The 54,128-nt window shown below is 64.7% G+C and carries 51 protein-coding genes, 1 tRNA gene and 3 pseudogenes; 28 read left to right on the forward strand and 27 right to left on the reverse strand.

Annotation, left to right across the window (positions count from 1 at the left end; genetic code table 11):
- Positions 1-133: RtcB family protein (locus GJ631_RS10845; protein ID WP_156709182.1), on the forward strand; the 133-nt coding region annotated here is incomplete at its 5' end.
- Positions 130-1,356, forward strand: a complete 1,227-nt coding sequence (locus tag GJ631_RS10850) for a lactate racemase domain-containing protein (protein ID WP_156709183.1) — start codon at positions 130-132, stop codon at positions 1,354-1,356. The genes GJ631_RS10845 and GJ631_RS10850, both read left to right, overlap by 4 nt.
- Positions 1,357-1,362: 6 nt before the next feature.
- Here GJ631_RS10850 and GJ631_RS10855 read toward each other — a convergent pair whose 3' ends face one another.
- On the reverse strand, positions 1,363-1,809 hold the full coding sequence (locus GJ631_RS10855) for a helix-turn-helix domain-containing protein (protein ID WP_156709184.1): 447 nt from the start codon (positions 1,807-1,809) through the stop codon (positions 1,363-1,365).
- Between the two features lie 149 nt (positions 1,810-1,958).
- On the opposite strand from GJ631_RS10855, the gene GJ631_RS10860 reads away from it, so the two are divergent.
- Complete coding sequence (locus tag GJ631_RS10860) at positions 1,959-2,543, forward strand: hypothetical protein (protein ID WP_156709185.1); 585 nt, start codon at positions 1,959-1,961, stop codon at positions 2,541-2,543.
- Positions 2,544-2,550: 7 nt separating this feature from the next.
- Here the strand turns inward: GJ631_RS10860 and GJ631_RS10865 are convergent, their stop codons facing one another.
- Complete coding sequence (locus GJ631_RS10865; RefSeq protein WP_156709186.1) at positions 2,551-5,325, reverse strand: ATP-dependent helicase; 2,775 nt, start codon at positions 5,323-5,325, stop codon at positions 2,551-2,553.
- A gap of 98 nt (positions 5,326-5,423) precedes the next feature.
- Between GJ631_RS10865 and GJ631_RS10870 the strand changes: the two genes are divergently transcribed.
- Positions 5,424-6,182: an MBL fold metallo-hydrolase gene (locus tag GJ631_RS10870; RefSeq protein WP_156709187.1), complete on the forward strand. Its 759-nt coding sequence runs from the start codon at positions 5,424-5,426 to the stop codon at positions 6,180-6,182.
- On the opposite strand, the gene GJ631_RS10875 is transcribed toward GJ631_RS10870, so the two are convergent.
- The 3 genes and pseudogenes from GJ631_RS10875 to rqcH form a co-directional block, all read right to left on the reverse strand.
- A complete protein-coding gene (locus tag GJ631_RS10875; RefSeq protein WP_156709188.1) occupies positions 6,183-7,250 on the reverse strand; it encodes an mRNA surveillance protein pelota in 1,068 nt (355 codons plus the stop codon). It abuts the gene before it with no gap.
- A gap of 51 nt (positions 7,251-7,301) precedes the next feature.
- Positions 7,302-8,108, reverse strand: a complete 807-nt coding sequence (locus tag GJ631_RS10880) for a DUF4013 domain-containing protein (RefSeq protein ID WP_156709189.1) — start codon at positions 8,106-8,108, stop codon at positions 7,302-7,304.
- A gap of 53 nt (positions 8,109-8,161) precedes the next feature.
- Positions 8,162-10,274: pseudogene (rqcH, locus tag GJ631_RS10885) on the reverse strand (ribosome rescue protein RqcH).
- A gap of 88 nt (positions 10,275-10,362) precedes the next feature.
- Between rqcH and GJ631_RS10890 the strand changes: the two are divergent.
- Complete coding sequence (locus GJ631_RS10890) at positions 10,363-10,710, forward strand: hypothetical protein (protein ID WP_156709190.1); 348 nt, start codon at positions 10,363-10,365, stop codon at positions 10,708-10,710.
- A 16-nt stretch (positions 10,711-10,726) separates the two neighbouring features.
- Here the strand turns inward: GJ631_RS10890 and GJ631_RS10895 are convergent, their stop codons facing one another.
- Positions 10,727-11,698: a S8 family serine peptidase gene (locus GJ631_RS10895; RefSeq protein WP_197424992.1), complete on the reverse strand. Its 972-nt coding sequence runs from the start codon at positions 11,696-11,698 to the stop codon at positions 10,727-10,729.
- Between the two features lie 112 nt (positions 11,699-11,810).
- Between GJ631_RS10895 and GJ631_RS18595 the strand changes: the two genes are divergently transcribed.
- From GJ631_RS18595 to GJ631_RS10910, 4 genes are all read left to right on the forward strand, one after another.
- Positions 11,811-12,041: a hypothetical protein gene (locus tag GJ631_RS18595; protein ID WP_197424994.1), complete on the forward strand. Its 231-nt coding sequence runs from the start codon at positions 11,811-11,813 to the stop codon at positions 12,039-12,041.
- Between the two features lie 352 nt (positions 12,042-12,393).
- On the forward strand, positions 12,394-13,002 hold the full coding sequence (locus GJ631_RS10900; protein WP_156709192.1) for an MBL fold metallo-hydrolase: 609 nt from the start codon (positions 12,394-12,396) through the stop codon (positions 13,000-13,002).
- Between the two features lie 162 nt (positions 13,003-13,164).
- A complete protein-coding gene (locus tag GJ631_RS10905) occupies positions 13,165-14,451 on the forward strand; it encodes a glycosyltransferase family 2 protein (RefSeq protein ID WP_156709193.1) in 1,287 nt (428 codons plus the stop codon).
- A 145-nt stretch (positions 14,452-14,596) separates the two neighbouring features.
- Positions 14,597-15,592 carry a lysylphosphatidylglycerol synthase transmembrane domain-containing protein gene (locus GJ631_RS10910; protein WP_231753956.1) on the forward strand — a complete coding sequence of 332 codons (996 nt, stop codon included), beginning with the start codon at positions 14,597-14,599 and terminating at the stop codon, positions 15,590-15,592.
- Between the two features lie 12 nt (positions 15,593-15,604).
- On the opposite strand, the gene GJ631_RS10915 is transcribed toward GJ631_RS10910, so the two are convergent.
- From GJ631_RS10915 to GJ631_RS10945, 7 genes are all read right to left on the reverse strand, one after another.
- On the reverse strand, positions 15,605-16,633 hold the full coding sequence (locus tag GJ631_RS10915; RefSeq protein WP_156709195.1) for an NAD(P)/FAD-dependent oxidoreductase: 1,029 nt from the start codon (positions 16,631-16,633) through the stop codon (positions 15,605-15,607).
- A 41-nt stretch (positions 16,634-16,674) separates the two neighbouring features.
- Positions 16,675-17,352 (reverse strand): MBL fold metallo-hydrolase, encoded by a 678-nt coding sequence (locus tag GJ631_RS10920; RefSeq protein WP_156709196.1) that lies wholly within the window; start codon positions 17,350-17,352, stop codon positions 16,675-16,677.
- A gap of 76 nt (positions 17,353-17,428) precedes the next feature.
- Positions 17,429-18,127 (reverse strand): DUF4013 domain-containing protein, encoded by a 699-nt coding sequence (locus GJ631_RS10925; RefSeq protein WP_156709197.1) that lies wholly within the window; start codon positions 18,125-18,127, stop codon positions 17,429-17,431.
- Between the two features lie 193 nt (positions 18,128-18,320).
- Positions 18,321-19,982, reverse strand: coding sequence for a tRNA uridine(34) 5-carboxymethylaminomethyl modification radical SAM/GNAT enzyme Elp3 (locus tag GJ631_RS10930; RefSeq protein WP_156709198.1), 1,662 nt, complete (start codon positions 19,980-19,982; stop codon positions 18,321-18,323).
- A gap of 35 nt (positions 19,983-20,017) precedes the next feature.
- On the reverse strand, positions 20,018-20,932 hold the full coding sequence (locus GJ631_RS10935) for a hypothetical protein (protein ID WP_156709199.1): 915 nt from the start codon (positions 20,930-20,932) through the stop codon (positions 20,018-20,020).
- A gap of 81 nt (positions 20,933-21,013) precedes the next feature.
- Positions 21,014-23,155, reverse strand: a complete 2,142-nt coding sequence (locus tag GJ631_RS10940; protein WP_156709200.1) for an OB-fold nucleic acid binding domain-containing protein — start codon at positions 23,153-23,155, stop codon at positions 21,014-21,016.
- Between the two features lie 49 nt (positions 23,156-23,204).
- On the reverse strand, positions 23,205-23,834 hold the full coding sequence (locus GJ631_RS10945; RefSeq protein WP_370518640.1) for a YIP1 family protein: 630 nt from the start codon (positions 23,832-23,834) through the stop codon (positions 23,205-23,207).
- 97 nt (positions 23,835-23,931) lie between these two features.
- On the opposite strand from GJ631_RS10945, the gene GJ631_RS10950 reads away from it, so the two are divergent.
- Positions 23,932-24,834: a type IV pilin gene (locus GJ631_RS10950; RefSeq protein WP_156709201.1), complete on the forward strand. Its 903-nt coding sequence runs from the start codon at positions 23,932-23,934 to the stop codon at positions 24,832-24,834.
- A gap of 81 nt (positions 24,835-24,915) precedes the next feature.
- On the opposite strand, the gene GJ631_RS10955 is transcribed toward GJ631_RS10950, so the two are convergent.
- Both GJ631_RS10955 and GJ631_RS10960 read right to left on the reverse strand, forming a co-directional pair.
- Positions 24,916-25,497, reverse strand: coding sequence for an NADPH-dependent FMN reductase (locus GJ631_RS10955; RefSeq protein WP_156709202.1), 582 nt, complete (start codon positions 25,495-25,497; stop codon positions 24,916-24,918).
- Between the two features lie 37 nt (positions 25,498-25,534).
- On the reverse strand, positions 25,535-26,452 hold the full coding sequence (locus GJ631_RS10960) for an A/G-specific adenine glycosylase (protein ID WP_156709203.1): 918 nt from the start codon (positions 26,450-26,452) through the stop codon (positions 25,535-25,537).
- 110 nt (positions 26,453-26,562) lie between these two features.
- On the opposite strand from GJ631_RS10960, the gene GJ631_RS10965 reads away from it, so the two are divergent.
- A complete protein-coding gene (locus tag GJ631_RS10965; protein ID WP_156709204.1) occupies positions 26,563-26,904 on the forward strand; it encodes a hypothetical protein in 342 nt (113 codons plus the stop codon).
- Between the two features lie 6 nt (positions 26,905-26,910).
- Here GJ631_RS10965 and GJ631_RS10970 read toward each other — a convergent pair whose 3' ends face one another.
- Together GJ631_RS10970 and GJ631_RS10975 are read right to left on the reverse strand one after the other, a co-directional pair.
- Positions 26,911-28,245, reverse strand: coding sequence for an aspartate aminotransferase family protein (locus GJ631_RS10970; protein ID WP_156709205.1), 1,335 nt, complete (start codon positions 28,243-28,245; stop codon positions 26,911-26,913).
- A 45-nt stretch (positions 28,246-28,290) separates the two neighbouring features.
- Positions 28,291-29,553: a DUF4010 domain-containing protein gene (locus GJ631_RS10975; RefSeq protein WP_156709206.1), complete on the reverse strand. Its 1,263-nt coding sequence runs from the start codon at positions 29,551-29,553 to the stop codon at positions 28,291-28,293.
- A 76-nt stretch (positions 29,554-29,629) separates the two neighbouring features.
- On the opposite strand from GJ631_RS10975, the gene GJ631_RS10980 reads away from it, so the two are divergent.
- Entirely contained in the window at positions 29,630-30,838 is a 1,209-nt protein-coding gene (locus GJ631_RS10980) for an AI-2E family transporter (protein ID WP_156709207.1), read from the forward strand.
- On the opposite strand, the gene GJ631_RS10985 is transcribed toward GJ631_RS10980, so the two are convergent.
- A complete protein-coding gene (locus GJ631_RS10985; protein WP_156709208.1) occupies positions 30,832-31,098 on the reverse strand; it encodes a hypothetical protein in 267 nt (88 codons plus the stop codon). The genes GJ631_RS10980 and GJ631_RS10985 overlap by 7 nt on opposite strands.
- Positions 31,099-31,183: 85 nt before the next feature.
- Positions 31,184-33,151: a 3-hydroxyacyl-CoA dehydrogenase/enoyl-CoA hydratase family protein gene (locus GJ631_RS10990; protein ID WP_156709209.1), complete on the reverse strand. Its 1,968-nt coding sequence runs from the start codon at positions 33,149-33,151 to the stop codon at positions 31,184-31,186.
- Between the two features lie 135 nt (positions 33,152-33,286).
- Between GJ631_RS10990 and GJ631_RS10995 the strand changes: the two are divergent.
- The 4 genes and pseudogenes from GJ631_RS10995 to GJ631_RS11010 form a co-directional block, all read left to right on the forward strand.
- Positions 33,287-34,432, forward strand: a pseudogene (locus tag GJ631_RS10995) (acyl-CoA dehydrogenase family protein); the annotation flags it as partial.
- A gap of 288 nt (positions 34,433-34,720) precedes the next feature.
- Entirely contained in the window at positions 34,721-34,927 is a 207-nt protein-coding gene (locus GJ631_RS11000; protein WP_156709210.1) for a hypothetical protein, read from the forward strand.
- 50 nt (positions 34,928-34,977) lie between these two features.
- Positions 34,978-35,514 (forward strand): cob(I)yrinic acid a,c-diamide adenosyltransferase, encoded by a 537-nt coding sequence (locus GJ631_RS11005; protein ID WP_156709228.1) that lies wholly within the window; start codon positions 34,978-34,980, stop codon positions 35,512-35,514.
- 32 nt (positions 35,515-35,546) lie between these two features.
- The gene (locus GJ631_RS11010) at positions 35,547-36,899 is read left to right on the forward strand and encodes an NAD(P)/FAD-dependent oxidoreductase (RefSeq protein ID WP_156709211.1); all 1,353 of its coding nucleotides are present in this window, start codon (positions 35,547-35,549) and stop codon (positions 36,897-36,899) included.
- A gap of 360 nt (positions 36,900-37,259) precedes the next feature.
- Here the strand turns inward: GJ631_RS11010 and GJ631_RS11015 are convergent, their stop codons facing one another.
- Together GJ631_RS11015 and GJ631_RS11020 are read right to left on the reverse strand one after the other, a co-directional pair.
- Positions 37,260-38,549, reverse strand: coding sequence for an MFS transporter (locus GJ631_RS11015; RefSeq protein ID WP_156709212.1), 1,290 nt, complete (start codon positions 38,547-38,549; stop codon positions 37,260-37,262).
- Positions 38,550-38,552: 3 nt separating this feature from the next.
- The gene (locus tag GJ631_RS11020; RefSeq protein ID WP_156709213.1) at positions 38,553-39,665 is read right to left on the reverse strand and encodes an MBL fold metallo-hydrolase; all 1,113 of its coding nucleotides are present in this window, start codon (positions 39,663-39,665) and stop codon (positions 38,553-38,555) included.
- Positions 39,666-39,754: 89 nt separating this feature from the next.
- On the opposite strand from GJ631_RS11020, the gene GJ631_RS11025 reads away from it, so the two are divergent.
- Together GJ631_RS11025 and GJ631_RS11030 are read left to right on the forward strand one after the other, a co-directional pair.
- The gene (locus GJ631_RS11025) at positions 39,755-40,489 is read left to right on the forward strand and encodes a helix-turn-helix domain-containing protein (protein WP_156709214.1); all 735 of its coding nucleotides are present in this window, start codon (positions 39,755-39,757) and stop codon (positions 40,487-40,489) included.
- Positions 40,490-40,546: 57 nt separating this feature from the next.
- Complete coding sequence (locus GJ631_RS11030; protein ID WP_156709215.1) at positions 40,547-42,613, forward strand: hypothetical protein; 2,067 nt, start codon at positions 40,547-40,549, stop codon at positions 42,611-42,613.
- A gap of 9 nt (positions 42,614-42,622) precedes the next feature.
- Here the strand turns inward: GJ631_RS11030 and GJ631_RS11035 are convergent, their stop codons facing one another.
- Positions 42,623-43,363, reverse strand: coding sequence for a proteasome assembly chaperone family protein (locus GJ631_RS11035; protein WP_156709216.1), 741 nt, complete (start codon positions 43,361-43,363; stop codon positions 42,623-42,625).
- A gap of 73 nt (positions 43,364-43,436) precedes the next feature.
- On the opposite strand from GJ631_RS11035, the gene GJ631_RS11040 reads away from it, so the two are divergent.
- Positions 43,437-44,519: a mechanosensitive ion channel family protein gene (locus GJ631_RS11040; protein WP_156709217.1), complete on the forward strand. Its 1,083-nt coding sequence runs from the start codon at positions 43,437-43,439 to the stop codon at positions 44,517-44,519.
- Here GJ631_RS11040 and GJ631_RS11045 read toward each other — a convergent pair.
- Complete coding sequence (locus GJ631_RS11045; protein ID WP_156709218.1) at positions 44,503-44,904, reverse strand: universal stress protein; 402 nt, start codon at positions 44,902-44,904, stop codon at positions 44,503-44,505. The genes GJ631_RS11040 and GJ631_RS11045 overlap by 17 nt on opposite strands.
- 51 nt (positions 44,905-44,955) lie before the next feature.
- Positions 44,956-46,317: a bifunctional UDP-sugar hydrolase/5'-nucleotidase gene (locus GJ631_RS11050; protein ID WP_370518641.1), complete on the reverse strand. Its 1,362-nt coding sequence runs from the start codon at positions 46,315-46,317 to the stop codon at positions 44,956-44,958.
- Positions 46,318-46,395: 78 nt separating this feature from the next.
- Here GJ631_RS11050 and GJ631_RS11055 point away from each other — a divergent pair, with 78 nt between their 5' ends.
- Both GJ631_RS11055 and GJ631_RS11060 read left to right on the forward strand, forming a co-directional pair.
- Entirely contained in the window at positions 46,396-46,632 is a 237-nt protein-coding gene (locus GJ631_RS11055; RefSeq protein WP_156709219.1) for a DUF5816 domain-containing protein, read from the forward strand.
- Between the two features lie 124 nt (positions 46,633-46,756).
- Positions 46,757-47,071, forward strand: a complete 315-nt coding sequence (locus tag GJ631_RS11060; protein ID WP_156709220.1) for a hypothetical protein — start codon at positions 46,757-46,759, stop codon at positions 47,069-47,071.
- On the opposite strand, the gene GJ631_RS11065 is transcribed toward GJ631_RS11060, so the two are convergent.
- The gene (locus GJ631_RS11065) at positions 47,057-48,241 is read right to left on the reverse strand and encodes an alanine--glyoxylate aminotransferase family protein (protein WP_156709221.1); all 1,185 of its coding nucleotides are present in this window, start codon (positions 48,239-48,241) and stop codon (positions 47,057-47,059) included. The two genes, GJ631_RS11060 and GJ631_RS11065, sit on opposite strands and share 15 nt — an antisense overlap.
- A gap of 112 nt (positions 48,242-48,353) precedes the next feature.
- On the opposite strand from GJ631_RS11065, the gene GJ631_RS11070 reads away from it, so the two are divergent.
- Complete coding sequence (locus GJ631_RS11070; protein ID WP_156709222.1) at positions 48,354-48,551, forward strand: dodecin; 198 nt, start codon at positions 48,354-48,356, stop codon at positions 48,549-48,551.
- A gap of 86 nt (positions 48,552-48,637) precedes the next feature.
- Here the strand turns inward: GJ631_RS11070 and GJ631_RS11075 are convergent, their stop codons facing one another.
- Positions 48,638-49,012, reverse strand: coding sequence for an iron-sulfur cluster assembly accessory protein (locus GJ631_RS11075; RefSeq protein WP_156709223.1), 375 nt, complete (start codon positions 49,010-49,012; stop codon positions 48,638-48,640).
- A 217-nt stretch (positions 49,013-49,229) separates the two neighbouring features.
- Between GJ631_RS11075 and GJ631_RS11080 the strand changes: the two genes are divergently transcribed.
- The 5 genes from GJ631_RS11080 (at position 49,230) to GJ631_RS11100 (ending at position 51,873) form a co-directional block, all read left to right on the forward strand.
- A complete protein-coding gene (locus GJ631_RS11080; RefSeq protein WP_156709224.1) occupies positions 49,230-49,496 on the forward strand; it encodes a hypothetical protein in 267 nt (88 codons plus the stop codon).
- Positions 49,497-49,534: 38 nt separating this feature from the next.
- Positions 49,535-49,608 (forward strand) — tRNA-Val (locus GJ631_RS11085).
- A gap of 72 nt (positions 49,609-49,680) precedes the next feature.
- The gene (locus GJ631_RS11090) at positions 49,681-49,986 is read left to right on the forward strand and encodes a hypothetical protein (RefSeq protein WP_156709225.1); all 306 of its coding nucleotides are present in this window, start codon (positions 49,681-49,683) and stop codon (positions 49,984-49,986) included.
- Positions 49,987-50,062: 76 nt separating this feature from the next.
- On the forward strand, positions 50,063-51,151 hold the full coding sequence (locus GJ631_RS11095; RefSeq protein WP_156709226.1) for a twin-arginine translocation signal domain-containing protein: 1,089 nt from the start codon (positions 50,063-50,065) through the stop codon (positions 51,149-51,151).
- A 98-nt stretch (positions 51,152-51,249) separates the two neighbouring features.
- Positions 51,250-51,873, forward strand: coding sequence for a hypothetical protein (locus tag GJ631_RS11100; protein ID WP_156709227.1), 624 nt, complete (start codon positions 51,250-51,252; stop codon positions 51,871-51,873).
- Here GJ631_RS11100 and GJ631_RS11105 read toward each other — a convergent pair.
- Complete coding sequence (locus GJ631_RS11105; protein ID WP_156709229.1) at positions 51,870-53,189, reverse strand: cytochrome P450; 1,320 nt, start codon at positions 53,187-53,189, stop codon at positions 51,870-51,872. The two genes, GJ631_RS11100 and GJ631_RS11105, sit on opposite strands and share 4 nt — an antisense overlap.
- Before the next feature lie 164 nt (positions 53,190-53,353).
- Here GJ631_RS11105 and GJ631_RS11110 point away from each other — a divergent pair.
- Positions 53,354-54,128: pseudogene (locus tag GJ631_RS11110) on the forward strand (hypothetical protein); the annotation flags it as partial.

Here is a 54,128-nt window from a genome sequence, read left to right on the forward strand (position 1 = left end):
GAGCGGCGCGACGATTGCCGAGGAGGCACCGGGCGTGTACAAGGACGTAGACGAGGTGGTTCGCGTCAGCGACGAACTCGGTATCGGTGACAAGGTCGCCCGTGTCTACCCGGTCTGCAACATCAAGGGATGAGTTCCTTCGAACTCCCCTTCGGCGATGGGACCATGTCGGTCGACCTTCCGGACTGCGACGTGACCGTCGCAGAGCCACCCGGGGGCGAGGCAGTCGAGGTCCGACCGGCCGCGGAGGCGGCCCTCGCCGACCCCCTCGGCTCCGACCTCGCGACGCTCGTCGACCCCGACGACACGGTCGCAATCGTCGTCACCGACATCACCCGCGCGACGCCGGACGGCGTCCTCGTGGACCTCCTGCTCTCGGAACTCGAACGCGCCGGCGTCTACCGCGAACAGGTGACTGTCGTCGTCGGGTTGGGTCTCCACCGACCGATGACCGACGCGGAACTCGACGAGATGCTCGGCGAGCACGCCGACCTCGCGGTCAACCACGACCCCGACGACACCGTCGAGGTGGGGTCGGTCGACGGAACACCCGTCGAACTCAACCGGACCGTCGCCCGCGCCGACCGCGTGCTCGCGACGGGGATGGTCGAACCCCACCAGTACGCCGGCTTCTCCGGCGGCGGCAAAACCGTCGCCATCGGCGCCGGCGGTGAATCGCTCATCCGCTATACGCACGGCCCCGACATGCTCTCCGAGGACGGCGTCCGCCTCGGGAGCATCGACGGCAACCCCTTCCGGGACGCCATCGACGCCGCCGGTGAGGCCTGCGGCGTCGAGTTCTGTCTCAACGTCACCCACGGCCCACCGGGCATCCTCGACGTGGCGGCGGGAGCGCCGAAACGCGTCGTACGGTCGCTGGCCGACAGTGCGAAGGCGGCGCTGTCGGTGAGCGTCGACGGCGAGTACGACGCCGTCGTCGGTGGCGTCGGCGCGCCGAAGGACGCAAATCTGTATCAGACGACGCGGGCGGCGACGTACGTCCTCTTGGGCGCGAACAACCCACTTCGCGACGACGGGCGGGTCGTCCTCCCCGCCCGCCTTCAGGAGGGCGCCGGCGAAGGACGCGGCGAACAGCGTTTCTACGAGTGGCTCTCGGGTGCCGACAGCGCCGACGAACTGTACGAGACGATGCGAAGCGGCTACGAGGCCGGCGCCCAACGCGCCTTCGTCGTCGCTCGCGCGTTGCGGGACCACGACGTGTACATCACGAACAGCGAGTCGCCGGAGGTCGTCGAGGAGTGTCTGATGACGGCTCGTGAATCGGTCGCGGATGCGGTCGAATCAGAAAGCGACGTGCTGGTCGTTCCGGACGCGCTGAACACGCTGTTGGTTTGAGGAGCGTCAGGGGCGAGCAGTCGGCTCTGAGTCGGTCGCGGCGTCCTCCGACGGCCGCGGCATCGCCTCTATCTCCCGAATTTCCGGCGTCTTGGTGACGCGGTCGTACTGTTTGCGCCACGCCTCTCGGGGAAACAGCCCGTTTCGGTCGAACAGGTCGCGGGCCGACTCGGTGACGCGATAGAACTTGTAGGGGTACCCCCGGGTCCGCTCTCCCGCGGGGACGACGAGCTCTTCGAGGACATCGGCCTCGACGAGCAGATTCAGGTGCCGGCGGATGGTGTCCGCCGAGAGGTCGGGGTTCATGTAGTCGAGTTCGTCGACCGAGGGCGCTCCTTTGGGGTGGCCGACCACGTCGGCGACGATGTTCGCCCGCGTCCGCTCGGTCACGCGCTGGAGCGCGAGCCACGGCCCGAAGCCGTCGTCGGGAGTATCCGCATCGGCGGGTTGCATACACGGTGATACGGGGTTCGGGAAGATAAACACTTGGGAAAATAAATTGGGTAGTTCGTAGATAGTTCTTCAAGTAGTTCATCAACTAATTCGTCGACTACTCTCCGGGTGGCAAGAAGACTCTTGTATCGAACGCGTGCTTCGCCAGTATGACGAACGGTGACCGGAGTGGTACTCCCGGAGACGGGGAGAAGCCACCGGAGCGTCCTGCCCTCGACCTCGAGGGACTGTCGTTCACCCCGGAGCAACACCAGCGACTCAAGGACCTCCTCCACGGCCGGCAACTGAAGGACATCGCCTACAGCGACCGCCGATACCTCGTCGCGGGTGCCGGCGACGGCGAGGCGGCCCGACGGCGCATGCTCGTCGTCGAGCAGTTGGACGGCCGCCCCTATTCGACGGCGTTCAGGCTGGAGGACTTCGATTTGGGTCCCGAGGACCTCCCGCTGTGGGCCGCCGCCTTCGAGATACTCTGTGAGCAGGCGACCCACGTCGTCGGCGTCGTCGAGGACTTCGACGGCGGCTACGTCTGGGAACTCGGCCTCGCCTTCTACCGCGACGTGCGCAGGAAACTCTGGATTCTCAAGCGAGCCTACGACGACCAGCGAGCAGAGCGACAACGGTACGACAACGGGATGGCCGCCTCACAGATGGCGGCACTCACCGAAGCGGGCCGGACAATCGAGTGGTCCGACACCGACGAACTGCGCGAAGCCGTCGAGGAAATCCCCTGAGAACCGCTCAATCGTCAGTTCGAACGGTGACGCTGTCGCCGTCGTCGCCGATTTCGGCCATCACGCGGTCGTGGAACTCCTGAAGGACGGCGGATTCGTCCTCTGCGAGCACCACGTCGCTAGCCATCAGCGTCGCCAGTCCGAACGCCCGTGGCGTCGGTGAGTCAACCGTCTGGACGCAGACGTCGATGTCGCCCGACGCTACCCCGGCGACGAACGTCTCGACGGCGTCCACGTCGAGTTTGTCCGCCAGTATCTCGCGGTAGGTCTCCTCCATCACGGCGAAGTTCTCCTTCTCGCGAGCGAAGCCGATGAGCATCTCGCTTGAGACTTGCTGTTGGCTCGCCGACTTCTCGTAGCCCTTGTAGCGCTTCAGAATCATCAGCGCCCGGGTGGCGTTGATGCGGAAGTACCGCTTCAGGAGGTCGGTCCCGTCCAGTGCGGCCCGCAAGTCGCCACGCACCTCCCACGGTTCGATGTCGGCGACGATGCCGTCGATGTCGACCTTGCGATTGAGCGGCATCGACAGCGTGAATCCGTGGTCGGCGACGGCGACTTTCACGTTGGCGTTGGCCTGCTGGGCACACCGGTAGGCCAGCAGTCGCGAGAGGCCGTCGTTGAACCGACGGCCGTAGTTGGCGTGGACGTGGTAGTTCCGGCGGTAGGCTTCGCGGTCGAGTTCGATTTCGACGGCGAGTCGTCGGTCCGTCGAGACGCTCTCGACGCCGGCGTAGCGAACTTGCGCGTCGAACATTCGCGTTATCGCCCGCACCGTGTTCTCGTCGAGCGGGAACTCCCGGAGCCACCGGCGGACCTCGGGCGGCCCGCCGGATTCGAGGCGGTCACACAACTCTCGCTGGAAGGTCAACACCTCCCGCCCGAGGTCGTAGGACAGCGGCAGGCGTTCGGAGTACCACGACGGAACGGTCGCCCGCGCGCTCGTCGGGTCGACGTACACCTTCGACCCCCGCCGGTAACTGTACTCGTAGTTTTGCCCACCCAACACGAACACGTCGCCGGATTCGAGCGTGTCGAGATACGACTCGTCCAACTGCCCGACCCACTCCTCACCCGACCGGGTGAACACGTCACAGTCGAAGGAGTCCGGAATCGTGCCGATGTTCGTCATGTAGATGACGCGGGCGAGTCGGCCGCGTTTGCCGACCAGCGGCGTGCTGGGGGCGTACGCCTCGTAGTGGTGTTCACCGCCGGGCGGGTCGTTCTCGTCGCGCCAGACTTTCGCGTAGACGTTCTTCTCCTCCATTCCCTCGTAGTCGGCCGTGAGATACCGAAACAGCGACTCGACGTCGTCCTCGTCGTAGTTCCGGAACGGGTAGGCCGACCGGAGCGTCGACAACAGTTCGGCTTCCGGAAGCGGTCCGTTGATGGCCATCCCGTAGACCTGTTGGACGGCAACGTCGTGGGCGTTCTCCGGGACGAACACGCGGTCGACGAACCCCTCTTCGGCCTTCTTCAACATCACGGCACACTCGATGAGTTCGTCGCGGTCCAAGGCGAACACCCGACCCTTGACCGTCTCGCCCAACTGGTGGCCGGCCCGGCCGACCCGCTGGAGCAGCGAGGCGACGGATTTCGGCGACCCCACCTGTACCACGAGGTCGATGTGCGGCATGTCGATGCCCAACTCCAGAGAGGTCGAGGTCGTCACCACGTCGAGCGTTCCCTCCTTTAGCCCCGCCTCTATCTCTTGGCGTCGGTCCTTCGACAGCGAGCCGTGGTGACAGCCGGAGTTCGACTCGTCGTAGTCGCCACGTTCCCGGAGGTTGTTGAGAACGCGTTCGGCGCCCGACCGCGTGTTCGTGAACACCAAGGTGTTCGTGTGGTCTGCGACGAGTTCGTCCAGTTCGCCGTAGAACCGCTCCGTCACCACGCCGTGCGGCGTGTTGATGAGGTCGTCCGTCGGACAGCGAAGCTCCATGTCGAACTCGCGAACGAACCGCGCATCGACGATTTGGCAGTCGCGAGCGTGCCACGTCCCGTCATCGTCGGGGTCGCCACCGACCAGAAAATCGGCCATCGCATCGAGCGGTTCGACCGTCGCCGAACAGCCGATGCGCGTCGGTGAAGTCTCACAGAGGCGTTCGAGCCGTTCCAGCGACACCGAGAGGTGGGTCCCGCGTTTGTTGTCAGCGAGGGAGTGAATCTCGTCGACGACGACGTACTCGACGGTTTCGAGCTTCTCCTTGAACTTCGGGCTGTTGAGGAGGATTGCCAGCGTCTCCGGCGTCGTGTTGAGGATGTGTGGCGTCTCTTCGAGCATCGCCTGTCGGTCGCTGTCCGAGGTGTCGCCGTGCCGAATCGCGTGCCGCAACTCGGCGGACTCCCCCCGAGCGTCGAGTTTTTCCGTGATACCGTCCAGTGGCTCGGCGAGGTTGCGGTGGATGTCGTTGGCCAGCGATTTCAACGGCGAGACGTACAGACAGTAGACGCTGTTGTCGAGGCCGTCGTCGGTCCGCGCACGCTCGAAGAGGTCGTCGATGATGGCGGTGAAGGAGGCGAGTGTCTTCCCCGACCCCGTCGGCGCGGCGACCAGACAGTTCCGCCCCTCGTCGATGAGCGGGACGGCTTCCTTCTGCGGTGGGGTGAAGAACCCGCCGTTGTCGGGGACGAACGCGCCGAACTGCTCGACCCACCACTCCCGGACGGCGGGGTCGAGGCGGGCGAACGCGTCGGCGTCGTCTATCTCGGCCGCGTCGATTCCGTGGCGGTCGAGTGCCTCCCTGGCGACGGCCTCGGCTTCCTCCGACGGGCCACCCTCCATCGACGCCGGCTACGTCTCCGAGCGGCAAGTGGGTTCCGACACCAGAGTGAAAGTGAACCGACCGCAGGGCACTTGCCCCTCGCCGCCGAGGCGTCGGTATGCGCGTGACCTTCCTCGGAACCGGCGCCGCGATGCCGACCGGCGAGCGGTTCCAGACCGGCCTGTTGCTGGAAGACCCGGACGGCGAAGCCGATTCGCTTCTCGTCGACTGCGGTAGCGGCGCCCTTCACGGCCTCGCCCGCACCGACGTAGGCTACGCCGATATCGGGACCGTCCTGCTGACCCACCACCACCTCGACCACGTCTCCGACCTCATGCCGCTGTTGAAGGCTCGCTGGCTGGCCGGCGAAACCGACCTCGAAATCGTCGGCCCCGAGGGGACCCAAGACCTCGTCGAGGACCTGCTGGCGGCCCACGACTACATGGAGGACCGCTTCGAACTCACGTTCCGAGAGGTCGAACCGGGGACGTTCTCTGTGGCCGGCTACGACGTCGAGGCCGTCGAGACGATTCACTCGATGTACTGTCTCGCCTATCGCTTCGAGAGCGCCGGTGCGACGTTCACGTTCTCGGCGGACACCGAAGCCTGCGATGCCGTCTCGGAGTTGGCCGAGGGGTCGGCCATCCTCGCTCACGACTGCTCGTTTCCCGACGACATCGACGTTGACAACCACCCGACGCCGTCCCAACTGGGCGAGAGCCTCGCCGGCCGTGACGTTGGACGGGTGTATCTGACGCACCTCTATCCCCACACCGACGGCCACCACGACGAGATGCTGGAGTCGGTTCGTGAGGCCTTCGACGGCGACGTGCGGATGGCACGAGACGGTCTCACCGTGTCGGTCGCCCGCCGCTGATTACTCCAAGCGATACCGCAACAGCGCGGCGACGCCACCGAGGTTCGACAGTTGCTTGCCGGGGTCGAACTCGTGAGAGAAGACGGTCACGTCGCCGCCCTGTCGCTCGACGGTCTCGACGAGTTCGTTGGCGTCGACGTCCCACTCGCCTTCGCCGGCTCGCTCCTCACGGAGGCGCTCGTCGAGCAACAGGAGCGTCTCGACTGCGCCGTAGTCGGCGGCCTTCATGACTTCGTCGATGCCGTAGGCGGCTTTCGCTCCCTCGCCGATTTGTGCCATCAACTCGTCGATGAGTTCGGCCTCCTTCGAGATACGGGTCTCCGTCTGGACGCGGTCGACGGCGCCACGCTTCAGTACCTCGTGGACGCCGCGGTCGCCGACGGAGGCGGTGTCGACGGTCTGTATCTTTTCGGCAACCTCGGGAGCCTCGTCTTCGATGTAGTCGAGTGCGTCCTGTTTCGTGAATCCGGGGCCCGCGAGGATGATGGCCGAAACGTCCATCCGTTTGAGCACCTCGGTCAACTCCGCGAACAGTTCGTCACGGCCGCGGGCGTACTCGCCTTTTCCCGTGGTCCCCGTAATCGAGGCTCGTTCGTCGACGCCGTACTGGGCGACGGTGTGGACGTGTGCCTCGCCCTCCTCGACGGTGGCGATGGCGACTTCCGGGTTCTCGGCGGCCTCGACGGCCTCTTGGAGCCGTTCGAGTTGGTCGACCTGCCACTTCTTCTCGATGGTCAACTCGTCGTGTTCCTCGACGTTGAGCGTGTGGTGGAATCCGAGTTGGTCCTCCCGGGAACACTCGATTATCTCCCCGCCGACCCGGAGCCGGTTGGCGAACTTGGCGAACTCCACGTCCGACACCTCGATTTTTATCCACATCGGCTCGCGTTGACCGCCGGTGTCGCGGGTCTTGTCGTCGTCCCGCTGGATGCGACGCGTCGTGTCGCCGTCGACGTGGTCGCCCGGCTCTAAGACGTAGGTGAGATGCCAGAGGTCGTCGAGGCTCTCGGGGACCACCGAAATCCGCTCGCGGCCGCCCTCCGTCCGTGTCCGGTCGGCGATTCGCATACCGACCCCTCCGGGCGGGGTCCCTAAGTGCGTACTGTTCTGGTCGGTATCTCAGCTCGACCCATCGACGCGCCGTACCGCGGGCGCGAGGTCGTCGAATCGCCCACCTTCATCCGGGGTCGTGCCGACCGGCTCCCAGCCGAGGGCGGCGCCGACGCCCTGTCCGTAGCAGTAGCGGACGGCGACCGCAGCGAAGAAATGCAGAAAGAACCCGACGAGCACCGCCCTGAGCAGGTAGGAAACCGGAATCAAGAGCACCTGAATCAACACCGAGACGACCCACGCGACGGCGTAGTCTTCGGTGAGTGCGCCGGCGAGAACCGTCCGAAGTTCGAACGCCGCGGCGAAGCGGTCGGTGTAGGCGAAGTTGGCGACCGCCACCGGGAGGGCGTACAGCGCGCCAATGAGGTACAGCAGTGCGAACAGCGCGAGTAGGCCCGTTACTGATAGTGCGGCGTTTGAAAGCGCCGTTGGGAGCCCGATTCTGGCGAACAACGTCGGTAACTCGAAGCCCGTCGTTCGGGCGAGGACGAGCGGTCCGAGGACGACGACGGCTGGAAGCAGATAGAGAACGGCGATGCCGACCGCTCGGATACCGTCGACGAACAGGCTGCCCACACCACCGAAGCGCGGCGGCGTCGGGTACTCCCGGCCGATTGTCGTCCTGACGACGCGGACGTAGTAGCCGCGGACGAGGAGCCACGGCAGCACGGCGACGAGGGCGACCGGCGTGTATTCGAGACCGATTCCCGCGATTGTGACCGGAATGCCGACGAAGAGCAACAGCGCGCCGCCGACGAGAACCGACCGACTTCCCGCCGGCGGTCTGGTCGGATAGTCCAGCGCATCGCGGAACATACCCAAGAGACGACCGCACCGGCTTTATATCTCGGGAAAGCGGGGGACGCCCGTCAGTCGTCGAGCATTCGACTGCCACCGTTGGGGCAGAACTCCTGAATCCGGTCGGCGCTGGCGATTTTTCTGACGAAACTCGTGTCCTCGAAGCGTTCCCGGAAGGTCCGGTAGATTCGCTTTGCGATGTCGTTTTGGGCGAACTGCCCGGGTTCGAGTCGGACCGACGTTTCGACGCGCGGTTCGATGGCCGACGGTGGCCCGCCGACGACGCGCGTGTCGGGTTCACACTTGATGCCAATCGAGACGCCGACGGGTACGTCGCGGTGGTAGGTTCGGTCGCCGCGAATCACGAAACTCCCCTTCTCGATGTACTCGCCGCTCTCGGGGGTCTTCGACACCTGGTCGGGGTCGACCTCGTAGGCGTCGCCCTCGAACTTGCCGTCCTTCCAGACCGAGGAGTAGGAAACCGCGAACTGTGCGGCCTCCTCCGTGCTCGATTCGGGGATGTCGACCTCGCGGGCGGCCTCGTCCGGTTCGGTCGCTTTCAGTATCGTGACGGGCGCGCCGTGGGCCTGTGCGTGGAAGAAGCGGTCGGAGGGCTCCATGTACTTCTTGACCAACTCCTCGTTCTGGTCGGCGTTGCGCCCGCCCAACACGAGGAAGCCGTCGCTCGTCCGGAACCACCGGAACCGCTCGTACCACTTCTCGTCGTAGCGAACGGGCACCGACCCCATCGAGAGGTAATCGCGTTCGAACTGCTCGCCGTCGTCGTCCTCGCTCTCGTCCTCGTCGGCTTCCTCCCACTCCTCGCGGCGCTGTTTGACGGCTTCGAGGTCCTCGCGGGTGTCCTCGATAGCCGCCTGTGCGCCCTCTTTCTTTCCGCGAATGCGTTTGGCTTCGGTGTACAGTCGGTCGGCGTTCTTCTCGACGCCCATCGAGGGGTCGACCTCGATGTCGGTGTCGTCGAGTTCGATGGTGACGGTGCCCTCAGCCTCGTCGATACCGACGACGGCCTCGGCGTCCTCGATACCCTGTTCGGCACCCATCTCGAATTTCTCCTCGATATCGGCCCAGGGGATACCCTCTTTTCGTGCTTCTCGTATCGTCGAACAGACGTCGTCGACGAGGTCGTAGTTGCCGTACAGCAGTTCGGCCTTCCCCTGTTCGGCCTCCGCTTGGGCTTCGAAGTCCTCGATTGCGTCCTCCTGCTGTTCGATGATGCGTTCGTACTTGGCTACCTCGCCTTCGAAGTCCGGCCGGTCGCTTCCCGGTTCTTCGTGGACCTCCTCGTCTTCCAGTTCCAGCCGGTGGAAGTACTCGTCGATGGCACCGTTGAAACTGTCGAAGGCCGTCGCGACGTAGCCCTCGGCCTCGTGTTCTTCGAGGTGTAGCGGTGTCGCGTCGACGACCTCTCCCTCGTCGTTCTCGTACAGTCGCGGCTCGGTTCGACCCTCGAGTATCGGCTCCCGGAGCCGTTCGAGTGCGCCGAACAGCGCTTCGTACTGCTCCTCGCCGGATTCTTCGATCGCGAGCGTTTTTCTCGACGCCAGCGCGGGTACACAGCTCTTCGGCGTACAGTCCACCGAAGTTCAACTGCGTGGCGAGCGTCCGGACGAGGTCCGTGTCCGATTGACCCATACGGGCAGCGAAGGTATCGTAGTCGCAGTCCAGCGGGCTGAACCGTTCGTCGGGGTAGCCGTACTGCGACCCGGGGGCGACGGTTCGAGAGCGCAGGCGGACGGTGTCGAGACAGTCGATGACCTCGTGGTCCTCGTTGAGGACGGCGACGTTACCGTCGCCGAACAGTTCGGCCACTATCAGCGTCGTCTGGTCCTCGCGCTCGAAGCGGAACGTGAGGATGCGGTCGAAGCCGTACTGCTCGACGCCCTCGAAGTTCGCCCCGGCGATGCGGTTGCGCATCATCATCGCGAAGTTGGGCGGACGTCCCGGCGCGTCGGGGACGTGTTCGGGCGCGGCGACGTGGGCGCGTTTGGGGTCGCCCACCTCGACGATGAGTTCGATGCGACCCCGGTCGTAGTCTCGCATCTTCAACCGCACGAGGTCGTCGCCGTAGAGATAGGCTTTGTCGACGACGGCGCCGGTAAAACCGCGCAACTCGCCGACCAACGCGGCGAGGTCGACGCTCGTCATCGCCCGCTTTCTGTCCATGTCTACGTCCTAACGGGGCCCGGAGAAAGGCCTGACGGGTTGGGCCGCAGTCCACAACCCATTAACCGCCGGTGGCCGGACGGCGAGTATGGACAGTCGTCTCACCGCCGCCGTCGCCGTCGGCGTCGGCGTTGCCGTCGCCACACTCGGCGCTATCCGGTATCTCTCGGCCGGCGCGCCGCCGTTCGACCCCTTCGCGACGGGTCTCTTCGTCGTCGGAACCGGCGTGCTGTTGGTCGTCGCGGGTGGACTCGCCTTCGCGAACGCGCTCGACCACCTCGCGTTGCGGGCGGCGACGGCCGTCGGAGCGGTGACGCTGCTTTTAGCCGCGTTCTCGCCGGGGTCGCTGCGCTTCGGCGGCGTGTTCTGGCTGGCGTTGGTCGCCTTCGCGCTAGTCGGGGCCGGCAGTTACCGGACGATACAGGCGAGTCGGTAGGAAAGCGGACGGACACTCAGTTCTCGCTGTCGGCCGATTCTACCGCCGCAGCGACGTTCAAGTTCCCGGCACCCAGTTCTCCCCGGTCGGTCCCCGTTGCGGTGTCTGCTGTTCGTTCGATTGTCGACTGTATCTGGTCGGGGTTCAACGAACTGTCGGTCGCCGCGAGTAACGCGGCGGTGCCTGTCACTTGTGGCGCTGCCATCGACGTGCCGGCGAAGTAGGCGTAGGCAGCACCGTAGATGTCCAGCGGTGTGGTCGAGAGGACGAGGTTCGTCGGGAACGCCCACTCGGTGTCTTGGGCGAGAGTCTTCGCCAGCGTCTCGTAGCCACCGCCCGGCGCAGCGAGACTGAGTTCGTTGGCGCCGTAGTTCGAGTAGAACGCCCGCTCGCGGTTCGGGCCGGTCGCCCCGATGCTCATCGCTCCGGGGACGCTGTTCGGAACGGTGAACACGCCGCCTTTGTTCAACGCCGTATCGCTGTTCCCCGCACTGACGACGACGACGCTGCCGGCGTTGACCGCATCTTGGACCACGAGTCGATACGCCTGCCGGAACCCCTCCCGGTTGGCCTGTGGCGGCAGCGGTGGCGTGCCGATGGAGAGGTTCATCGCGTCGACGCCGAGTTCGTTGGCGGCGAAGTCGATTGCCGTGAGGATGTCCGCCGTCGTCGTGGAGGTAACCACGAGTTCCCGCGTCTCCTCGACTCCTTCCTCGGGTTCGTACGTGACCTCCTGTCGCTCCCAGTAGAACACGCGGTGGGGGACGACGGTCGCGTCGGGAGCCGTTCCAGCGATGCCGGTGCCCCCCTCGAACACCTCCTTGCCGACGGAGGCAGCAGCGATGCCCGAGACGTGACTCCCGTGGCCCTCAACGTCGTCGGAGGCGTTCCGGCTTTCGAGGTCGAAGCCCGCCGGTTCGTAGCCGACGACCGTCCCCTCGGCGTTCCTGACCGCGAACTCTTTGAGGTCGGAATCTGGAACCCGCACATCTGTCTCCCCAGTGAACTGGCCATCGACGAGCGAATCGACGACATTGTCCCCCCCGACCAGCGACGCGGCGGAACAGCGCACCTGACCTGACGTTCGGTGCGAGGTCCGGATGGTCGAGGTCAGTCCCGGTGTCGATGACGGCAATCGTCGCGCCCTCACCGGTCGTCGTCTCGTGGGCCGCCGCGACGTTCGTGTTCTGTTTGTCCCACTGGGCCGGATACAGCGACTCGTTTTCGGTATCCGCCGCCGGGTCCGGAAGCGGCGCTCGCTCGACGGGCCGTTCGAGACGCAACCGGACGTTGCGTACGGCCACTCCGACACCGGCTACGTCTGCCGGTGATTCGGCACCCGAAACGACGAGTACGTCCCCACCCGCGAGCGAGCGGACGACGGTGAACCCCTCACGTTCGAGCCGTGTTCGTGCCTTCGGTCCACTCGTCGTAACGAGGTACTGTTGGGAACGCTCCCCACCAGCGACTCCGACAGCCGAAACCGAGATTCCTCCCGCGACGACGCCTTTCAGAACGTCTCGTCTGGTTGGTTTCGTCTCGTACATGGTTCGACCCCGAAGCATATTTACGCAGAATAATTAATAAAACCTAGTCTATAGAAGGCTATTACAACTCTTTTATAAACGTCCGCTTCGGGTCACGGCCCCGAGAACCTATGTGCGACTGCGACGACGTTCGAGTATGCCCACCGAAATCCTCCCGGGGGTCTACGACATCACCTGCACTCGGACCGAATCCGGCCGAATACGGGCGTTCTGCTTCGAGGACGGAACGCTCGTCGACTGCGGGCTTCCGAACACAACCGATGCGCTGCTTGACGGCATAGCTCGGACGGGAATCGACGTCGAACGCCTCGTCATCACCCACGCCGACCGCGACCACGTCGGCGGCTTCGACGCCGTGGTTCGGGACCTCTGGGTCGAAACCTACGTTCCCGAGGGTGCGGAACTGGACACCGAGTTCGACCCCGACCACCGGTACGGCGACGGCGACGAAATCGGCCCTTTCGAGGCCGTCCACGTGCCGGGCCACCGTGACCACCAACACGCCCTCGTCGACGAGGAACGCGGGGTCGCGGTGCTGGCCGATGCCCTCTCGGGGGCCGACCAACGTGGCCTCCCGAAGGGGTACTTCCACCTGCCGCCGGAGACGTTCACCGACGACATCGGTGAGGCCGAGCGGTCACTGGAGCGACTGCTCGACTACGAGTTCGATGCCGGCCTCGTCTTCCACGGGTCGTCAGTTCGGTCGGACGCGAGCGAAAAACTGGCGGCGTACGTCTATCGGTGAGCCGTTGTGTCGCCCCGAGATGTCTGACGGTTTTTCATCGTATTTCATACTGGTTCTCCCGATACCACGCCCAAACGGTTCTTAGAGGCCCGTTTTGCGGTTGTCTTTCATAGTCAGAATAATACACAACGTTGATAATCCGATGCGACCGTTGTAACCGACATGCTTCCGTCACCACGCCGTGTCTCCGAACTCGCGGGTACGGTCTGTGGGATCGGCGGACTGCTGGTCCTCGGAATCGTTTTCGGCGTCGAACTCGTGACCATCACCATCGAGTCCCTCTCGGTTACCTTCGACTTCTTCGGTGGAGCGGTCTCGGTGTTCATCGCCACTGCAATCATGGTCGTCGGCGGCGCCTTCGTCGTCCGCGACGTGTGGCGCGACCCCGACGCCGACGAGAAAGTCCTCTCGGGGCCGGACGTTTGTGCCATCGTGCCGGCGTACAACGACGCCGAAATCGTCGAGGTTAGCGTCGAGAGCCTCCTCGACAGCGAGTACGACTCCCTGTCGGTCGCGGTCGTCACCGAACCCGACGACCCCCGGACGCGGGCGAAGGCCCAAGACCTCGCCGAAGAACACGAATCCGTCACCTGCCTCGTCAACGGCAACCCCGGGTCGAAGGCAGGGGCAATCAACTACGCCGTCGAGTGGAGCGACGCCGACCACTTCACCGTCTTCGACGCCGACGAACGCGTCTCTCCGGAGTTCGTCCCGCTGGCGATGACGGAACTCCTCGGCGACGCTGACGTGTTCCAGGGACGACGCATCCCACGCCCGAACGGCGTCGTCGAGACGCTGGCGTACTGTGAGCGCATCGCGGTCCAGACCGGCTACGCACTGGGCGAGTTGGGCGGCTTCACCCACTGTCAGAGCTCCTCGACTGCGTTCACTCGCGAAGCGTTCGAAACCGTCGGCGGATACGACGACAAACTCACCGAGGACATCGACTTCTCGCATAAGGTGTATCGGGCGGATTTGACCGTCCGACAGAACCGACGCTGTACGACGACGATGGAGGCACCCCACACGCTCCGGGACCTCTGGGGACAACGGAAACGCTGGCGCATCGGCCACGTCGAGGTCGCCGACGCACGCGCCCGTGAAGCACTCGACGGCGACCTCGGATTCAGCGACCTCCTCTCTATCGGCCGGGCGGCCGGCAGCATGGTCGCCGGTGCGCTGATGCTCATCGTCGTCGCACAGGTTCCCTTCCTCGTCGCCCAAGACGTCGAATCAGCCTTCCTCGTCCCGTACGGCCTCGTTTTGGCCATCGTCGGCTCCGTCTGGCTCAAGGACGTCCTCGAGGGCCGCGTCGTTCGCCCGACGTGGGCCGTCTCCCTCGTCCCGCTCGTGTACCTCGGACACGGCGTACTCACCGTCAAAGCGTTCCTCGAGTACTACCTGACGTGGGACGGGGAGTGGTATCAGGTGACGAAAACCGAGGCGTGAGGGCAGCTATGACGAACACCTCGTCCAGATGACGACACCAGTTCGGAATCGAGCCACCGTCAGACCCGGAGGAGCCTCACCGCGGGCCGTCGAGGACGGCGAGGGAACGTCGTGACCGGGAGCGATGGGGGGGATGGCGTGGCCGATGGACCGCGGCACCACGCTAAAACTCCTCGTGGGGTTCGCGGTCGCTCTGGTTCTCGTCTACCTCCTCGGTGCCGTCATCGGCTGGGACCGAACCATCGAACGGTTGCGAACGGCTGACCTCTACTGGGTCGGCATCGCCTGCGCGTCGACGCTTCTGTGTCTCCTCGCGTGGACGAAAACGTGGCAGGTCGTGTTGGGGGCTGCCGGCGTCACCGTCCCGTTTCGCAAACTCGTCGTGACGTTTTACGCCGCGACGTTCGCCAACTACATCACGCCGATGGGGCAGGCCGGCGGCGAACCCTTCATCGCCTACATCCTCTCGCGGGACACCGAGGCGAACTACGAGGAGAGCCTCGCGAGCGTCGTCACCGCCGACCTGTTGCGGATGTTGCCGTTCTTCAACGTCGGGTTGGTCGGCCTCGGCTACCTGTTGCTCCAGTCGCAACTCCCGGAGGGGACCGAGCAGTTCGCGGCGCTGCTGCTCGGACTCGCCATCACTCTCCCGGTCGGTATCGTCCTCGCGTGGCGCTACCGGGACGCCGTCCAGCGTGCGGTCGTGAGGCTGTTCGCCCCACTCGCAACGCGGACCCACCGATTCACCGTCGACGGGGTCAGAAACCGAATCGACCGACTGTACGAGTCCATCGACCTCATCGCCGAATCGCCACGCGACCTGCTCGTTGCCGTCGCCTTCGCCTACGTCGGGTGGGTACTGTTCGCGCTGCCGCTGTACTTCTCCGCGCTGGCGCTGGGACTCGAGATATCGCTGCTGTTGGTGGCGTTTCTCGTCCCCGTAACCGTCATCGCGGGGTCGACGCCGTTGCCCGGCGGATTGGCCGCTATCGAGGGCTCGCTCGTCGTGCTCCTGACGGCGCTGTTGGCGTTTAGCGCCGACCAAGCGCTGGCCGTGACGACCGTCTATCGGCTGACGAGTTACTGGTTCGTCGTCGGTGTCGGCGGCATCGCGACGTTCTGGGTGCTCGCTCGGGTGTAGGCGTCGGGGGCGTCACTCGAAATCCGCGATGCGCTCGGCCGCGTCGAGTCCGGTTTCGACCGCCCGATGGACGCGGCCCTCGCCTGCGGTCCAGTCGCCGGCGACGTACAGTCCGGCCTCCTCGGCAGTTCGAAGCGTCTCGGCGTCCCCACCGTCGTCCGGAAGCGCGTAGCGCCACCCCTGTCGGTCGGTCCACTCGGGGTCCGCCAGCCGTTCGTCGTCGAGGAGGTCCGCGACCAATCGCGCCGCATCTGCCTTTACCTCCTCGCTCGGGTCGTCGTAGCGCTCGACGGACCACGCTGGCGACATCTGGGCGATTAGAAGCGACTGTCCGTCGGGGACGTGGCCGGGCTTCAGTTCCTCACGCGCCACCCATCCAACCTCGTGTTCCCGGTCGGTGTCGAGCAGCGCGTACCACGGATGGTCGAGTTCGAAATCGTAGTTCAACACGACCGTGTAGATGGTGCGGAACGGGACGGCGTCGACGGCGTCGTGGAGTTCATCGAGTCGGGCGTCGTCCCACGAGGACGCCGCGAGGAGGTCGGCGGTCTGTGGCGCCGGCGGCGTGAGAAGTACCGCGTCGAAGGCGCCGAGTGCCTCGCCGTCGGTGTCGTGGAGTCGCCAGATTGTGCCATCGCAGTCGAGGCGCCCCACTCGCGTCTCGAAGCGTATCTCGGCGTCGGTCTCGGCGAACAGTCGCTTTGCGAGTTGTGTGATGCCGGCCTCGTAGGTCCACTTGTGTTCGTCTCGGTCTTCGCCCGGGCCGATTTTGCCGTCGGCGCCGAACGTCCAGACCGGCGCCTCGATGTCCGCCAATCCATCGGTCGGCAACGTTTCGGTGAGCAGTCGGTCCACGCGGTCGGAGCCGGATTTGACGTAGTTGGCGCCGTGGTCGTAGGTACAGCCGTGTTTCCGGCGGGTCGCGGCACGGCCACAGACGCCCCGGGACTTCTCGAAGACGGTCACGTTCCAATCCGTCCTCCGGAGGTGGTAGGCGGCCGCGGCGCCCGAGGCCCCGGCGCCGACGATGGCGAGGTTCATACTGGGAGTAGGTTCGGCGCGTTCAAAAGCGCGCGCTCGCCCTACAACTCTGCCGCGAGTTCCCGAAGCCGGTCGCTCCCACCGGGAGAGACCGGCCGTCCGTGGCCGACGCAGGCGTGTTCGAACGACTCTCCTGCGACCCGGCGGATGCTGTCAGCGATGCAGTCGGTATCGTAGGAATCCAGCCACGGCGGGGCGACGAAGTGGCCGTCGGACTCCCAGACGAGGTCGCCCAGCAATCCTGCGTCGAGGCCGTCGTTGAGGTACACGGTGTGTCCGGGGTTGTGACCGGGCGTGTGAACCGCCCGGAACCCTCCGATTCGGTCGCCGTCTTCGACGGTTCGGAGGTCGATTTCCGCAAGCGAGTACAGCCGCCTGACGAGGCGGTGAAAGGCTCCCTTGTGATGGTTCCACGGTGGCGACCATCGACGGCGAACGAGGTCCGCGTCGGCCGCCCCGATGTAGACGGGGGCGTCGACGTCGAGTCGGGCCAGACCGCCCACGTGGTCGACGTCGTAGTGGGTCAGCAGGATGCGGTCGATATCGGCGGCCCCGTAGCCGGCGTCGTGGAGTTCGCCGTCGAGCGAGCGGCGCGGAATCGGCAACCCGGCATCGACGAGTGTCACCTCGCCGTCGTCGACGAGGTAGGCGTTCGAGCCGACCGGCTCGGGCCAACTGACTCCGAGCAGGTACACGCCGTCGGCAACGGGTCGCGCCATACTCGTTCGTACGGGCGCCGGCGGTATCAACCCAGTGCGTCGGCCGGGTGGAGGAAAGCGTCAGCGGGTTGGATAGTCAGGCCTCGGTGCCGCCACCGACGGTGTCGGGTTCCGGCGGGTCACTCGACCGAACGTCGCTCCAGGTGTGGCCAATGACGTAGTACGCCGAGACCACGAAGTAAAACGACACGAACACGCCCACGATGGAGCCCAACACGGGGACGACGTTCAACACGCCGGCGATGACCCCGCCGATGAGAACCATCACGAGGGCAGTCAGCCAACCGACGGCGTACCGTCGGTCGAAGAGGACCCCCCGGAGCGTGCCGAACTCGAAGCCCGACCCGATACGGCGCGTCTCGGTGTAGTTCGCCAGGGCGGCCGGCGTCACGTACGCGACGACGAGGTTGAGCGCGAACGCCACCAAGAGGCCAGCGGCGAGTGCGAGCCCCCCGAGTGCGGCCGTGTTCTCTCCGCCCGCGATGCCGAGGAACCCGATGCCGATGGCGAGAAACGCCACGATGGCCGGCAGCAGGCTGTACGCGAAGAGAATCACGAACGCCTTCGCGCCGTCGATTATCATCGCCTCGTAGTCGTCGAACACCGGCGGTTCGTCGTCACCCTCCGAGGTACGGTCGATGACTCGGAGGATGTAGCCGAGCGCGAGGAATCCGGGCACGAGAAGCCACGCGAACAACAGACACAACCCACCGATGACGACCGTCTTGACGACATCGTCGCTCTCCCGTGGATAGTTGAACGCGCCCTCTATCATCGGTTCTCACCCCTCGTTACCGTGGTGAGTCGGACCGGTTCGCTACCGGTGGCCAGACGACGATACGACAGTGCTTCCGGACGTTCTTGATACATGATTACACCGCATTGCGGTCGAATCGAATACGCCGTCCGAGTATATAGCTATTCGTAGCGTATTCTCCAATAAGCAGTGATTACACGGCGAAAGTGGCTTAGAAACGCGTCGAGACGTAGGGGCCGTCCTGGTAGTATCCCAACTTCTCGCGGTAATACTCCCGGACGCCGATTCCGGAGATGACCGAGAGTTTGTCGTAGCCAGCGTCCGCGGCCATGTGTTCGGCTTTCTCCAGCAATCGGCGACCGTAGCCCTTGTGTTGGTGGTCGGTTTCCGAGGCCTGTCCGACGCCGACCTCGTTGCCGTAGACGTGGAGCTCTCGGACGAGGGCGGCGTTGTCGAGTTCGCGCCGAACCGGGTCGTTCGGGAACCGCAGTCGACAGAACCCCACGAGCAGGTCTTTCTCGAAGTCCTCGAAGGAGATGAAGTGCTCCGTGCCGCCGGCGACCTCGTAGGTCAACACGTCCATCTCGACGTTCTCGGGGTCCTCGTCGTTCATGCCGACTTCTCGACACCGGATGCAGTCACACTTCCAGCCGTGTTCTTCCATCCGCTTTCGGGCCAACTGCCGGAGGTTCGACTTCCAGACGCCGGCGTCGATGAAGTCCGCGGGGATGTCGCGTTGGACGCGCTGGAGGCGGGTGTAGCGCGGAATCATCGACTTGATTTCGGCGACCAACTCGGCGGCCTCCTCGTTGGTGAGGGGGTCGTACTCCTCGTTGCGCCACATGTCGTAGGTGATGGTGTCGCGGACGACGAGGGTCGGGTAGATTTTCAGATAGTCGGGCCGCCAGTCGGGGCTCTCGAACAGTTCCCGGAAGTCCTCCAGACACATCTCCTTGGACATCCCGGGTTGGCCGGGCATCATGTGGAATCCGACCTTGAACGCGGAATCCCGGAGGCGGCGGTTGGCGTCAATGCTGGCCTGGACGCCGTGGCCGCGGTGCATCTCCCGATTGACGCGTTCGTAGGTGGTCTGGACGCCCACCTCGACTTTCGTCCCGCCCACATCCAGCATGCGGTCTATCTGTTCGGGGTCACACCAGTCCGGCTTGGTCTCGAAGGTGGTGCCGATGTTGCGTATCTGGCCGGTCTCGTTTTCGGCGATAACGTCTTCGAGATATCGGAACTCGACATCGTCGGGGTCCGGTTTGAACGACTCCTCCTCGCTGGGGTTCGGCTCGCTGTCGAGGTCGTAGTCGTTCATCGCTTCGAGGGCGCGCTTGACGAACCACTCCTGGTAGTCGTGAGAGCGGGCGGTCATCGTCCCGCCCATCAGGATGAGCTCGACTTTGTCGACGGGGTGGCCGATGTTCCGGAGCTGGTGGAGCCGCAGCGTCACCTGTCCGTAGGGGTCGTAGTCGTTCTGGACGCCACGGGCCGCGGCGGGTTCCTCGCCCGTGTAGCTCTGCGAGGAGGAGAACTCCGAGGCAGGCCCGCCGGGGCAGTACAGACACTTCCCGTGGGGGCAGGTGTGCGGGGAAGTCATGATGGCCACGGGAGAGACGCCGGAGGCGGTCCTGACGGGCTTGCGCTGGAGAATCGGCTCTAGCTCCTCGCGGCGCTCATCGGGGGCGTAATCCAGCAACTCGGTGTTCTTCGGCACCTTCGGCGAGGAGTACTCCCGGCAGGCGTCCATCTTGGCGGTTTCGAGGTTCTCGCGGTCGATGTCGCCGGCGAGGATGTCAGCTACCAGCGACTCACAGACGCGCTCGAAGGCCTCCGTCTCCGCAGGGTCCGGCTCCGTGTCCGCGCTCATTCGTTGCCGGGACAACGGGGCCCGACGGTAAGTGGCTAGCGGTCCTCGGCGTCGACGGTCCGGACGGTGAAGACGATTCCGTCGTGTTCGAGACGCGTCTCCGGACCCACGTCGACTGCTCTGACGGGTGCCTCCGCGAGGTACTGAAACACCAGCGGCGCCGACGCAGTGTTGATTCGAACCGAACGGACCTCCGACAGCAGCGGAATCGTATCCCGGAACATCGGTATCGCGCCGATGACCTCCGGAATCACGGGGACCGCGCTCTCCGGGTCGTCGTCGACGCGCTCGAAGACGACCGTCCGTTCGGCGAGTGGACTCCGGACCAGCGTGGCTACGTCGCCGTCGATTCGCGGCGACCCCGCGGGCCGTACCTCGTAGTCGGTTCCGGATACCTCGAACAGCGCGCCGAGCGGAACACTCTCGCCACCGATTTCCCCGTTATCGATGCGAACGTCCTCGATGCGAGCGTACAGTCCCGGTCCCAACACCGGAAGGCTGAACACGTTCGTGATACTGTGGCGACGACGCCACACGCTGTTCGGGTCGACCGACGTGAGCCCCCCGCGGTTGATGTGTGGCGCGAGGATTCGGACCCACCGCGAGCCAGTGAACTTCCGTAATCCCCACCCCGACGACACGTACAGCGCCGTGTCGCGGTCGTTCCGAAGACGTATCGGCGCGCTCGGTGCCTCGGGTGTGAACAGTTCTCGGTTCGGCTCTACGGCCATCTTCTCGTCGCCGGACAGTTGGTGGAACAACCTGACTCCCTCTGGCGTGGGGGTGTCGGCGTCGAATCGCGAGTCCGCCGGCGACAGTGGACCGCTATCGCTGCCGTCCTCGGCCGGGACGCCCACCGGAGTTACCGTCGGCGTCGGTTCGGACTCCCGGCCGCCGCTACAGCCGGCGAGTCCCGCCGCGAGAGCCGCGAGAACGGTCCGTCGGCGCATACCACTCGTTGGGCCGCCGGTGGTAAAACCCAACCGCCGCTGGCGGTGGCTCGTATCGAACTGCAGAAGCGAGAGGACCGCTCAGGCCGAAGCCGTGACGACCTGTTCGGCAAGGGCGTCGATGAGCGTGTCGAGGACGGCGTCGCGCTCGCCGGCGAGGAACTCGAGTTTCGGTTCGCGGGCACCGGGGTTGTCGACGCCGGCCTCCGGCGATTCGAGTTGCAGCGAAGCGACGATGGCCTCCAAATCCAGCGCCGCGTCGGTGCGGATGTGGAGTTCGTCGGTCGCGACGCCGACGACGGCATCGACGTCGAGCCGTCGGGCGAGCTCGTCCAACAGGAGTCGGGTCGGCGGGAAGTCGTAGGTGTGGGTGTAAGCGTCGGTGTCGAGGACTGCCACCGTGGTACCGTCGACGCTCCGCTCGTCGAGGTTCGCGGTCGCGGTCTCGAGTTCGTCTTCCAGTTTCCGGCCGAACTGCTCGGAGACCTGTGCTGCGAGTCCGGTTCGCTTCTCGAACAGCAGGTCGACGATGAGTTCGCGCTTGTCCTCGTAGGACTGATAGAACGCCTCCAGTGCGATTGCCTCTCGGAGTTCGGCGGCGGTGTCATCGTCGACGCCGGCCTCGGCGGCCAACTCGACGTACACCTCGGGCGTGTCGTCCCAGTAGCTGATAGCCGGCAGGTGGGTGAGGTCGTCGCGAACGTCGCCGTTGACGGCGGCAGCGACGTTGGCCGCGACTGTCGTCGCGGTCCGTTCGGCGACGGTGACGAGCGAGTCGATTTCGTCGACAACTTCGCTATCGGCGGGCCGGCCGTCGAGGACGACCCGCGGGGCGCCGTAGATGTCGAGCAACTCGAGGCCGTCCGTGGAGGCGGCGGTCGAACCGGCGGCGGCGAAGACGAAAAGCGGGAGTTTCTCGTCGTGACGCTCGCGGTCGCCGAGCATCCGGGTCACGTCCTTCGTCGCGTCGTTCATGTCGTAGACGCCGTCTTCGAGCGGTCGTCGGTCGAAGTAGTGGTAGACGGCGTCGGCGGAGGCGTGCTGCTCTTTGACGAGCGGGAGAATCGCCCGCTCGACGGCGGCGCCGGCGACGTAGCCGTCGGTCGTCGCGTCGTGGCGGACGACGACGGGTCGGGATTCCAGCACCGCACGGCGGATGGTCGTCGCCGCGTCGCTGATGTCGTCGGTGATGGCTTCGATGGCGGCGTCGTCGGCCAGTGACTCGACGGAGTCCGCGCTGGCCTGGTCGTCGAGGGCGTCGTCCATCCGCTGTTCGACCTCCGCTTTGGCGTCGGCCTCGAGTTCGACGAGGGATTCGGTTTCGACCTGAATTTCGTCGCGTCGAAGACGAACTTCGCCGTCGAGGCGGACGTAGTCGTCGGCCTCGATGTCGGGGTAGGCGCGAACGCCGGCTTCGACGAAGGCCGCGCAGTCGACGACGCCGGTCTCGTCGCGTAGTTCGAACACCGTAGGGCCGGAGGTCTGTCGGGCGGAGACGACTTCGCCTTCGAGCCGGACGACTTCGCCGACGTGCTCTCGGAGCGTCTCTACCGGCACGCGGTCGATGTCGCCTTCGGCTTCGTCGGTCTCACTTCCGGCGGCGTCGCTCTCTTCGGTGACCGGTTCGTCTTCGGCCGCGATGTCGGCGAGTTCCTCGTCGCTCGGATTGCCGCCGGTCTGTTCGTCGGCCTTCGCCTCGGTCGGTTCCGCTTCGGCCGGCTCGTCCTCCGTCGCCTCCTCGGTGGCCGTCTCCGGTTCCCGTCCTGATTCCGACTCGGCGGCGGACTCCTCGGTCGATGCCTCGGTGTCGCTCTCCTCGGATTCCGCTTCGTCGTCCTCGCCGTACTCGTCGGCGAGATAGTCGCCGTCGGGCGAGTCGACGAGAACGCCGCGGAACTCTCGTTCGGACTGGCGGATGGACCAACCGAGGTCGATGTCGCCGTTGTCTCGGATGTTGTTCACTTGGACGAACACGTCGTCGCCGACCTCCCAGTCGAGGCTCTCGAGTCGGCGGTCGAGTTTGCTCCGGTGGAGTAGTCCGGTGACGTTACCGATGTTGATGAACACGCCGAACTCGGCGTAGCCGTCGACGGTCCCCCGGTAGAAACGGCCTGGGGTCAGTTGGGAGGGCTGGTCGCCTCTGAACTCGAAGACGACGTCCTCCTGGTGGACATCGCAAATCGGCCCGTCGGAAGACGTGCCGCAAATGATACAGTCGGGCATTACTGTGAACGTACAGTCGGGGCTTAAAACGGTTGTCGGATTCTATCCGCTACCGCGGGTCCGGCGTGATGTCGATGCCGACGGCGGCCTCGAAGGCCCCGATGCCGCCGAAGGCGAACCCGAAGACGAACAGCGCGGGCACGCTGGCGGCGAGGACTGCCCGCGGCATCGGCGTCTCGTGGACGACGCTTATTCCGACGACCAGCAGGATACAGCCGTACAGGGCGGCGAGTGCCTGTATCGCCGGAACCGGAATCGCCGCGAACGCGCCGGGAGCAGCCGCGTAGGCGATGATTTGAACCGTCTCGCTGACGCCGCCGCGGTTCTCGGCGACGGGAATCAACGCCAGCGTCCCGGCAGCGGCCGCGAGGTGCAACACGAGCGGTGCAACGAGAAAGCAGGCCGCGACGAGGACAACCGCCGCCGAGAGGTAGACGCTTTCCGTCGCCGCGGCGATGCGACCGTACCCCGACAGCGTCTCGGGGGCGAGGAGCAGTCGACCGCCGACGTAGGCGATGGCGACGGCGATGGCGAAGGTCAACCCCGGTGCCTGGTCGCCGGGTGCGACCCCGTTCTCGAAGAACCGTCTCGGTCGAAGTAGCACCTCGACCCACGCCCGAGCGAGTCCGCGCGGCCCGCGGGCACGGCCACCGCTCGGATTTTCGACCCACTGCGTCACGTATCGACGTTGGTGGGGTCGCTGTATGAGGGTTCCGGGACGGAACACGGTGGGTTATCACCGGGGTATTTAGTGAGTGGCGACCACACCCCGGCGTATGTCCGCCCTCCAACGACGGCGCTTGCTCGCCCTTCTCGGTTCGACCGCAGCAGTCGCGGCCGCTGGCTGTATCGACGATTCCTCGCTTCCGACCGACGGCAACGGTGACGGCAGCGACTCCGACGACAAGGGGGTACTCCGAGACGGCGCCGTCGTCGACTACCCCGGGATGGTCGACGGCGACGCGTCCGTCTCCGGCGACGAAGAAAAAATAACCTACGAGGACCCCGAAGCGACGTTCACCTTCCAGTACGCCTACGAGGGTGACACCGACGACCCCTCCCAACTCCGCGTGAGTCGGGACCTCTCCGGGGAGACGATGGCGGCGTTCATCGCCCCCGTCTACGACGCTGAAGCCGAGGCGTTTGCCTACCACGCCTTCGCCAACGAGGCGTTTCTCGAATACGCCGACTGGTACTACGTCTCCGGGCGGTCGAACGACCCGACTGAAACCGGAAGAGCGTCGTTCGAACCTGTCGGAAACGGCGTCTCACGATTCGTCATCGGGCCAATCGACGTGGGGACGGCCGGCCTTATCGACGCCCCGCCCGAGGAGGCTCAAAGCGGGGGCGGGGAATTGACTGGCGTCATCCTCACGAACGGCTCGAGCGGTGGTACCCCATCCCCTGCCCCGAACGTGTCGTGGGGCTTCGACTACGACAGCGCCGCCGAAGAGGTCACCATCACCCACGAGGGCGGTGACACCGTCCGAGGCGCCCAACTCGAAGTCGTGGTAACCACCGACGACCGGACGACGACCAGCCCCTTCGAGGGAGAAGTGGCGGCCGGCGATTCCGTCGCCGTCGACGCACCGCCGAACGCCGTCGTCCGGATCATCTGGGAAGCCGAAAGCGGCGACTCCGGTGCCGTCCTCGCCAGATGGGAGGGTCCCGAGGCCTAATTCATACGGATTGTCGTAGTCTTTTACCAGTCAGCGCCGCTTATACTGGCGCTGACCCCTACATCGTTACAACAATCCGTATCAGTCGTCGGCGCCGACGTTCTGTTCGGCCTCCATCGTCCGTGGGTCGGGTTCGATGTTGGCGTACTCGACCATCCGTCGGCCGAGAGTGTGGATGCGCTTTCGGGCGTCGTCGTCAGTCAGTACGCTGTCCTCGAAGGTGTTGCTGACGCGCGGCAGTGCGACCTGATGTGGGACGACCCACGCGTTGACCGACCGGCCGACCGACCGCAGGTGGTCCAGCGTCGTCGTCGGGAACGACCCGCCGGCGACACACAGCAGGCCGACGGTCGTATCCTCGAACTCGTCGAAGCCGCAGTAATCGAGGGCGTTCTTCAGCGCCGAGGAGTAGGAGGCGTGATACACGGGCGTGCCGAAAATCACCGAATCGGCGGCCTGTACCCGCTCTCTGAGCACTTCGGCGTCCCCGGCGTCGTCTTCGTCGGCGTCGTACACCGGGAGGTCGAACGTTCGAAGGTCGATACAGTCCGTCTCGACGCCGTCGAACTCGCCGGCAGCGTCAAGCGCCTCCTCGCAGGCCAACCGCGTGTAGCTGTCGTCGCGGAGGCTGCCCACGAGGGCGGCCACTCGTACGTCGGTCATACCGCGCGTTGGCGCGGTGGGAATAAATGGGATGTGGTCACTTTCGCAGTCCTGCGACGGGCGTTTCGTCCTCGTCGTCGAGTTCGACCAGTCCGTCGGCTTCGAGGTCTTTGAGCAGTCCACGGAGCCACTCGCGGCCGTACTCGCCGTCTGGTGTGTAGTCGACGCGGACGCGTGGCCCCAGTTCGTCGAGGGTGAGTTCGTCGAACTCCCGAAGCGTCGCGACGACGCGACCCCGCATCTGCCGACGCGACCCCTCGAATTCGGGTTGTGTGGGCACGTCCGGGGCCGTGAAGTCGCCGCTCTCGTAGGCGTGACACCATGCTCGCCACGGACAGCCAGCCTCCTCACACCGGGGCGTCTTCCCACAGGCGACACCACCCAACTCCATGATGGCGTTGTTCCAGACGCGCGATTGGCCGTCGGGCAGCAGCCTCGACGCCACGGCCCCGAATGCGTCGTCGTCATCGGGCACGTCGAAGGCCCGATACAGCACGCGCTTGACGTTCGTATCGACCACCGCATCACCGTCGTTGAACGCGAAGGAGGCGACGGCGTTGGCGGTGTAGGGACCGACGCCCATCAACTCCTGTAGGCCTTCGGGCGTCTCCGGAAATTCGCCGTCGTGTTCTTCGAGAACCTCGTTGGCGGCCTCGTGGAGGTACTTCGCGCGGTTGTTGTACCCCAGCGAGTGGTCGGTCCAGAAGCCGACCACGTCGGCGCGGTCGGCGGCGGCGAGGGCTTCGACGGTGGGCCACTCCTCGAGGAAATCGGTCCACGCCGCGACCACGCGGTCGAGTTGGGTCTGTTGGCTCATCACCTCCGAGACCAGAATCTCGTAGGGGTCTTCGGTCTGCCGCCAGGGGTACTCTCGGTGGTCGGCCTCGTACCACTCGACGAGCGCCGACTGCACCGCGTCGGTGTCTTCGGGGAGATACTCGGCGGCGTCAGTCATCACCCTCCGCTTTCCCCGCCCGGCGTTTGTGTGTGACGGTTCCGGCGGTCTCGGAGTCGGACGTTCCGTTGAACGAAACCCACTTCCCCGACCCGGACCGACCGAGCGGTATGGGACTGGACGACCTCTCCGAAGACATCGAAGCGACCTACGCCGAGTTGGGCGAGGAACTCACCGTGGAACTGGACGCCGAAACGCGCAACGAACTCGCGATGCTCGCTTGCGCCTACGACCCCGACGACGTGGACGAACTCCTCCGGCGTGCGGTGCACACCCTGTTTCAGGGTGCCGTCGAGACGGGCAACCTCGATTTCCACCTCCGGAGCGGGTACGACGTCACCTACGACGAGTACCTCTCGGGGATGACGTTCGAGGAGATGACCGGCGGTGCCGGCGGCGTGAGTGACCAGTACCCGCCGCAGGACGACAACGCACGTCGGTATCAGTTCTAAATACGATTAGGCGGCCGCTTCCGCGGCGTCCGACAGCAACTCGATTGCCATCGTGATTTCGCGTTCCCGAACGTCCAGCGGCGGCAGTAGCCGGAGCGTCTTGTAACCACAGCCGAGCGTCAACAGGCCACGTTTCATCGCTTCGTCCTGTACGTCGTCGCGGCGTTCTTTGGTGTCGAACTCGACGGCGAGCATCAGCCCCCGACCCCTGATGTCGATGGCTCCCGGAAGGGTCGCGTCGTCGAGTTCCGCGGTCGCCTGCCCGCCCCGAGTGACGGCGTTGTCGAGTAAGCTCTCTTCGTGAATCACGTCGATGGTGAGCGCGCCCTGCATCGAGTCGACGATGTCGCCGGCACCCCACGTCGAGGAGAGTCGCGACTCCTCTTCGGGGAAAATCGCCTCGTTGGCGATGGTTGCGCCGACGCGGGCACCCTTGGCCGCACAGATGACGTCTGGCTCGACGGGGAAACCGTCCGACGCCCAGAAATCGCCGGTACGTCCCATTCCCGACTGGATTTCGTCGGCGACGAGCAGGATGTCGTGTCGGTCACAGATGTCGGCGACCTCCTGCATGAACGCGTCGCTGGGGACGTGGTAGCCCCCTTCGCCCTGTATCGGTTCGAGGATGAGATACGCCACCTCGTCGGCGTTGACGTACCCCGTCTCGGGGTTCAACATCCGCCTGAGCTTCGTGGTGTCGCCAGCGAAGAACCCACACTCACACGTCGCCGCCGTACAGCTCTCGTCCCGACAGAACGGCACGTCGTGGACGGGCCCGATTTCGGGGAACTCCCGGCGGTAGATTTCCTTCGAGCGGTTCAACGACAGCGTCCCCAGCGTCCGGCCGTGGAAGGCCCCCTCGAAGGTGATGGCGTACTTCCCGCCGGCCCGGTCGTAGCTGATTTTCAGGCCGTTCTCGACGGCTTCGGCGCCGGAGTTCGAGAGGAACACCGTATCGAAGCGTTCCGGTGAGGCGTCGACCAGTCGCTCCATCAACTCGGGCGGCCCCGGGAAATCCACGTCGGCGGGGTCACCCGCCGTCGAATAGAAATCCTGTCCGGCTATCTTCACCGGGTCTATCATGTCGAAGGCGTCCATCCGTTCGAGCAGTTCGGGGTTGTTGTACCCCAGCGGCGCGGCGCCGACGTGACCCGTGAAATCCATGAGGACGTTGCCGTCGGCGTCCGTACAGAACGGGCCGATTGCGGGTTCGGTCACGTCCCAGACGAACTCGTAGACGTACGTACTCGGGGCGGCGAGCGAACGATGGAAATCGACCCGCTCTCGGGCCTTCGGTCCGGGTAACTCGTCGACCTGCGGCGTCGTCGTCTCGCGGTCCATACACGATATTGGGCGAGTCGCGTGTTAATAGTTCACACCTTCGATTCACGCGAGGAGAACAAGTGCAGTCACGGCGGCGGCGACGCCCAACACCGCAGCGCTTCGGAGGAGAACGCTCCGGGCGAAATCCCGATTGGGCGACATCGCCGACAGCCCCGCTTTCACGGCGATGCTGGCGGCGGTCGCCAGCAGGATGGCGACGGTCGCCTCCGTTCCCGTGATGCTCCCGTTGGAGTAGAGGACGACCGCGGAGGCGGCCGCTCCGGCACTGGAGACGAGCCCTGCCAGCAGTGCAGCGACGTACAGTCCACCCGTGCCGAACTGTGCCTCCGCGAACCCACCAATCAAAAGCACCGCGAGGAACAGGGCGCCGACGCCGAGGGCGTACCGGAGTGTAAACGGCGTGTCAAGTTCCATCTCGATTGTTGCCGACCAATCCGCGGTAGTCGCCGCGACGACGACAGCACCCACGATGACCGCACCGAGGGGAATCAGCGGTTCGTAGAGTACCCCGGAGCCCAGCGTGAACACGATAGCGATGGCCAGATTCCGGAGCGCCATCGAGGCGTTCGCCAACAGCACAGCAGCCACGCCGTAGTCGGTCACCTCCCGGTTCTGGCCGACGTGGTCGAGTATCGCCCCGACGACGGCGGTCGAGGAGGCCAGCCCGCCGAAAAATCCCGTCACGACGATGCCGCGACTACCGTACATCCTGACGATGGCGTAGTTGACGATGCCGATTCCGGCGACGAAGACGACCATCAGCCAGACGACCCGCGGTTCGAACGACACGGAGAGCGTGGCGACCGAGAGGCTCTGCTCGCCGGTCGGCAACAGCGGGTAGACGACGAACGCGAGGATGGCGAACTCGGTTCCGGAGCGGACCTCCTCCCGCGAGAGCGCGTCGGCAACGCCGTGGAGTTCCTCCCGCAACACGAGGACGAATGAGGAGACGACGGCGACGGTCACGCCTTCGACGACGAATCCCGAGGCGACCAACGCTCCGACGCCGTAGGCGACCAGTAGCGACGCCGAGGTCGTAAGCGAGAGGGTGTCGACCTGTCCGAGCAGCCCCTGCACGCCGAGGACGACGCCCAACGCGACGACTAGCAACGCCCCGGCGACGAGCAACAGCGGTTCCTCGAGGATGGTAAACACCGCCGCAGAGAGGCTGACGAGCGAGAACGTCCGGATGCCGGCGGTCTTCTCGGACCACTCGCGTTCGAGGCCGAGAAACAGCCCCAGCGCCGCCGCCAACACGAGCGCGACCACGCTGTCGTCCAACACCGCCGGCCCCAGGGAACTCATCGACGGCCGTTCGCGGGCGGGGGTGGTAAGGCCATCGGCGGGTCGGATTTTTAATCGTCGGGGTCCGGGGTGGGATATGGTCAGCGAATCCTCCCGCGGCCGATTGGGGTGGTGGGGCGTCGGCTTCGCCCTCGCCGTCGTCGTCGCCGCGACGTTCTACGTCTTCGTCGGGACGGTCGTCACAGCTCTGTTTCTGTACTACGTCTCGCGGCCGCTGTACCGACACCTCCGTGGACACCTCCGTCCGACGTTCGCCGCGGCCGCTTCGCTCCTCTGTCTCTCCGTCCCAGTCGTTTTCCTGTTGGCGTACACGACCGCCGTCGCGTTACAGGAACTCAGAACGCTCGCTCAAACCGTCGACCTGGGTCCGGTCCAGAGCATCGTCTCGCCGTACTTCGACGTGTCGGCCCTCGTCGAAGACCCGGCGACCCTGTTTCAAAACCCCGACGTCGTCGACGCACTCCTCGTCGTCTTCGACGGAATCTACGACTACCTCCCCTTCGTCGTCTCGGTGCTTCTGCATCTGTTCGTTGCGCTCGCGCTCACGTTCTACCTGCTCCGTGACGGACCGAAACTCGCCCGCTGGGTACGCGACGTCTTCGGCGACGAGGCGGGTGTCCTCGACGCCTACGGCACGGCGGTCGACCGCGACCTCAAGAGCGTCTACTTCGGCAACATCCTCAACGCCGTCATCGCGGCGGTCATCGGAACCATCACCTACAGCCTGCTGAACATCGTCGCCCCGCCCGCGCTCGCAGTCCCGTACCCGGCGCTATTGGGAATCCTCGTCGGCGTCACCAGTCTCGTTCCAGTGGTCGGAATGAAACTGGTGTACGTCCCCGTCGGCGGATTGCTGTTCGGCCAAGCTCTGCTTCGGGGTGACCCGCTGTGGTTTCCCGTGGTGTTTTTCGTCGTCTCCGGGATTCTCATCGACTTCATTCCGGACCTCCTCCTGCGCCCGTACGTTTCCGGCCGCAACCTCCACGTCGGTCTCGTGATGGTCGCCTACATCCTCGGACCGCTGTTGTTCGGCTGGTACGGGCTGTTCCTCGGGCCACTGTTGCTCGTGTTGGTGTTTCACTTCGCCCGATTCGTCCTCCCGGAGCTACTGGACGGCACGCCGATTCAGCCGATAGTCGTCTCACCTGCCGCACTGCGGCAGTCACACCACAGCAGCCCGGCCACAGCGGAGTCGGTGGCGGCCGAGTCGGAGGTGACTGACTCCACCGGAGCCGAATCAGTGGAGGACAGTGCAGAAGACGACGACATCGAAGGCCCTCAGTAGTCGTCGTCCGTATCGATCAGTCGGCTTCCGTCCCGCGGACAGTAGTCGTAGGACTCCTCGGTCGTCCTGAACCCACACCTGTCACACCGTTTCGGCTGTCGCGCCGATTCGTCGGTGAGGCCGCCGGAGCCGAACAGGAACGGAACGAAGGGAACGAACAGGAAGAACAGCACCGACCCCGTATACCAGTACAGCGCGACGCTGACGGCGAGGCTGGCGAGAAGCCCGGCGAGCGCCGTCAGGGTTCTGGAGCCGACCATCACGTCCGGGTAGACGCGGCTGTCGGTTGTCGGTTTCGGAGCGGGCCGCTATCGGGCGTCGGAAAAAATCGAGGTGGAATCGACGTTACTTGCCTTCGAACTCGGGCTCGGTGTCGCCCATGAAGGCCGTGATGCCCTCCATGAGGTCGTCCGTGCCGATGAGGTGACCGAACGCCTGGGCTTCGAGTTCCAGACCGGCTTCGACGTCCTCGAAGCCGCGGTGCATCGCGCGCTTGGTCAGTTTCTGGGAGACCGGCGGACCGGCGGCGAGGTCGGCGGCGAACTCGTGGACGCGCTCGTCGAACTCCTCGTTTTCGACGACTTCGTTGACCACGTCGTAGTCGTACATCGTCTCGGGGTCGTACCGCTCGGCGGTGAAGACGATTTCCTTGGCGCGGCCGAGGCCGGCGATGCGGCCGAGTCGTTGGGTTCCGCCCCAGCCGGGGAGCAGACCGAGGTTGTGCTCGGGGGTGCCGAGTTCCGACCGCTCGGAGGCGATACGGAAGTCACAGCACAGCGACAGCTCGAAGCCGCCGCCCAGCGCGAAGCCGTCGATACCGGCGACGACCGGCATGTCGCAGTCTTCGAGTTTGCCGAATGTCTGTTGGCCCTTCCGGGAGAGTTCGATGGCTTCCAGCGGTTCGGCGTTGGAGGCCATCGAAGTCACGTCGGCGCCGGCGGAGAACGCGCGGTCACCCTTGCCCGTGATTAGGAGGGCACGGACCTCGTCGTCGTCCTCCATCAGGTCGATGGCTTCGGCGAGTTCGTCCAGCAGGTCCGGGTTGATGGTGTTCATCCGGGCCTCGCGGTCGAGGACGATTTGGCCGACCATGTCGCCGGGGTGTCGAATCTCGATGTTGGTGAACTCGACTTCGCCGTCGTCGTCGCCACCGTGGAAGCCGCCGTCCTCGGCGGCCTCACGCAGGCCGTCGGAGACTTCGAAGCGGGGGTGGCCCGTCTCGTCGCTCAGCTCTTCGAGCGTCTCGACGAGCGTGTCGAGTCCCATGTCGTCTGCGAGCTTCGCCGGGCCGTCCGGGAAGCCGGCACCGAGCATGACTGCCTCGTCGATGTCGGCGGGGTTCGAGACATCGTTGCCGACGAGGTTGCCGACTTCGTTGGCCATTACAGCGACGAGTCGGTTGGCGATGTCCTCGCTGCCGGCGTCGGTCGGAATGTCCGGGCCGTCGCCCTCCTCGTAGTCGTAGAAGCCCTTGCCGGTCTTCTTGCCGAAGCGCTCCTCCTCGACGATTTCCTCGAGGTACGGTGCGGGTTCGTACGGTTCACCCAGCACTTCGTGCATGTACTCCAGCACGTGATAGGTCACGTCGTTGCCGACCTGGTCGCCGAGTTCGAACGACCCCATCGGCAGGCCCATGTCGAACTTCGTCGTCGAGTCGATTTCCTCCTTCGTCGCGGCGTCCTCCGAGACCATCCAGCAGGCCTCGTTCATGAGGGGCACGAGGATGCGGTTGACGATGAAGCCGGGGGAGTCCTTGCGGACGCGAACGGGTGTTTTGCCGAACGCTTCGGCGAGTTCCTCGGTCGCTTCGAGCGTCTCCTCGTCGGTGTGAGCGCCGGAGATGACCTCGACCAGCTGCATCCGAACCGGCGGGTTGAAGAAGTGCATCCCGCAGAACTGCTCGGGCCGTTCGGTGACCTCCGATAAGTCGGTAATCGACAGCGAAGACGTGTTGGAGGTGATGATGGCGTCTTCGGGGAGGTGTTCCTCGACATCACCGTAGACGTCCTTCTTGATGTCCATCTTCTCGGGGACGGCCTCGATGACGAAGTCGGCGTCGCCGACAGCGTCCTCGACATCGACGTACGGTGTCACGCGGTCGAGTGCGTTCTCGGACTCCTCCTCGGAAATCTGTTCCTTCTCGGCGAGTTTTTCGAGCGACCACTCTATCTGCTCGTAGCCGTTCTGGACGAACTCCTCTTTGATGTCCCGCAGGTTCACGTCGTATCCCGCAAGAGCGGCGACCTCCGCGATGCCGTGGCCCATGTTGCCGGCCCCGAGCACCGCGATGGTCTCGATGTCGTCGAATTCCATTGTTAGCAGGCGAGACCACACTCGGAACGTGTTTCAACGTTTCCTTCTCGGCTTGTTTTCGTACTGAAGCGTCGACCATCCGACCGATTGCGTCAATTGAGAAGTGTTATGTGGTGGCAATGCTGTTGAACAATCATGGACTTTGGGCTCTCCGACGAGCAACAACAACTCAAAGAAGAGGTCAAGCGCTTCGCCGACAACGAAGTCCGACCGAACGCACAGGAGTACGACCGCGAAGAGAAGTTCCCCCACGACATCGTCGACGAGGCCGCCGAGATGGGTCTCTGTGGCGCGACGATACCCATCGAGTACGGCGGCGCCGGCTACGGCGCGGTCGACTCGGTGCTCATCGCCGAAGAACTGTTCGCGGCCGACCCCGGTATCGCGCTGTCGATTCTCGCCACGAGTTTCGGTACCGAGGCCATACTCGAATACGGCACCGAAGAGCAGAAAGAGGAGTATCTCGAACCCGTTGCCCGGGGCGAGGCCATCTCCGGAGCCGCCATCTCGGAACCTGACACGGGTTCGGACGTGTCGTCAGTGTCGACGCGTGCGGAGAAGGACGGCGACGAGTGGGTAATCAACGGGAACAAGATGTGGATTACCAACGGCAGTGTTGGTGATTTCTTCGTTGTCCTGTGTAAGACAGACCCCGACGCCGACGGCCGCTACAACGGCTTCTCACAGATTATCGTCGAGTCCGACCGCGACGGCTTCACCGCCGACAAGATTACGGGCAAGATGGGGATTCGTGCCTCCGACACCGCCGAACTCATCCTCGACGACGTTCGCGTCCCCGAGGAAAACCTCGTCGGCGCGGAAGGTGCCGGTTTCCTCCAGCAGATGAACTTCTTCGACGCCACCCGAACCGGCGTCGCCGCACAGGGCGTCGGTATCGCGAAGGGCGCCGCCGAGCGCGCACTGGAGTACGCCCAAGAGCGCGAGCAGTTCGGCCGCCCCATCGGGGACTTCCAGGCCATCCAGCACAAACTCGCCGACATGCACACCGAGGCTGAAGCCGCACGCAACCTCACCTACAAATCCGCATGGGAGGTTGACTCGGGCGGCCAGCCGAACACGATGCTCGCATCGATGGCCAAGGAGTTCGCCTCCCGAATCGCCGTCAAGGCAGCCAACGAGTGTGTTCAGATTCACGGCGGCTCCGGCTTCGTCGACGACTTCGACGCCGAGCGGTTCTACCGTGACGCCAAAATCACCCAAATCTACGAGGGCACCACCGAAATCCAGAAGATGATTATCGCCCGCGAACTGCAGGGTAAGGCTTCTAGGAACACCCACTTTTTACTCCCTCGGGTGTCCTCGCGCGCCTCCGGCGCGCTGCGGGCACCACTCGGTCGCAAAAACGTGGGGAAAAACAACCCGGACGCTCCCTTCGGTCGCGTCCGGAGTGGTTCGAAAGACGCCTCTGGCGTCTTTCGTCATGCGAAAAGAGCGCGAAGCGCTCTTTTCAGCAAACCGCGCTCGCTTCGCTCGCGCGGATGCTTGGCGTTGGTTTCTCTCTTTGGTCGAAACGCACACTTTACCCGGTAGCCACCGCTACGGCGTGTCATGAGTAGCCTCGTGACCGACGACCTCACGCGCGCAGCGACGTTCTTCACCCTGGCGCTTCTCGTCACCGCCATCGGCGGGTTCCTGCTGGGTGAGGTTCGCCTCGGCGTCGAGTTGGGACTCGGACTCGGCGTCGCCTTCGGCGTCCTCGCGTACTTCTTCCTCGTTCCCACGGAGAACGACGAAGCCGCCGACGACGAGTCGTGACGACTGCCTCGGCAGCGAGTTATAAGCCACCGGAGGCCGAACGCCTCGACATGAAGATTTACACCGGTCGCGGTGACGAGGGAATGACCGACCTTCGAGACATGTCCCGCGTCTCGAAGACCAGCGCTCGAATCGAGGCCTACGGCACCGTCGACGAGGTCAACAGCGTCATCGGACGGATTCGTCCCTCTGGGTACGACGACATCGACGAGAAACTGAGCGCGGTTCAAAACCACCTCCACATCATTCAGGCCGACTTCGCCAATCCCGACCGTGAGGACGCCGACGCCCCGCATCTCGAGGAACACCACGTCCAGAAACTCGAAGACTGGATGGACACCTTCGACGACGAACTCGACCCGCTGCAGAGTTTCATCCTCCCCGGCGGCAGCGACGCCGGGTCGAAACTCCACCACGCCCGAGCAGTCTGTCGACGCGCCGAGCGACGGGCGGTGTCGTTGGCCTCCGACGAACCCGTAAACGGCGCCGCGGTCGCGTATCTCAACCGCCTCTCCGATGCGCTGTTCGTCTGGGCTCGTGTCGTGAACAAACGTGAAGGCGTCCCCGAGGAAGAACCGGAGTACTAGGGCTTAAGCCCCATCCGCTCACGGAAGGCAGTATGCAACAGGTAGACGTCGCCGTCGTCGGTGGCGGCCCGGCCGGGTCCTCGGCCGGCTACGCGGCCGCCAGCGAGGGCGCCGACGCCGTCGTCATCGAGAAGGGCGTCCCCAGAGCGGACCGCGAGGAACTCGGACCCGATTCGACGGACGCTGCCGGCATCCTCGACTACTGGGTCGACCTGATGGACCTCGACGAGCCGATTCCGGACCATGTCAAACACCAAGAACTCGACGCCGCGGAGTTCATCGGCCCCTCCGAGACGTTGGAGATGACCGAAACGGGGATAGACGCCACCTATCCGAACTTCGGATTCACCGTCCACCGCGCGCGATTCGACGACTGGCTCCGGTCACGTGCCGAAGACGCCGGCGCCGAGTACCGCGTCGGAACCGGCGTCGCATCGGTCGATTCCGACCTCACGGGCACGCCTTCACACACGCTGACGCTGCGCGACGGCACAGAAATCGAGACGGAGTATCTGATTCTCGCCGACGGCCCCCAGCGGACGATTACCGGGACGGTGCTGGAGAAGTGGCTCGCCGACGACCAGATGGCAAAACTCGAATCCCGGACGGCCAACCACATCGCCTACCAGGAGTACCGCCGACTCCCCGAGGAGTTGTTCGAACGCGACCGAATCAAGTTCTGGTGGGGGTACATGCCCGGCCACACCGCCTATCCGTGGGTGTTCCCGAACGACGAGCCCGTCGCACGAGTGGGACTGACGATGCCCATCGGGATGGACCTCGATGAGGTGTCAAACCGCGAGGCCTATCGGTTGCTCCACGACGAGGACGAACGAGTCCCACAGGGCAACACCTACATCAAGAGACTCATCGAGGAGGTGTATCCGGGCTACGACCTTGCGAATTTCCCGCTCGTCGAGGACCGCGGGAAGTCCGGCGGTACCGAGACCTATCCCATCTCTTCGACGCGTCCCATCGAGTCACCGACGACGGCCAACGTCGCTGTCGTCGGCGGCGCGATGGGCGCGACCTCGGCGTTCCACGAGGGCGGCGACCACGTCGCCATTCGGACCGGCCAAATCGCGGGGCGACTCGCCGCCCTCGGTGCATTGCGGGCGTACAACGCCGAATGGCACCGCGCCATCGGCAGCGAAATCCGCCGAAACTGCGTGTTCGCCGACATGGTTCGCGGGTACGAACCCAACGACTGGGACACCATCTTCGGGTTGGTCAGCGACGTGCAGGGCGACGACGGCTTCACCCCCTACGAGGCGGTGTACGCTGGCCTGACTGGTGCGAAACTGTTCGGCGAATACAAATGGCGGAAGTTCCGCTTCCGTAACGGCGGCTACGCACAGGTTCGGGAAGATGACTACACGGTCTGAAAGCCGAAAGAGGATTACCGCTCGACAGTGTAGGTACGTTGCGCACCTTTAGTCCCCGACCGAGCAGCCCTTTGGGCAGCGATGACGGACCGGAGAACCCGGGTGTGCGACATACTCGATTCGTCGTGATGGCTTCCGCCGTCTCGGCATTCGGGGACACTACGTGTCCCCCGCCCGACACGAGGGTTTCCCGACCGACCGCGGCACGCCGCCTGGGATGAGGTCGGACGTTAGTGTTTCGGGCGTACATCTCACGATACCGAACAGCGGGGGCGCTGTCGAACTAAGCAACGCTGTCCACCTGTCGGAATCGGATGGTTGTGACAAAACGTGTGGTCGGCCGGCAGTTCTCTCGCCGATTCAGTCTTCGGGCACGGCCTGGGTCGATTGAGTTGTCGCCGGTGCCGGTGGTTCGTGCGTTCCGAAGTCGGGATGTGTCTCTTCCATCCAGACGTACACGACGGCCCCGGAGACGAACATCAGGGCCGCAGTCATGTAGAACGCCGCTTCGGCGTTCACGAACTCCATCGAGAGGCCGATGAGGATGGCCCCGACCGCATAGCCTGAATCGCGCCACATGCGGTAGACGCCCATCCCGGCCGACCGCCAACTCGGATGGGCCGCATCGCTCGGGACCGTCATCAGGTTCGGATACAGCAACGCCATTCCAAGCCCGGAGATGGCGGCTAGAACGGCCCACAGGAGGTACCCCTCGACGAGTACCATCCCAAGCACGCCGGCGCCGGCCAGGAACATACCGGCGATGACCGGTGGGCGCCGGCCGATTCGGTCCGCGAGTCCGCCCGTGGCTATCTGGAGGAAGTACATCGCGCTGTGGACGCCGACGACGACGCCGACGGCCGCGATGCCCAGCCCCTCGCTCACCAGATACAGGGGGACGGCAATCCAGAACAGCGTGTCCACGAAGTTCTCGATGTGGCCGGCCTGTGCGGCAGCGAACAGCGTCCGGTCGCCGTAGGTCGCCCGTTTCACCACGTCTTTGAACGGGAGGTTCGCGTCGTGGTGGTCGTCGTCACCTTCGGCCTGTGCGTACTGGACAGTCTCCTTGATGAGGAAGATAGAGATGAGGAACGCCAGCACGACGACGACGGCGAGGAAGTAGAACGGCTCCGGCCGGAGGTTCCACTGGCCCGCGATGAGGCCCGTAATCCAGGCGCCGACGGCGACGCCGGTGTATCCGAACGACTCGTCGATGCCGACCGCGAGGCCGCGCTGGTCTGGGCCTGCGAGGTCGATTTTCGCGTTAATCGCCATACTCCAGGTCAGCGCCTGGTTGATGCCCAGCAGGATGTTCCCGACGGTAATCCAGCCCCAGCTGGGGGCGAAGATGAGGATAATAGGCAGGGGGAGTGCCGTCGCCCACCCTGCGACGAGGACGGGCTTGCGGCCGTAGGACTCACCCCACTTTCCGGCGTAGAGGTTGAGAATCGATTTCACGATTCCGAACGAGACGACGAACGACCCGATGACGAGGAACGACTCGACGCCGAGTACGTCCTCTCCCAGCACGGGAACGACGGTGCGTTCAGACCCGATGGTCAACCCGGTCGCGAACACCAACAGGACGTGCAGCGAGAACTGCCCGAGGTGTTCGCGGATTCCCTGTCTGAGTTCGGTTGTCGTACTCATCGATTACTCGGCGGCGCAGTTGTTCGGCCCCAGTTCCAGTTCGGCCAGTTGGGTTTCGGGAACCGACTCCTGTCCCACGTTCGTCCGCTTGACGCGCTCGAAGTTCGGGGGATGGTCCGGGATGTCCGAGGCGAGTTCCTCGATGAACGCCTCGCGGTCGCGGCCGAGGTCCTCGTTTCGGTCTCTGACCTCCCCGAGGGTTGCGGTCACCGGTGGTTCGGGAGAGCCGGGGTCGTGTGCTGGTAAGACGAGTGCGTCCTCCGGCCGGTCGAGCAACCGCTGGAGGCTCTCGTAGAGCGTCGCTGCGTTCCCCTCGACGTCGGAGTCTTCGATGCCTGCTTCGACGCCGAGTTCGACGCGGCCGACGCTGTCGTGGAACAGCGTATCGCCCGTGAGCAGTGCCACCCCTTCGACGTCGAAGGAGACGCTTCCTTCGCTGTGTCCCGGCGTGTGGATGACTTCGATGTCGAGGTGGCCGACGGTCATGCGTCGTCCGTCTTCGAGTGGCGTCGCGTCGAGAGCGAGAGCGTCCTTCGAGTGGAGGTAGTAGGGCACGCCGTGTCGGTCGGCGAGTTCCGATGCGCCGGAGACGTGGTCGGCGTGGGCGTGCGTATCGAAGACGCCGACGAGGTCCGCGTCGTACGCCTCGAGAATCGCGTCGTACTCCTCGAGGTAGTGTGAGGGGTCGAAGACGGCGGCCTCGCCGTCCGAAACGAGGACGTGGGCGAGACAGCCCTTCCCCGGCCGTGCGACTTGCACGAGCGTGCCCTCGATGTCGACCGGGACTTCCGCGTGCCGGTGGACACGGCTCCAGCCGTTCATCCCGTCGGTGAGCGTCTTCGCATCGTACCCCATCTCCTCGAGGACCTGGGTTGCGGTGTCGGCGACGATGCCCGCATTACAGACGGTCGCCACCTCCCTGTCTTCCGGGAGATCTTCGAGGACAGCCGCTGCAGCGTCGGGGTCGTCGGTCAACTCCTCGTACACGTCGACGTTGACGCTGTCCGGTACGTGCCACTCCTCGTACTCCGCTTCGTGGCGAATGTCGAGTACGAGCAAGTCGTCTTCATCGGCCTGTAACCGTTCTCCGAGTTCTTCGGGTGAAATCTCCGCCATCAGTGGTCTGTCTTATGAGGGGTGTCTGAATATAGTGACTGCCGGACATGACCGGCACCGATAATAACCTCTAGCTCGAACGTGTCCACATGAGTCTGTACGAGGCCTCCTTTCGGGTCAAACACGAGTGTCCGTATCGAGAGATATCCGAACGCTACCCGGACCTTACGATTCGTGAGTGGTACCTGAACGACTGCCAGGTCATCGAAATCACGGCTCCGGGGTCGCCGACCGAGGACCTACTCGAGGAAATCGACGAACTGGGGACGGTGCTCCACGAGTCAATCGACGAGTCCGGGCTCCACGTCGTCACCCAGTCGTGTCTCTGTTCGCTGGAGGACTCCATCATCGAGCGGTTCGAGTCGTACAACAGCCTGTATCAGCCGCCGACGATTCACCGTCAGGGCTGGGAGCATTACACGGTTATCGCGTTCGACGAGGGCGACGTTCGAGACCTCCTCCAAGATTTGGAGGCCGACCGGGACATCGAGGTCCTCTCGAAGACCGCGATTACCGAACAGCGGATTCCCCACAGTATGCTCGCACCGGTCGACCAGCTGTTCGAGGCGGTGACCGAACGGCAGCTGGCGGCGCTTCGGCTGGCTCTCGAGAGCGGCTACTACGAACAGCCCCGGAAGACGTCGCTCCGGGAGTTGGCGGACCGAACCAGCGTCGCCCGTTCGACCTACGAAGAACACCTCCGGAAGGCGGAGAACAAACTGCTCACGAACGCGGGGCAGTTCCTGCGATTGGTCACCGCGACCTCGACGGCGGACCCGTTGGACGTGGAGGGACGCCGACGGAACGAACAGCCCGCCGACTGACGGACGCTCCAATCGGCCGTAACGGTCATCCCCGCTGGGGACGAACGTGGTCCACGAATGACCGACCCTGCCCCGTCGCTCGACAGGCGAACGGTGCTCGAAGCGCTAGCCGGCGCCGGGGCGATGTCGATAGCCGGCTGTTCGGCACTCGAATCCGAATCCGACGACCCGACGACCACGATGGACGGCGAGACGGCCCGTGAGTTGGCCGTACAGTACGCGCCGACGCTGTATTTCGACACCTACGAGAAGTGGTTCCCGACGGACCCCCGGTCCTACGAAGTCGAACGCGATGGAGAAACGGTCGTCGACGGGTTCGAAGCCTTCGACGGCTACACCCGGCGGTTCAAGGAGGCCGAGACGCCACCGGACCCGACGGTGTTCTTCAACGTCGTCCAGTACGAGGAGTCCCCGCTTGCGGTCGTCCAGTACTGGCAGTACGGCGCCTTCGACCAGTTCACGACGAACTTTCACTGGCACGACTGGGAGGTGTTGCACGTCTTCGTCGACACGGAGACCGACACCCCGCAACTGTACGTCGCCAGTTCCCACTCCCGGAAGATACCGAACAACGAGTTTCTCGACCCCGACCGGGAGATGGTCCCCCGTGTGCTCTCGGAGTTGGGTTCACACTCCAGTGCGCTGTCGGTCAACGACGTTCCCGACCGATTCCAACGCTTCCCCATCGGCGAAACGTTCGCCGACATCACCAACAGTGCGATAGAGGGCATCGAGGACATCGAGGAGATACCGGTCGCCTACGGCTTGCCCCGCGACGAGGGGTCGGCGCTGCCGTACCTCGTGCCGGAACTCGACGGCGAGCCGATTTACGAACACGAGCGACTGCCGTCGGTCGAACGGTCGGATTTGGTCGACGAATCGCTGACGATACGGTCGCTGGACGCGCTGACTTCCCCGCCGGAGGAGCTACCGGAACGCAGTACGGGACTCGTCTTCGAACACGTCGACAGAGGGAGGGAGGACGCCGATGTCGAGTACGAACTCGTCCCGTCGATCGAACTCGAACACATCGAGGCGTTCACCGGGCCGCAGTTGAGCTTCGAGTTCGACGTTCCGCAGTTCGCCGAGGACGCCGTCGCTGGTCACATCACCACGACGGGTCTGCCGTGGGAACAGCCCCGATACGACAACCCGGCAGCCGACATCACCGAACCAAATCACAGGGTGGCGCTTGCGGACCGCTACGACGCCATCGGCGAGGCGGCGCCGGTTCACACCCTCGTCGCGAGAGTCACCGAAGCAGTCTCCGACGAGGAGGCACCGGACGGCGAGGGGGTGACGACCGAGCAGTCCTCGACGGAGGCGTTCGCGTTGGTCGAAAGCGACCCCGAAGCGGTTCCGACGTTCAGCGGATACGTCGTGGCCCAAGATATCCCGGAGGGCGAGCATCGATTTACGGTCAACGGTGCGGGACTTACCCCCCACAGCGAGGCAGTGTCGGTGAGCGGCGAGGCCGGCACGACGATGGCCGGCGTCGACGGCGAGATTCCGCTCGTCGCCCGCGAGAACGCGACGAAACTCGAAATCGACGCGGAGGGAACCGACGCCGACCTCACCGGCGTCGCCGTCGAGGACGACTTCGGCGGACGGCTGTACGACGCCCCGGTTTCGGGCCGCGACGCGGTGTACGTCCACCGTGGCGGCGCCTACACGACGGAGGTCCGCGACAGCGACGGCGCACTCGGCGCCTTTCGGGTCAACCCCGGCGAGGAGTCGTCGGTCCGAATCGACCGCCCGCGAACCGGAAAGGCGTCGCTCGCGATGTTCCTCGCGAACATCTCCGAGGAGACTGCCGAAGAACTGTCCGAACTCGATGACGATGACGATATCGGCGGGGGGTCGGTCAACGCCATCGGTGGACTCGCACAGGCGCTGTCGTCGGTCGGAGACGCCGCCCGCCGGGCAGCCGAACAGGCCGAAAGCGGAAACCGCGGTGCTGCCGACCGGAACATCGACAGCGTCATTTCGTTGCTCGAACAGGTCGAGACTCGATTGGAGGGCGCACGCGGGTCGCTTCCCGACGACATCGCACGCGCCGTCGAGCTGCGACTTGAGCAGGCCCGCCGTCGCTCCGAGCAGGCGAAAGCAGAAGAGAAGCTCTGACCGGGAGGGTCACATGTACATCCGGTCTTCCGGACGCATCTCCTCGCGTTGGGATTCCAGTCGAGCAGCGAGTTCCTCGTACTGCTCCGCCAGCGTCTCGGCGAACTCCTCGAGAGGCCCGGTGTCGATGTCGAGGTCGTACACCGAGTCCAGCGCGCCGATTAGTCTGAGCGCGGCGTCGATGTCGGGGACTTGCTGGTGTACAGGTGTCGTCAGAACGCAGGCTTTCAGCGTGGAGTCGACGGCTCGCTCCATCAGTTCGCCGTTGATACCGTCGAGGAACCCGCCGGGCATCGCGGTTATTCCGTGGTCGCCGTCCAGCCGTGCCGACTGGTAGTCTTCGCTGGCAACGTAGAACGCGCGATGGTCGTCGGGGCCGTGCTGGATGGGGACTCCCGAGAGTACAACGATGTCCTCGACACCGTGTTCGTCGGTGTAATCGAGCAGGGCGTTGCCGAACGGTTCGGCGGCGTACGGCGGGACGAACAGTTCGCCGACGACGACGGTGATGTCGAGGTCCGGTTTCGAGAACAACCGGGTGTGGTGTCGAGGCGTCCCGTTTTCGAACGGTGTCACTGCCGGCAGTTGCTCCACCCCGATGTGGCCGGTCCGTTCGAGTTCGAGCGTTTCGGTGACGTAGTTTGCGGCCGTGAGACCCGCGAGACCGAATTCCGCGAAGCCGGCCACGAGCGTCGAAGTCGGTTCTTCGTGTTGAATGTCGAATGACGGGGACGTTCCTTGACCAACCATACACCAATGACGGGACCGCCCGTATTAGGTGTCAGGGCGGAACGCTTTTTCGGGCGCCCGGCGACTGCCGGATATGGACGTGACGACGGCGGTGTTGCAGACTGGGGGACCGACTCCAACCCCGACGCCGACGATTCGGACCTCGGAAGGGCCGCTTCCCCGTCCACCGTGGCTCCCCGATGCGATTCCGTCGTTCGCATTTCGGTTGTTCATCGCAGTCGCGGTTCTCGTCGTCGCCTACTACGTCTCGAAACTCGTCCGACAGGCACTCGGACGGCGTATCGCACGGCGATTCAAACGGCCGTCGGTCACACGGACGGTGCTCAGAGGAGTACAGGTCGGAATCATGCTCCTCGCGCTGTTTACGTCCCTGGGCATCTTCGGCCTCGGATTCGGTAACATCGCACTCTCCGTCGGTGTGTTCTCCGCAGTCGTCGGTGTCATCCTCGCGCCCATCATCGGTAACATCCTCAGCGGCATCTTCATCCTGAACGAACAGCCCTACGAAATCGGCGACATGGTAGAGTTGGCGGACACCGACACCAAGGGGTTCGTCGAGGATATCACGCTGTCGTACACGAAGATGTTCACGCTCGACAACACGTTCATCGTGTTGCCGAACGGGACGATGCGGGACCGGGACGTGGTGAACTACTCCGCCGAGGACACCCGCATTCGAATGACGCTGGATGTCGGCGTCACCTACGAGAGCGACATCCCGACGGCCAGAGAGCAGATGGAGGCCGCCGCCCGGGCGGTCAAGGGCGTCATCAAGGGTGGCCCGGACATCCGCGTCGGGAGCGCGCGCTATCCGGCGTCGCCGACCTGTTACATCCGTGAATTCGGCGACAGCGAGGTTGCGTTGCGACTCCGCTACTGGGCCAAGGAGCCCTACAAGCAAACGGCGATTCGCTCGAAGGTGCTGACGAACGTCTGGACGCGCTTCGAGGAGCACGACATCGAAATCCCCTACCCGCACTCCCATCTGGTGTTCGACGACACCAGTGGCGAGATGCAGGTCGCGACTCGCGAGATAGATGCCGAGGCGCCGTCCAGTCCGGGTGGAGCGACGCGTCGAGAGGCCGACGCGGGGACAGAGGAAGCCGTCGAGGACCGCGAAAACGAATCGGACGCGGACGCTACAGACTCGCAGTGATGACCTGACAGTCGAGTTCCCGACGGAGGAACGACTCGATGTCGGGGTCGTCGACCAGTCGACGGAGCATTCGCCGCCAGCGGCTGGCCTGTTTTCGGCCGATGACGACGTAGTCGGCGCCTTCGGCTGCGATTTCGTCGAGGATGGTGTCCTCGACCATGAACCCCGACCGGACGACGTACCGTGCGCGGTCGATGCGTCCGCACTCGCGTTCGGCTGCCGACTTGAGTTCGGTTCGGGTGACTCGCTTGTCGTTTTGATAAAGGTTCACGTGAAGAACGGTGAGTTCGGCGTCGTGTTCGTCGGCGACTTCGATGGCGCGCCGAAGGGTCGCCAGCGAGTGCTCCGAAAGCGGATAGCGGACCGGGACGACGACCAGCGTCATTACCGGGGAAAGCGGACCGCGGTGCCTCAACCTTCCGGTTGTGCGCGAGGCTCAGAGCCCGGTCCGAACGATTCGCCCCTTCAGTTGCGGGGCCACGCCGACCTCGCGGGCGTATTCCGCGAGGATGTCGTACTGGACGTCGAGCGTTGCGATTCGTTTGGCGTCGGTCAGCGTCGGGAACTCGGCGTCGGTGTGCAGGAGGAACTCCGTCGTCGCAAGCGCGTATCGCGCGGTGTGGTCGATGGCCTCGCCGCCGACCTGTGCCTCGATGAGTTCGTCGTCGTTGTAGTCGTAGACGAGCCGTGCACCGGAGACGTGGGCGTGCCACCAGTCGGACTCACCGAACCCGGGGGTGTCGGCGGCTTCCCGGAACGTGTCCAGCAGTTCCGACCCGGAGCATTCGAGGACGACTACCGGCTCCTCGAAGGGGACGAGACTCACGAGGTCGGCGACGGTTACCTCGTCGGCCAGCGACGGCCCGGTTCGGATGCCGCCGCTGTTCTGGAGGCCGACGACGCGCTCCGTGGCGTCGAGTTCCCGCTCGGCGGCCCAGCGGTAGGCGTCGGCGACGAAGTTGCCCACGCGGCTCTCGCCGCGGAACGCCTCCCGTTCGGTTCGCCGAATCGGTTCATCGACGCGTGCGACGACGGTGTCGAGTCCTGCCTCGTCGAGCCGTCGGCGGTAGCGTGCCGTGAGTTCCTCATCGAGTGGCGCGTCGGCGACGACGTGACGGGTCACTTCGAGTGTCGGTAACTCGACTTCCAGAAGGACTTCGCCGCCGGTTCCGGGCCGTGTCAACAGCGTTCCGGCGACGCGCTCGATGCGCTCGCTGTGGACGTGACCGCCCAAGATGACGTCGACCTCGCAGGCGGCAGCGAGGCGCTCGTCGCCGCGGCCGAGATGTGAGCAGACGACGACGTACTCTGCGCCGTCCGCTCGCAGTTCTCGGGTCGCCTCTCGCGTCGCGACGATTGGGTCGGTGAACGTCAGTTCGGTGGCTTCGGGATTGGCCGAGGGCGTCGTCGGGTCCGTAACGCCGAGAAAGCCGACGCGAACCCCGTCGACCTCTCGGATGGTGGCGGCCTCGACGCCGGCGAAGCGCTCGCCGCCGTTGTAGACGTTCGCGCTGAGCCACTGCTGGGGGGACCGCTCGACGAGTTCGGCCGCCCGGTCGGCGCCGAAGTCGAAGTCGTGATTGCCGAACGTCGACACCGTCGGCGAGACGGCCTCGAAGAACTCGAGGGCGATTTCCCCGCGAGTCACGAGTGGGAGAACGCCGGGCGCGATGTTGTCACCGGTGCCACAGACGACGGTCTCGTCGTCGCGGAGTGCGTCGACGAGGCCGGCGAGTCGGCCGACGACCTCCGGGTCGTCGTGGGCGTTCTCGATGTCCGAATAGTGGAGGAGTCGCACTGTGTCAGTCGAGGCGTCCGACGCGCAAAACCGTATCGAGACCGTGACGGTTTTGCCGCCCCGCGGCCCACCGTCTGTATGGACGAGCGCACTGGACCTGACGGAGAGACACTGTACGTTTCCCGCGAGGTCGTCCGCGGGAACAAGGGGCCGTTCCGGGTGGTGTACGCCGACCCGGAGGGTGAGCGTCGCTGGGGGTTTTTCTGCACCAACTGTGAGACGTTCGACAACGCCGTCGACGCGATGGGTCGCATCCAGTGTAACCAGTGTGCCAACTTCCACAAGGCCGAGGAGTGGGACGCCGCCCACGAGTAATCCAACCGATACGTTTTCGACGATACGGACTTCGTCTGACGGTTGTCTGACTTGGTGTATCTTACAGGTCACCGAACGGGTACGTGCTAATCTTTATCTCTCGGCGCGCGCAATCTGCGTACGAATGGGTGCTGTTAGCACATCTCTCGTCGAGGAGGCACGAACCATCTTCTCCGACCTCGGGTACGAGGTTACGGAGGACGGAGACGAACTCCGCGCCGAACGCAAGTGGCGAACCGTCCACGTCACGACTGACGACCCAGACGACGCGGCCACGCATGGCCGACTTCGATGTTTCGTCGCTCGCGGTGACCAAGCGAACACCGTCCGCGAACGGTTACTTTCGACAGAACCCGACTACGATTGGGCAGTAATGCGCGTCGACGACGGGGAGTATCAGGTACTCCACCCGAGCGGTGACGTCCTACCGGCGCCCTAGAGTCGCCACCGCCGCTTCGACGCCCGCGCCGGGTTCGACGCCGACATCGGCCGACGCCAGCGTCTCGCCCAGTGCACCGAGCGTTTCGAGGACGGGACCGCGACGGGCGCCGTAGCCCATACAACCGACGCGAATCGCCTCGTCGGCGAACGCGCCGAGTCCCGTCGCGATTTCGACGTCGTACTCGTCCCGCATCGTCGCGACGACCTCACCCGGCTCCAGCCCCGACGGGAGTCGGGCGGTCGTGAGACTCGGCAGTCGCACGTCCGACTCGACGACCGGTTCCAGTCCCAGCGCCCACAGTCCATCCTGTAGGGCCTCTGCGTATCGCTCGTGCCGCTGCCAGCGATTTTCGACGCCCTCCTCGTCGACAAGCCGGAGCGCCTCCCGGAGCGCGTAGACGTTGTTCACCGGGGCCGTGTGGTGGTAGGCGCGTTCCTCGCCCCAGTAGTCGTCGAGCAGCGATAAGTCGAGATACCACGACCGAACCGGCTCCTCTCGGTCGAGGATTTTCGTCATCGCCCTGTCGTTGACCGACAGCGGACTCGCACCCGGCGGACAGGAGAGACACTTCTGGGAGGCCGCGTAGGCGGCGTCGATACCCCACTCGTCCATCCGGAACTCGACGCCACCGATGGAGGTGACACAATCGGCGACAACTACGGCGCCGTGGTCGTGGGCCGCGTCCGCAATGGCAGACATCTCGGGTTGCCGGACCCCCGTCGAGGTTTCGGCGTGGACGACCCCGACGACGGCGGGGTCGTGTTCGGCGCAGGCGTCCCGAACGTCGGCGGAGTCCAGCGGCTCCCCCCACGGGGTTTCCACCTGGACGGCGGTGCCGCCGGCGCGTCGGACCATCTCGGCCATGCGGTCACCGAAGTAGCCGTTCCCGGGGACGACGGCCGTCTCGCCCGGTTCGACGAGGTTTCCGATGGCGGCTTCCATCGACGCCGACCCGGTTCCGCTGACCGGAATCGTCCACTCGTTGTCCGTTCGAAGCGTCGCCCGCAACAGCCGTTGTGTGTCGTCCATCACGTCGATGAACGCGGGGTCGAGGTGGCCGACGGGTGGCGTTCCGAAGGCGTCCAACACGCGGGGGTGAGTCTCGCTGGGACCCGGACCCATCAGCAGGCGGTCCGGGAGCCGCAACTCCGCTACCGGAGGTTCCATACACGAACGTGGACAGCCACAGCACAAAAGGGGTGCGGAAGTGCTCAGTAATAGTATGTGTTCCGACACGTCAAGGTAGTTTTACTAACCCCCAGTGAGAAGGTCACATGCGATGGTCTTCAAGAAAATAACGCTCATCGGGACGAGCGACGAGAGTTTCGACGCGGCGGTCGACGAGGCGGTCGACCGGGCCGAAGACACCCTCGACAACGTCAAGTGGGTCGAAGTCGGGGAGTTAGGCGTCGAAGTCGCCTCCGTCGAAGGCCGGGAGTATCAAGCCGAAGTCGAAGTCGCGTTCGAACTCGCGTAACCATCGCGGCCTTGCACGCGCAAGGAGGGAAGGAGCATCGTCGTGCCGTTCGGCACGACGGCTTTTCGTGGACTAACCGACCAGCGTCAGGTCCGGAACGACTCGCCACAGCCGCACTCGCTTTCGGCGTTGGGGTTCTCGACGTGGAAGCCGGCGCCCTGTAGGCCGCCCTCGAAGTCCAGCACCGACCCTTCGACATAGTTCTGGCTGGCCGAGTCGACGAACACGCGCAGACCGTGGTGGGTCGTCACCGCGTCCTCGTCTTCCGGTTCGAGGTCGAAGCGCAGTCCGTAGGAGAGTCCCGCACAGCCACCCTGTTTGACGAACAGCCGGAGGCCGGCCTCGTCGGTGTCCAAGCCCTCGTCGCGAATCAAATCGAGGGCCTGTTCGGCCGCTTCCTCGGTTACCTGTACCGGTTCGCCCGTCTCCGCTCCCTCGCCTGCGTCGGCGGTCTGGCTCATGAAACTTGCTACCACGCCGACGGCAATAATCCTGACGCCGTTGTCACGACTCGCCCGGTGGCTGCTCTCTTGGGACGAACGTGCCCACTACAGGATTCAAAAAATAGTAATAAATTAGATAGAATCGAATGAGACCCCACGACTGAAGAACAGTGATTCAGTGTATCACAAGTGCCACAACGGCTATATCTGCTGGCGGAGTAGTTACTCATGTAACATGAACAAGCACTTCCAAGACACGAGATACTACCTGAAGCGTGCGGGCGAAACGACGAAAGCGGGCGTCGTTGAGGAGCTGAAACCGGTGGAGACGAAGGTTCGGGGATTTACGGCCCGCGAGTCCGAACCCGAACCTCGGCGGTTGGACGTGGTTCGGACCGAACTCGTCGACTTCGGTGAGAGAGCCGAGGCCAGAACGCGTACCGCGATTCGGAGTGGTCGCGAGAAACTCGGAACTCGTCGCCGCGAGCGTACGGCTGCTTGAAAAGGGTTAAGTTCGGGGCGGGGATATTTTCGGCCGCAGGGTCGGTGGTCTAGTTGGTTATGACACCTCCTTCACACGGAGGAAGCCGACGGTTCGAATCCGTCCCGACCCATCCGTTCACTTCCGTTTTCTGCAGGAGCATTTCCCGTCGTCTTTTTTCGGGTTCGGCACGGACACCTCAGGTATGACCGACGAGACCGAGACTAACGAGGCCCTTGAACAGTGGAAAGCGGAGATGCAGGCCGAACACGAAGCCGCCATCGAGAACCCGGACCCCGACGAGAACCACCGAATCGAGGGCGTCGCACAGGTGAGCTATCGGGTCTCGTTTACCTACGACGCGGAATCGGACGAACTCCAACGGGCGGAGACCGAACAGGTCGAGGAGTTGGCCGACCCGGAACTGCTCTCCTGTTCCTGTGGCGTGCGGGGGATGACGCGGGCGGAGGCGCGAACCCACGTCGTGGCGGCACAAAACGAACAGGGGTGAATCCGCCCGGGGTCGGCCGGTTTCACCGTTTCAACTGTCCGTTAGGTCTATTGGGTCCCTCCGAGAAGCCCGCGGCGTGACGCGAAAGTCGCCCGACGAGGGCACGCGGAATCGGCGGTCGTTCCTCCGTTCGACGGGGGCACTCGCCGTGGCAACCGCGATTGGGGGATGTTCCAGTGACCAGTTGACTGGCGGCGACGAACGGCACCAGCCGGTTCGGACGTTCGCGGAGGGGTTCAGAAACGACGACGTCGACACCATCAGGAGTTCGCTTCACTCCGAGTCGCCGCTCCGAGAGTCGCTGAGCGAACAACAGGTCAGTGGGACGAGCATCGACATCGTCACCATCGAGACGAGTTCCTCGGAGGGAGATAGGGCGACCGTCCACGCACAGTTGGAGTTCAGCGGCAGTTCGGGGACTCCGGACGGGCAGGTCTGGTACACCTTCGACGTTCGTCGAGACGGCGATACGTGGGGTATCTGGCAACTCCAGCGGGGTCGAAGGACACCGACACCGACACGAACACGGACGGAAACGGAGTCCCCGACGGAGTCCGAAGACACCGATACGGAGGACGACCCCGAGACGGAAACGGAGACCCCCGGCGACACCGTGTTCTACGATGGGTTCGAGGACGACCTCAGCCAGTGGAACGTCGTCGAGTCGGCGTGGCGTCGGACGAGTACGTCCGCAGTCTCCGGGGCGAACAGCGTGGGCATAGACGCCCGCGGTGGGGTCGGGACGATTGCGACGGCCGACTTCGATTCGGCGCGACGGATTGGTGAGTTCAGGTACTACTGGTACGAGTCGTCCGCGAGTTGGGGTGGCGGTATCCGGCTGTTGAACGACGCCGGCGATGTCGAAATCGGCACGACCTCGGACAATCCCCAGTGGGTCGTCGACGACGGTGAGGGCATCGCCCAGGTCGATTCGGGCACGGAGTACCAACGGTGGGTTCGTGTCTCGCTGCGGTTCGATTGGTCGGATGGGACGGCCGACGTGAGATTCGAGGACACCGAGTCGGGGGCGTCGTACACCGGGACACACCCGCTCAAGCAGGGGGAGAACGTCCAACGGATTCAGGTACGTGGGTTCACCAGCGAACGGGGCTGGGAGACGGACGAGTGTCACATGCTCTGGGACGACATCCTCGCGCGGGAATAATACCGGCCCGCGACCGAACGCGATTCGACGGGGCGTTTTCTCGCGGCGATAACACGAACCTCGATTTATATGCCTAGGGATGGTAGTGGTACTTAGCGATGAGTACTACGCGCGGTCGTCGCGGGTCGGACGACGTGTCGGTTGCCCCTCCGGGGAACGTTCTCCTTCGGGCACCGGCGTTGAGCGACGGGAAGCGGAGCATCTGTCCGTCGCTCCACGCTGGCGACGATGTGAACCTGTGTGTCGTCTCTCTTTCCGGAACACCGGACCGAATTCTCGATACATGGCGCCGTCACGGCGGCTTGTCGCAGAAAGTCGGCATCATAACGGCCGACGAGACGCGCAGTGCCGCGGCAGCTGACGTTCCGTCGGCAACTGTCGGTCCCGACGGAACGACGGTATCGACGACAACCGTCTCCGAGCCCGGTGACCTCACCGGCATCGGAATCAAGGTCAGTCAGTGTCTCTCGGCGTGGCGCGACGACGACGCGACGACGGTGCTGTGTTTCGACTCGCTCACGACGCTGCTACAGTACGCGGACCTCCAGCGTGCGTTCAGGTTCCTGCACATGCTCACTCAGCAAATCGAGAACGCGGGCGCACTCGGGTACTTCCACATCGACCCCGCTGCCCACGACGACCGAACGGTTTCGACGGTGGCGAACCTCTTTTCCGAGCAGTTCGAGTACGACGCCGAAACGGGCGGCTGGGACGAACGTTAACGCGGCGTCAAACGCATTCTGACCGGATTGCGCGGGTGCATCGTCAGCGACGGCCGGAGTTCCAGCGGTTCGTCGTCGACGCGTTCGAGTTCGAACTCGCTCGCGACGGCCGCGAGGATGAGTTTCGACTCCAGCAGCGAGAACTGTTTACCGATACAGATGCGTGGGCCGCCACCGAACGGGAAGAACGCGAACCGCGGGCGTTCTCGGGCGCGCTCGGGGAGCCAGCGGTCGGGGTCGAACGTCTCGGGGTCGTCGTAGTACCGCGACGAGCGGTGGACGACCCACTGCGGGAGCATACACAGCGCCCCCTCCGGAAGGTCGTAGCCGGCGAGTTCGACGGGTTCGGTCGATTCCCGAAACAGGGTGTACACGGGCGGGTACAGCCGCATCGCTTCGTTGAGCACTCGGTCGGTGTATTCGAGGTTTCGCACGTCCGCGAACGTCGGGTCGTCGCCGACGTCGTCGAGTTCTGCGTACAGTTTCCGGCGAACCTCCGGATTCTGGTCGAGGAGGAAGAACGTGTAGGTGAGCGTCAGCGCCGTCGTGTCGTGGCCGGCCAGAAGCATCGTAACGAGTTCGTCCCGAAGTTGTCGGTCGGTTTGTTCGCCGCGTTCCTGTGCCCGGAGCAGGACACCGAGCAGGTCGTCGCCGTCGGTACCCATCGCCCGACGCTCGGCGACGATGTCGTCGAGGATATCTTCGAGCGTGCCGATGGCGTCGTGGAAATCCCGGTTCTCGGCGGTCGGCAGCCAGTTCGGTAGCAGGAACCGACGGGCGTCGGGTTCGAACCGCGCGCCGAGCGGTTCGAGGGCGGCCTGTATCGTCGCGGTCGTCTCGTCGTCCAGCGTCGCATCGAACATCGCCTCGGCGATAATCTTCACCGTGAGTTCGGCCATCTCCTCGCGGATGTCGACCACGTCGCCTGCGGCCCACCCTTCGACGAGCGTTCGGGCGTGGTCGGTCATCATCGACGTGAGGTCATCGAATCGAGCGGGGTCGAACGCCTCCGTCGCGAGGGTTCGCTGATGGCGCCACGCCTCGCCGTCGCTGAGAAGCAAGCCGTTGCCGAGCAGTTCCTCGACGGCGTCGTCGCCGAAGGCCGGCTTTCGGAAGCTCTCGGCCTCGCTCACCAGCACGCGTTCGATGGTGTCCGGCCCGGTGAGCATGTACGTCGGCTGTCCGGCGAGTTCGAAGGCGGCGATGTCGCCGTAGGCGCGACCGACCGCGTCCATGAAAACGAACGGGTCGCGGGCGTACCGGTGGGTACTTCCGAGGAGGGGTACGCCGTTCGGTCCGGGCGGCTGGTCGTCCATCGACATACCCAACGTAGGGTCTCGCGGGGCAATAAGACCGGGGTGGCGGCGGGGACGGCCGCTTGTGTTTCGGCGACCCCGTATAAGTCACCGGGTATATTCTGCGGAGAATTTATACGTATCTTCTCGTATCATTTCCCCAAGGACAGAGCGCTCTGTATCGCATGACCGAAAACAACGAAACTCCGGACGACGACCGAAGCGAGGCCGAGGTCGGCGATTTCCAGTTTGGAGTTCCCGACGGTGGTTCCGAGGAACCCGACGACAAACCACCGACACGTACCGACGGGGCGGGGAACACCAACAGTCGCTTCGACTTCGACTCGTGGCTCGGTGACGTGATTCCGGATACGGGTGATGAATCGACGGCTTCCGCCGCCAAGACGACCACGGCGGCGGAAGCCGAGGGGACCGTCGGTCCGGCCGACTTCGCCGGCTTCGAGTTCGCCGAGTGGCTCGAAGAGACCGAAGCCAAGGCGACGACGACGACGGAAGCCGAGACGACGACGGAAGAAGCGGCCGAACTGGGTCCCGTCTACGACGGCTTCGACTTCGGCCGTTGGATTACCGACGACAGCGAGGCCGGGCCGAAAGAGCCGCCGGATATGCCCCGCGTCGTCGGTTCCTCGCCCGAGCGTGCTGTCTCGGCGCGCTCGCGACTGCTCGGCGTGCTGCCGTTCTTCGGTTCGCCGGAACCGGTCGACACGTACCCCGGCGGGTTCGACTTCGCCGGCTGGCTCGGTGAGGGTGAGTCGGACTTCGAACCGGTCGCCGCGACGCCGGAGCCGACGCCCGACCCCGACCCGGCTGCCGCCGGTGCGACCGTCGGCGGGGAACCGTCGTATCCGACGCCGGGGAGCGGTGGCATCACCGACACGCCGCCCATCAAGGTGGCTGCGTTCGCGCTGTTCGCAGCGAGCATCGTCGCCGTTGCACTGA

This window comes from Natronomonas sp. CBA1123 (assembly GCF_009741925.1).
In the GTDB taxonomy this organism is placed as follows: domain Archaea; phylum Halobacteriota; class Halobacteria; order Halobacteriales; family Haloarculaceae; genus Natronomonas.

Excerpts from the sequence above, each read along its gene's own strand:
- GJ631_RS11055 (WP_156709219.1), top strand. The coding sequence starts at position 46,396 with ATGGACGAGCGCACTGGACCTGACGGAGAGACACTGTACGTTTCCCGC.
- GJ631_RS11060 (WP_156709220.1), top strand. The coding sequence starts at position 46,757 with ATGGGTGCTGTTAGCACATCTCTCGTCGAGGAGGCACGAACCATCTTC.
- GJ631_RS10875 (WP_156709188.1), bottom strand. The coding sequence starts at position 7,250 with ATGCGAATCGCCGACCGGACACGGACGGAGGGCGGCCGCGAGCGGATT.
- GJ631_RS10950 (WP_156709201.1), top strand. The coding sequence starts at position 23,932 with ATGTCCGCCCTCCAACGACGGCGCTTGCTCGCCCTTCTCGGTTCGACC.
- GJ631_RS11105 (WP_156709229.1), bottom strand. The coding sequence starts at position 53,189 with ATGGACGACCAGCCGCCCGGACCGAACGGCGTACCCCTCCTCGGAAGT.
- GJ631_RS11035 (WP_156709216.1), bottom strand. The coding sequence starts at position 43,363 with ATGGTTGGTCAAGGAACGTCCCCGTCATTCGACATTCAACACGAAGAA.
- GJ631_RS11065 (WP_156709221.1), bottom strand. The coding sequence starts at position 48,241 with ATGGAACCTCCGGTAGCGGAGTTGCGGCTCCCGGACCGCCTGCTGATG.
- GJ631_RS18595 (WP_197424994.1), top strand. The coding sequence starts at position 11,811 with ATGGTCGAGGTCAGTCCCGGTGTCGATGACGGCAATCGTCGCGCCCTC.
- GJ631_RS10985 (WP_156709208.1), bottom strand. The coding sequence starts at position 31,098 with ATGGTCGGCTCCAGAACCCTGACGGCGCTCGCCGGGCTTCTCGCCAGC.
- GJ631_RS10905 (WP_156709193.1), top strand. The coding sequence starts at position 13,165 with ATGCTTCCGTCACCACGCCGTGTCTCCGAACTCGCGGGTACGGTCTGT.
- GJ631_RS11040 (WP_156709217.1), top strand. The coding sequence starts at position 43,437 with ATGGACGTGACGACGGCGGTGTTGCAGACTGGGGGACCGACTCCAACC.
- GJ631_RS10975 (WP_156709206.1), bottom strand. The coding sequence starts at position 29,553 with ATGAGTTCCCTGGGGCCGGCGGTGTTGGACGACAGCGTGGTCGCGCTC.
- GJ631_RS10850 (WP_156709183.1), top strand. The coding sequence starts at position 130 with ATGAGTTCCTTCGAACTCCCCTTCGGCGATGGGACCATGTCGGTCGAC.
- GJ631_RS10925 (WP_156709197.1), bottom strand. The coding sequence starts at position 18,127 with ATGATAGAGGGCGCGTTCAACTATCCACGGGAGAGCGACGATGTCGTC.
- GJ631_RS10955 (WP_156709202.1), bottom strand. The coding sequence starts at position 25,497 with ATGACCGACGTACGAGTGGCCGCCCTCGTGGGCAGCCTCCGCGACGAC.
- GJ631_RS11075 (WP_156709223.1), bottom strand. The coding sequence starts at position 49,012 with ATGAGCCAGACCGCCGACGCAGGCGAGGGAGCGGAGACGGGCGAACCG.
- GJ631_RS10860 (WP_156709185.1), top strand. The coding sequence starts at position 1,959 with ATGACGAACGGTGACCGGAGTGGTACTCCCGGAGACGGGGAGAAGCCA.
- GJ631_RS11000 (WP_156709210.1), top strand. The coding sequence starts at position 34,721 with ATGAGTAGCCTCGTGACCGACGACCTCACGCGCGCAGCGACGTTCTTC.
- GJ631_RS10935 (WP_156709199.1), bottom strand. The coding sequence starts at position 20,932 with ATGCGCCGACGGACCGTTCTCGCGGCTCTCGCGGCGGGACTCGCCGGC.
- GJ631_RS10970 (WP_156709205.1), bottom strand. The coding sequence starts at position 28,245 with ATGGACCGCGAGACGACGACGCCGCAGGTCGACGAGTTACCCGGACCG.
- GJ631_RS11015 (WP_156709212.1), bottom strand. The coding sequence starts at position 38,549 with ATGAGTACGACAACCGAACTCAGACAGGGAATCCGCGAACACCTCGGG.
- GJ631_RS10965 (WP_156709204.1), top strand. The coding sequence starts at position 26,563 with ATGGGACTGGACGACCTCTCCGAAGACATCGAAGCGACCTACGCCGAG.
- GJ631_RS10855 (WP_156709184.1), bottom strand. The coding sequence starts at position 1,809 with ATGCAACCCGCCGATGCGGATACTCCCGACGACGGCTTCGGGCCGTGG.
- GJ631_RS10890 (WP_156709190.1), top strand. The coding sequence starts at position 10,363 with ATGGACAGTCGTCTCACCGCCGCCGTCGCCGTCGGCGTCGGCGTTGCC.
- GJ631_RS10920 (WP_156709196.1), bottom strand. The coding sequence starts at position 17,352 with ATGGCGCGACCCGTTGCCGACGGCGTGTACCTGCTCGGAGTCAGTTGG.
- GJ631_RS10990 (WP_156709209.1), bottom strand. The coding sequence starts at position 33,151 with ATGGAATTCGACGACATCGAGACCATCGCGGTGCTCGGGGCCGGCAAC.
- GJ631_RS10930 (WP_156709198.1), bottom strand. The coding sequence starts at position 19,982 with ATGAGCGCGGACACGGAGCCGGACCCTGCGGAGACGGAGGCCTTCGAG.
- GJ631_RS10960 (WP_156709203.1), bottom strand. The coding sequence starts at position 26,452 with ATGACTGACGCCGCCGAGTATCTCCCCGAAGACACCGACGCGGTGCAG.
- GJ631_RS10915 (WP_156709195.1), bottom strand. The coding sequence starts at position 16,633 with ATGAACCTCGCCATCGTCGGCGCCGGGGCCTCGGGCGCCGCGGCCGCC.
- GJ631_RS10865 (WP_156709186.1), bottom strand. The coding sequence starts at position 5,325 with ATGGAGGGTGGCCCGTCGGAGGAAGCCGAGGCCGTCGCCAGGGAGGCA.
- GJ631_RS11030 (WP_156709215.1), top strand. The coding sequence starts at position 40,547 with ATGACCGACCCTGCCCCGTCGCTCGACAGGCGAACGGTGCTCGAAGCG.
- GJ631_RS11070 (WP_156709222.1), top strand. The coding sequence starts at position 48,354 with ATGGTCTTCAAGAAAATAACGCTCATCGGGACGAGCGACGAGAGTTTC.
- GJ631_RS11010 (WP_156709211.1), top strand. The coding sequence starts at position 35,547 with ATGCAACAGGTAGACGTCGCCGTCGTCGGTGGCGGCCCGGCCGGGTCC.
- GJ631_RS10910 (WP_231753956.1), top strand. The coding sequence starts at position 14,597 with ATGGACCGCGGCACCACGCTAAAACTCCTCGTGGGGTTCGCGGTCGCT.
- GJ631_RS10980 (WP_156709207.1), top strand. The coding sequence starts at position 29,630 with ATGGTCAGCGAATCCTCCCGCGGCCGATTGGGGTGGTGGGGCGTCGGC.
- GJ631_RS11045 (WP_156709218.1), bottom strand. The coding sequence starts at position 44,904 with ATGACGCTGGTCGTCGTCCCGGTCCGCTATCCGCTTTCGGAGCACTCG.
- GJ631_RS11100 (WP_156709227.1), top strand. The coding sequence starts at position 51,250 with ATGAGTACTACGCGCGGTCGTCGCGGGTCGGACGACGTGTCGGTTGCC.
- GJ631_RS10900 (WP_156709192.1), top strand. The coding sequence starts at position 12,394 with ATGCCCACCGAAATCCTCCCGGGGGTCTACGACATCACCTGCACTCGG.
- GJ631_RS10870 (WP_156709187.1), top strand. The coding sequence starts at position 5,424 with ATGCGCGTGACCTTCCTCGGAACCGGCGCCGCGATGCCGACCGGCGAG.
- GJ631_RS11025 (WP_156709214.1), top strand. The coding sequence starts at position 39,755 with ATGAGTCTGTACGAGGCCTCCTTTCGGGTCAAACACGAGTGTCCGTAT.
- GJ631_RS11020 (WP_156709213.1), bottom strand. The coding sequence starts at position 39,665 with ATGGCGGAGATTTCACCCGAAGAACTCGGAGAACGGTTACAGGCCGAT.
- GJ631_RS11080 (WP_156709224.1), top strand. The coding sequence starts at position 49,230 with ATGAACAAGCACTTCCAAGACACGAGATACTACCTGAAGCGTGCGGGC.
- GJ631_RS10880 (WP_156709189.1), bottom strand. The coding sequence starts at position 8,108 with ATGTTCCGCGATGCGCTGGACTATCCGACCAGACCGCCGGCGGGAAGT.
- GJ631_RS11090 (WP_156709225.1), top strand. The coding sequence starts at position 49,681 with ATGACCGACGAGACCGAGACTAACGAGGCCCTTGAACAGTGGAAAGCG.
- GJ631_RS10940 (WP_156709200.1), bottom strand. The coding sequence starts at position 23,155 with ATGCCCGACTGTATCATTTGCGGCACGTCTTCCGACGGGCCGATTTGC.
- GJ631_RS11005 (WP_156709228.1), top strand. The coding sequence starts at position 34,978 with ATGAAGATTTACACCGGTCGCGGTGACGAGGGAATGACCGACCTTCGA.